48 protein-coding genes are annotated in these 57671 nt (G+C 50.4%); 24 read left to right on the top strand and 24 right to left on the bottom strand.

Annotated features, from left to right (window positions below; translation table 11 throughout):
• Positions 1-19: 19 nt before the first annotated feature.
• Positions 20-685: a colanic acid/biofilm transcriptional regulator McbR gene (gene mcbR, locus ACH0WD_RS02330; RefSeq protein ID WP_001119597.1), complete on the top strand. Its 666-nt coding sequence runs from the start codon at positions 20-22 to the stop codon at positions 683-685.
• A gap of 66 nt (positions 686-751) precedes the next feature.
• Here the strand turns inward: mcbR and pqqU are convergent, their stop codons facing one another.
• Positions 752-2872, bottom strand: a complete 2121-nt coding sequence (gene pqqU / locus ACH0WD_RS02325; protein ID WP_000692037.1) for a TonB-dependent receptor PqqU — start codon at positions 2870-2872, stop codon at positions 752-754.
• 263 nt (positions 2873-3135) lie between these two features.
• Between pqqU and ACH0WD_RS02320 the strand changes: the two genes are divergently transcribed.
• Together ACH0WD_RS02320 and ACH0WD_RS02315 are read left to right on the top strand one after the other, a co-directional pair.
• Positions 3136-4197 carry a YncE family protein gene (locus tag ACH0WD_RS02320; protein WP_000550641.1) on the top strand — a complete coding sequence of 354 codons (1062 nt, stop codon included), beginning with the start codon at positions 3136-3138 and terminating at the stop codon, positions 4195-4197.
• Positions 4198-4341: 144 nt separating this feature from the next.
• Positions 4342-4563 (top strand): YgdI/YgdR family lipoprotein, encoded by a 222-nt coding sequence (locus ACH0WD_RS02315; RefSeq protein ID WP_000732362.1) that lies wholly within the window; start codon positions 4342-4344, stop codon positions 4561-4563.
• Between the two features lie 76 nt (positions 4564-4639).
• On the opposite strand, the gene ansP is transcribed toward ACH0WD_RS02315, so the two are convergent.
• Positions 4640-6133, bottom strand: coding sequence for an L-asparagine permease (gene ansP / locus ACH0WD_RS02310; RefSeq protein WP_000857110.1), 1494 nt, complete (start codon positions 6131-6133; stop codon positions 4640-4642).
• A 512-nt stretch (positions 6134-6645) separates the two neighbouring features.
• Here ansP and steA point away from each other — a divergent pair.
• On the top strand, positions 6646-7278 hold the full coding sequence (steA, locus tag ACH0WD_RS02305) for a type III secretion system effector SteA (protein ID WP_001120855.1): 633 nt from the start codon (positions 6646-6648) through the stop codon (positions 7276-7278).
• Between the two features lie 283 nt (positions 7279-7561).
• Positions 7562-8407, top strand: a complete 846-nt coding sequence (nhoA, locus tag ACH0WD_RS02300; RefSeq protein ID WP_000200329.1) for an N-hydroxyarylamine O-acetyltransferase — start codon at positions 7562-7564, stop codon at positions 8405-8407.
• Positions 8408-8442: 35 nt separating this feature from the next.
• On the opposite strand, the gene ACH0WD_RS02295 is transcribed toward nhoA, so the two are convergent.
• The 7 genes from ACH0WD_RS02295 to ACH0WD_RS02265 all read right to left on the bottom strand — a co-directional run bounded on the left by ACH0WD_RS02295 (position 8443) and on the right by ACH0WD_RS02265 (position 18367).
• Positions 8443-9336 carry a PhzF family isomerase gene (locus ACH0WD_RS02295; RefSeq protein WP_000804293.1) on the bottom strand — a complete coding sequence of 298 codons (894 nt, stop codon included), beginning with the start codon at positions 9334-9336 and terminating at the stop codon, positions 8443-8445.
• A gap of 105 nt (positions 9337-9441) precedes the next feature.
• Entirely contained in the window at positions 9442-10122 is a 681-nt protein-coding gene (gene narI, locus ACH0WD_RS02290) for a respiratory nitrate reductase subunit gamma (RefSeq protein WP_000617103.1), read from the bottom strand.
• The gene (narW, locus tag ACH0WD_RS02285) at positions 10119-10814 is read right to left on the bottom strand and encodes a nitrate reductase molybdenum cofactor assembly chaperone (RefSeq protein WP_001166287.1); all 696 of its coding nucleotides are present in this window, start codon (positions 10812-10814) and stop codon (positions 10119-10121) included. Before narW ends, narI begins: the two co-directional genes overlap by 4 nt.
• Positions 10814-12358, bottom strand: coding sequence for a nitrate reductase subunit beta (gene narH, locus ACH0WD_RS02280; protein WP_000702601.1), 1545 nt, complete (start codon positions 12356-12358; stop codon positions 10814-10816). Before narH ends, narW begins: the two co-directional genes overlap by 1 nt.
• On the bottom strand, positions 12355-16095 hold the full coding sequence (locus tag ACH0WD_RS02275) for a nitrate reductase subunit alpha (RefSeq protein WP_000040404.1): 3741 nt from the start codon (positions 16093-16095) through the stop codon (positions 12355-12357). The genes narH and ACH0WD_RS02275 overlap by 4 nt, the downstream gene beginning before the upstream one ends.
• A gap of 91 nt (positions 16096-16186) precedes the next feature.
• Entirely contained in the window at positions 16187-17575 is a 1389-nt protein-coding gene (locus ACH0WD_RS02270) for a NarK family nitrate/nitrite MFS transporter (RefSeq protein WP_000198246.1), read from the bottom strand.
• Positions 17576-17788: 213 nt separating this feature from the next.
• Complete coding sequence (locus tag ACH0WD_RS02265; protein ID WP_000121044.1) at positions 17789-18367, bottom strand: TetR family transcriptional regulator; 579 nt, start codon at positions 18365-18367, stop codon at positions 17789-17791.
• Between the two features lie 117 nt (positions 18368-18484).
• Here ACH0WD_RS02265 and smvA point away from each other — a divergent pair, with 117 nt between their 5' ends.
• Positions 18485-19972, top strand: a complete 1488-nt coding sequence (gene smvA / locus ACH0WD_RS02260; RefSeq protein WP_000489734.1) for a methyl viologen efflux MFS transporter SmvA — start codon at positions 18485-18487, stop codon at positions 19970-19972.
• A gap of 24 nt (positions 19973-19996) precedes the next feature.
• Here the strand turns inward: smvA and ACH0WD_RS02255 are convergent, their stop codons facing one another.
• From ACH0WD_RS02255 to yddG, 3 genes are all read right to left on the bottom strand, one after another.
• The gene (locus ACH0WD_RS02255) at positions 19997-20377 is read right to left on the bottom strand and encodes a GFA family protein (RefSeq protein WP_014343841.1); all 381 of its coding nucleotides are present in this window, start codon (positions 20375-20377) and stop codon (positions 19997-19999) included.
• Positions 20378-20520: 143 nt separating this feature from the next.
• Positions 20521-21603 carry a porin OmpD gene (gene ompD, locus ACH0WD_RS02250; protein WP_000769043.1) on the bottom strand — a complete coding sequence of 361 codons (1083 nt, stop codon included), beginning with the start codon at positions 21601-21603 and terminating at the stop codon, positions 20521-20523.
• A 524-nt stretch (positions 21604-22127) separates the two neighbouring features.
• Entirely contained in the window at positions 22128-23009 is an 882-nt protein-coding gene (gene yddG, locus ACH0WD_RS02245; RefSeq protein WP_000203786.1) for an aromatic amino acid efflux DMT transporter YddG, read from the bottom strand.
• 277 nt (positions 23010-23286) lie between these two features.
• Between yddG and fdnG the strand changes: the two genes are divergently transcribed.
• From fdnG to fdnI, 3 genes are read left to right on the top strand one after another with little or no spacing between them, the layout of a single operon-like run.
• Complete coding sequence (gene fdnG, locus ACH0WD_RS02240; RefSeq protein WP_001574320.1) at positions 23287-26334, top strand: formate dehydrogenase-N subunit alpha; 3048 nt, start codon at positions 23287-23289, stop codon at positions 26332-26334.
• 13 nt (positions 26335-26347) lie between these two features.
• Positions 26348-27232, top strand: a complete 885-nt coding sequence (gene fdxH / locus ACH0WD_RS02235) for a formate dehydrogenase subunit beta (RefSeq protein ID WP_000061599.1) — start codon at positions 26348-26350, stop codon at positions 27230-27232.
• Positions 27225-27881, top strand: coding sequence for a formate dehydrogenase-N subunit gamma (fdnI, locus tag ACH0WD_RS02230; RefSeq protein ID WP_000045658.1), 657 nt, complete (start codon positions 27225-27227; stop codon positions 27879-27881). The genes fdxH and fdnI overlap by 8 nt, the downstream gene beginning before the upstream one ends.
• 90 nt (positions 27882-27971) lie before the next feature.
• On the opposite strand, the gene adhP is transcribed toward fdnI, so the two are convergent.
• The 4 genes from adhP to bdm form a co-directional block, all read right to left on the bottom strand.
• The gene (gene adhP / locus ACH0WD_RS02225) at positions 27972-28982 is read right to left on the bottom strand and encodes an alcohol dehydrogenase AdhP (protein WP_000642447.1); all 1011 of its coding nucleotides are present in this window, start codon (positions 28980-28982) and stop codon (positions 27972-27974) included.
• A gap of 281 nt (positions 28983-29263) precedes the next feature.
• The gene (locus ACH0WD_RS02220; protein WP_000450515.1) at positions 29264-30961 is read right to left on the bottom strand and encodes an NAD-dependent malic enzyme; all 1698 of its coding nucleotides are present in this window, start codon (positions 30959-30961) and stop codon (positions 29264-29266) included.
• 176 nt (positions 30962-31137) lie between these two features.
• Positions 31138-31281: a stationary-phase-induced ribosome-associated protein gene (sra, locus tag ACH0WD_RS02215; RefSeq protein WP_000841559.1), complete on the bottom strand. Its 144-nt coding sequence runs from the start codon at positions 31279-31281 to the stop codon at positions 31138-31140.
• Positions 31282-31375: 94 nt separating this feature from the next.
• Complete coding sequence (gene bdm, locus ACH0WD_RS02210; RefSeq protein WP_000495700.1) at positions 31376-31591, bottom strand: biofilm-dependent modulation protein; 216 nt, start codon at positions 31589-31591, stop codon at positions 31376-31378.
• Between the two features lie 511 nt (positions 31592-32102).
• Between bdm and ACH0WD_RS02205 the strand changes: the two genes are divergently transcribed.
• The 6 genes from ACH0WD_RS02205 to glgX all read left to right on the top strand — a co-directional run bounded on the left by ACH0WD_RS02205 (position 32103) and on the right by glgX (position 40713).
• On the top strand, positions 32103-32534 hold the full coding sequence (locus ACH0WD_RS02205; protein ID WP_000152297.1) for an OsmC family protein: 432 nt from the start codon (positions 32103-32105) through the stop codon (positions 32532-32534).
• Positions 32535-32885: 351 nt separating this feature from the next.
• Positions 32886-33215 carry an acid-activated periplasmic chaperone HdeB gene (gene hdeB / locus ACH0WD_RS02200; protein WP_001032161.1) on the top strand — a complete coding sequence of 110 codons (330 nt, stop codon included), beginning with the start codon at positions 32886-32888 and terminating at the stop codon, positions 33213-33215.
• 142 nt (positions 33216-33357) lie between these two features.
• The gene (locus tag ACH0WD_RS02195) at positions 33358-34143 is read left to right on the top strand and encodes an OBAP family protein (RefSeq protein WP_000698590.1); all 786 of its coding nucleotides are present in this window, start codon (positions 33358-33360) and stop codon (positions 34141-34143) included.
• A gap of 128 nt (positions 34144-34271) precedes the next feature.
• A complete protein-coding gene (gene treZ, locus ACH0WD_RS02190; protein WP_000095556.1) occupies positions 34272-36056 on the top strand; it encodes a malto-oligosyltrehalose trehalohydrolase in 1785 nt (594 codons plus the stop codon).
• A complete protein-coding gene (treY, locus tag ACH0WD_RS02185) occupies positions 36053-38581 on the top strand; it encodes a malto-oligosyltrehalose synthase (protein ID WP_000613161.1) in 2529 nt (842 codons plus the stop codon). The genes treZ and treY overlap by 4 nt, the downstream gene beginning before the upstream one ends.
• Before the next feature lie 56 nt (positions 38582-38637).
• On the top strand, positions 38638-40713 hold the full coding sequence (gene glgX / locus ACH0WD_RS02180) for a glycogen debranching protein GlgX (protein ID WP_000210590.1): 2076 nt from the start codon (positions 38638-38640) through the stop codon (positions 40711-40713).
• A 112-nt stretch (positions 40714-40825) separates the two neighbouring features.
• Here glgX and ACH0WD_RS02175 read toward each other — a convergent pair whose 3' ends face one another.
• The 3 genes from ACH0WD_RS02175 to ACH0WD_RS02165 all read right to left on the bottom strand — a co-directional run bounded on the left by ACH0WD_RS02175 (position 40826) and on the right by ACH0WD_RS02165 (position 44643).
• Positions 40826-42028, bottom strand: a complete 1203-nt coding sequence (locus tag ACH0WD_RS02175) for a MalY/PatB family protein (protein ID WP_000347153.1) — start codon at positions 42026-42028, stop codon at positions 40826-40828.
• A 12-nt stretch (positions 42029-42040) separates the two neighbouring features.
• Positions 42041-43492 carry a Na+/H+ antiporter NhaC gene (gene nhaC, locus ACH0WD_RS02170; RefSeq protein WP_001276630.1) on the bottom strand — a complete coding sequence of 484 codons (1452 nt, stop codon included), beginning with the start codon at positions 43490-43492 and terminating at the stop codon, positions 42041-42043.
• A gap of 143 nt (positions 43493-43635) precedes the next feature.
• The gene (locus tag ACH0WD_RS02165) at positions 43636-44643 is read right to left on the bottom strand and encodes a LacI family DNA-binding transcriptional regulator (RefSeq protein WP_000201071.1); all 1008 of its coding nucleotides are present in this window, start codon (positions 44641-44643) and stop codon (positions 43636-43638) included.
• A gap of 257 nt (positions 44644-44900) precedes the next feature.
• Here ACH0WD_RS02165 and ACH0WD_RS02160 point away from each other — a divergent pair, with 257 nt between their 5' ends.
• Positions 44901-46367, top strand: a complete 1467-nt coding sequence (locus ACH0WD_RS02160; RefSeq protein WP_000987826.1) for a hypothetical protein — start codon at positions 44901-44903, stop codon at positions 46365-46367.
• A 254-nt stretch (positions 46368-46621) separates the two neighbouring features.
• Here ACH0WD_RS02160 and ACH0WD_RS02155 read toward each other — a convergent pair whose 3' ends face one another.
• Both ACH0WD_RS02155 and ACH0WD_RS02150 read right to left on the bottom strand, forming a co-directional pair.
• A complete protein-coding gene (locus ACH0WD_RS02155; RefSeq protein ID WP_000876803.1) occupies positions 46622-47602 on the bottom strand; it encodes a nitronate monooxygenase family protein in 981 nt (326 codons plus the stop codon).
• A 173-nt stretch (positions 47603-47775) separates the two neighbouring features.
• The gene (locus ACH0WD_RS02150; RefSeq protein ID WP_001176641.1) at positions 47776-48684 is read right to left on the bottom strand and encodes a LysR family transcriptional regulator; all 909 of its coding nucleotides are present in this window, start codon (positions 48682-48684) and stop codon (positions 47776-47778) included.
• Positions 48685-49096: 412 nt separating this feature from the next.
• On the opposite strand from ACH0WD_RS02150, the gene ACH0WD_RS02145 reads away from it, so the two are divergent.
• A complete protein-coding gene (locus ACH0WD_RS02145; protein WP_001276021.1) occupies positions 49097-49285 on the top strand; it encodes a DUF29 family protein in 189 nt (62 codons plus the stop codon).
• Between the two features lie 274 nt (positions 49286-49559).
• Here the strand turns inward: ACH0WD_RS02145 and ACH0WD_RS02140 are convergent, their stop codons facing one another.
• Positions 49560-49892 (bottom strand): DUF1493 family protein, encoded by a 333-nt coding sequence (locus ACH0WD_RS02140; protein WP_000253156.1) that lies wholly within the window; start codon positions 49890-49892, stop codon positions 49560-49562.
• Positions 49893-50779: 887 nt separating this feature from the next.
• Here ACH0WD_RS02140 and ACH0WD_RS02135 point away from each other — a divergent pair.
• The 5 genes from ACH0WD_RS02135 (at position 50780) to ACH0WD_RS02115 (ending at position 53020) form a co-directional block, all read left to right on the top strand.
• On the top strand, positions 50780-51169 hold the full coding sequence (locus ACH0WD_RS02135; protein ID WP_001044696.1) for a hypothetical protein: 390 nt from the start codon (positions 50780-50782) through the stop codon (positions 51167-51169).
• A gap of 2 nt (positions 51170-51171) precedes the next feature.
• A complete protein-coding gene (locus ACH0WD_RS02130; protein ID WP_000418733.1) occupies positions 51172-51525 on the top strand; it encodes a hypothetical protein in 354 nt (117 codons plus the stop codon).
• Between the two features lie 412 nt (positions 51526-51937).
• Complete coding sequence (locus tag ACH0WD_RS02125; RefSeq protein WP_000885424.1) at positions 51938-52186, top strand: type II toxin-antitoxin system Phd/YefM family antitoxin; 249 nt, start codon at positions 51938-51940, stop codon at positions 52184-52186.
• Positions 52176-52460 (top strand): type II toxin-antitoxin system RelE/ParE family toxin, encoded by a 285-nt coding sequence (locus ACH0WD_RS02120; protein WP_000221343.1) that lies wholly within the window; start codon positions 52176-52178, stop codon positions 52458-52460. Before ACH0WD_RS02125 ends, ACH0WD_RS02120 begins: the two co-directional genes overlap by 11 nt.
• A gap of 170 nt (positions 52461-52630) precedes the next feature.
• The gene (locus ACH0WD_RS02115; protein ID WP_000194089.1) at positions 52631-53020 is read left to right on the top strand and encodes a RidA family protein; all 390 of its coding nucleotides are present in this window, start codon (positions 52631-52633) and stop codon (positions 53018-53020) included.
• Between the two features lie 51 nt (positions 53021-53071).
• Here ACH0WD_RS02115 and ACH0WD_RS02110 read toward each other — a convergent pair whose 3' ends face one another.
• Both ACH0WD_RS02110 and ACH0WD_RS02105 read right to left on the bottom strand, forming a co-directional pair.
• The gene (locus tag ACH0WD_RS02110; RefSeq protein ID WP_000954697.1) at positions 53072-54151 is read right to left on the bottom strand and encodes an S-adenosylmethionine:tRNA ribosyltransferase-isomerase; all 1080 of its coding nucleotides are present in this window, start codon (positions 54149-54151) and stop codon (positions 53072-53074) included.
• A gap of 192 nt (positions 54152-54343) precedes the next feature.
• Positions 54344-54832, bottom strand: a complete 489-nt coding sequence (locus tag ACH0WD_RS02105; protein ID WP_001293635.1) for a MarR family winged helix-turn-helix transcriptional regulator — start codon at positions 54830-54832, stop codon at positions 54344-54346.
• A 44-nt stretch (positions 54833-54876) separates the two neighbouring features.
• Here ACH0WD_RS02105 and ACH0WD_RS02100 point away from each other — a divergent pair, with 44 nt between their 5' ends.
• Both ACH0WD_RS02100 and ACH0WD_RS02095 read left to right on the top strand, forming a co-directional pair.
• Positions 54877-56385: an FAD-dependent oxidoreductase gene (locus tag ACH0WD_RS02100; RefSeq protein WP_000199409.1), complete on the top strand. Its 1509-nt coding sequence runs from the start codon at positions 54877-54879 to the stop codon at positions 56383-56385.
• Positions 56375-57616 carry an MFS transporter gene (locus ACH0WD_RS02095; protein ID WP_001095729.1) on the top strand — a complete coding sequence of 414 codons (1242 nt, stop codon included), beginning with the start codon at positions 56375-56377 and terminating at the stop codon, positions 57614-57616. Before ACH0WD_RS02100 ends, ACH0WD_RS02095 begins: the two co-directional genes overlap by 11 nt.
• The last annotated feature ends 55 nt before the right edge of the window (positions 57617-57671 follow it).

Genomic DNA, 57671 nt, shown 5'->3' with positions numbered 1-57671 from the left:
AAGAGGTGAAGGAAGGAAAATGCCGGGTACGGAAAAAACACAACATATAAGCCTGACCACACAGGTTGAAAATCGGTTAAAGCATCAATTGTCTATTGGCGCATTAAAACCAGGCGCAAGGCTTATCACTAAAAATATCGCTCAAGAGTTAGGCGTCAGTATTACGCCGGTGCGTGAGGCCCTGTTAAGGCTGGTCTCTTCCAGTGCTTTGGCGGTGGCGCCAGCACAGGCGTTTATGGTGCCGGAGATCTCGCTGGAAAGTTTGCTGGAAATTAATACGATTCGTACTGCCCTGGAGGAGATGGCGGTGGTCGCCGCTGCGGGTAAGATTACCCCGGATCGCGAGCAGACGCTGAATACGCTATTAGATGAATTTCAACAGGCGCTGGAAAGTGGCGTTATGGAGAAAATTCTTTTGGCCAACCGCGCATTCCGCTTTGAGATCTACCACTACGCGGATATGCCAACGCTGTATGCCATGATCGAGCAATTATGGGTACGCCTGGGGCCAAGCCTGCATTTTTTATATGATAATTTTAAACTTGATGATTATCAAAACGGCGTTAATCTGTACAGAAAATTGCTTAATGCGTTAGTGACTGGTGATAAAGAAGCCAGTCGCCACTGCCTACAGAACGTTTTGCAACAAAACGTAGCGACGATTAAAAATCAGTACTTCATGTAACCTTCATGCAACTATGGCTTATCAATAGCGGGGGTTCCCCGCTATTGCCGGATATTTGCCGGATATTTATTCAAATTGCCATGCCAGATTAATCCCCACGCCATAGTTACGCCCTGGCGCTGGCTCATAATATCGGCCATTAGATTCATTAACGATCACCGAACCGATATATTCTTTATCAAATAGATTATCTACCCGCCCAAAAATATCGACGGTAAGCTGACTGTAATTAAATTTATACCCTGTATTTAGTCCAACAACGGTATACGAAGGCGCTTTGGCGGTATTTTCATCATTGGCCATGATATCGCCCATATACCGAACGTCTGTTCCGGCGTACCACCCCTCATCCGGGATAAAACCTAATGAGGCGAATCCCATATTACGGGCGATGCCGGGCATCCGGTTTCCATCACAGTTTTGCCCCTGACAAACGTTACTGCGATAGGTCGCATCCAGCCAGGTCCATGATGCTTTCACCCGCCAGTCGCCGGCGAAGCGCTGGTCCAACGCGAGCTCTGCGCCCTGGCGGCGTGTTTTGCCCGCGTTTTTGTAGGTAGTGCGTCCTCCCATACTGCTGGCGACGACAATTTCATCATCGGTATCGGTTTGAAATAACGCGGCGGTCAACAAGCCATTGCCAATCCGCGTTTTACTGCCGACTTCCACCGTATCATTGGTCGACGGTTTGAGGTCAAAGTTGAACCCGCTTTGGCCGTCAGCGCGATAAGAAAGCTCATTGATTGTGGGAGTTTCAAATCCGCGACCGGCAGCAAGATAGAGATTCCAGGCGTCAGTTAACGCATATTTTAGCGATCCGGCGGGTAGCCAGTGGTGATAGCTGGCGTCGCCGCTATCATCGCCATTGCCGGGCGCGATATAGTGATCGTTAGAATCGAACCACACGGAACTGTAGCGCACGCCAGCATCCAGCGAGAGTTTTTGCGTAAGCTGCCACTGGGTTTGCAGATAAGGATCGACATTCCACATCAGGTTACGCTCATCCCGCCGTAAATCGCCTTTATGCCCAAACTCAGGGGTGCCGTTGTTGAGGCGGAAGTTATTGTAACCCTTGCGGTTTTCGCTCATATTTTCATAATTTACTCCGCCAGTGAAGGTGACCGGCACACCTAATTCTCCCCGGTGAGTCCAGCGGGAATCAATGCCCTGATAGTGGCGTTGCAGTGTAATTACGCCGCCAGCCTGGGCTGGTTTTAGCTGTGCCACCAGGGGAATAGACTGGTATTGCGTGGTTTCCCGCTCTCCGGCGTAGGCCATCACGCTGATATCATCCTGCGCGCTGAGCTGACGTTCATAACGCAATCCTGCCTGAGTTTGTTTGATGGTTTTACGCGTATTGTACTGTTCAGCGCGGGGCGCCTGTTGCGGATCGGCTTTCCATTCAGATTCGGTAAGTCCGCCGGGATCGTCCGCCTTAATGTCCACACTATTAAAAATCAGCGAGAGTTTACTGACATCGTCAAGGCGCACGCCCAGTTTGGCATTAGCCAGATTTTTTCGCGCGCCGCTGTGATCGCGGTAGCCGTGGGTGGTGAAACGGGTAGTCGATACCGTGTAATCCACGTCGCCAGGCTGTGTGCCGTCACCCATCGCGCCCGTGGCTTTTAGCCCATAGCGCCAGCTTCCATAACTGCCGTAGTAGCTGCTGGCCTCAAGGGTGGGCGGCTGTCTCCCGGTTTCGGTGGTGACATTTATCACGCCGCCGGAAGCATTGCCGTATAGCGCTGAGAAGGGGCCGCGTAACACTTCAACGTCTTGTATGCTGTTAATATCAATATTCGAAATCTGGCCTTGTCCATCCGGCATGGTGGCGGGAATGCCATCAACATACAGACGAATGCCGCGCACGCCAAAGGCGGAACGCGAGCCAAATCCACGGATAGAGATTTGCAGATCCTGCGCGTAGTTCTGCCGGTTCTGCACCTGCAATCCCGGGACGCTGGTTAAAGACTCAGATAAATTGACGCGCGGCGTCGCCAGACGCATGTCTTCTCCCTCAATGACGCTAACGGCGGCAGGTGTATCCAGTTCGGATACGGTTTGCGGCGTTGCGGTGACTATCATGGTTTGTTCATTGGGCGCGCTGGCGGCCTGAAGGACCGGGGAGAAGGTCAGAGGCAATAAGAGGGCGGGATAAAGTCGCTGTCTAACGGAAATAATTTTCATGAAAATGCCGGATAATTGTAAGCGTATCAACGGAAAATGTGACATTAAGGGTAGTCAATATGTAAAGTTTTGAAATTTTAATCGCACATTAAGTTAAGAAAATGTGCGGTATTTAAGAGCCATGACATTCGCAGGCGAGGAAAAGCTCCACTTTCTGATAAATAATGATTATTATTCTCAACTTATAATAAGTGCGGAACGAAGATCCCGCGCAGTGAAGTAGTGTGAAGCAGCTATACACGTTTTTATCAAAGGGAGTCGTCATGCACTTACGTCATCTTTTTTCGCCGCGCCTGCGTGGTTCTTTATTGTTAGGTTCGCTCCTCGTCGCATCCTCATTTAGCACGCTGGCGGCGGAAGACATGCTGCGTAAAGCGGTAGGCAAAGGCGCTTATGAGATGGCCTGGAGTCAGCAAGAAAACGCGCTCTGGCTGGCTACATCGCAAAGCCGTAAACTGGATAAAGGCGGCGTAGTTTATCGTCTCGACCCGGTGACGCTGGAAATCACGCAAGCGATTCATAACGATCTCAAGCCGTTCGGCGCCACCATCAATGCCGCGACCCAAACGCTGTGGTTTGGCAATACCATTAACAGCGCTGTTACCGCGATTGATGCCAAAACGGGTGATGTAAAAGGTCGTCTGGTACTTGATGCGCGCAAACGTACTGAAGAGGTTCGTCCGTTACAGCCCCGTGAGCTGGTTGCCGATGCGTCTACCAACACGATCTACATTAGCGGTGTTGGTAAAGAGAGTGCTATTTGGGTAGTGGATGGCGAAACCATCAAACTGAAAACGACGATCGAAAATACCGGCAAAATGAGTACGGGTCTGGCGCTCGACAGTAAAGCGCAACGCCTGTACACCACCAATGCGGATGGCGAATTTATCACCATCGATACCGCCAGCAATAAAATTCTCAGTCGTAAGAAGTTGCTGGATGACGGTAAAGAACACTTCTTTATTAACCTGAGTCTCGATACCGCAGGTCATCGCGCGTTTATCACCGACTCGAAGGCGACTGAGGTTCTGGTTGTCGATACCCGTAATGGCAATATTCTTGCCAAAATCGCGGCGCCTGCTTCTTTGGCCGTCCTGTTTAACCCGACACGTAACGAGGCGTATGTGACACATCGTCAGGCAGGTCAGGTCAGCGTGATCGATGCGAAGACCTATAACGTTGTTAAAACGTTCGATACGCCGACGTACCCGAATAGCCTGGCGCTATCGGCAGACGGTAAAACGCTCTACGTCAGCGTGAAGCAGAAATCGACACGTGAACAGGAAGCGACGCAGCCGGATGATGTTATTCGCATTGCTCTGTAAATAGGGTATGGAGGGGGAAACCCCTCCAGTCATCTCTTTAAACGCACCGATACGCCTCGTTACACCCCGCCGATAGCCTGATGATTCTGTGAGAATTACACTGCCTTTTTGCTGTAGTTAACTCATTATATTCACGAGGAAAATATGAAAAAGTTATTTATATGCTCAGGTTTGGGCATGATGTTTTTTATGCTTGCGGGTTGTACAACCAACTATGTGATGACGACGAAGAATGGGCAAACGATCGTAACTCAGGGTAAGCCGCAGTTAGATAAAGAGACAGGGATGACCAGTTATACCGATCAGGAAGGCAACCAGCGGGAAATTAACAGCAATGATGTGGCGCAGTTGATTAAGGCTGACTAAGCATTGGGCGCGATGCGGTGTTGGCGGCAACGCGCATTAAACCCGGCAGGCCTGGGGCTGCCGGGGAAGGGGAATGTTATGTCGCTGCTTCTTCTTTCAATACGACATTCTCTGTCGAATCCGCCGTTACTGGCGCAGTGCGATGGATCTCCGCCACGCGACGTCGCACGCCAAACCAGCCGGCAACCAGCAGAATGGCGATCAGCGGCAACGAGGCGATAGTGTAAGTTCCATTCGGGTAGTCAAACGCCATGAGAACCAGCACGCTTAATAAAAACAGCAGCGTTAGCCAGGAGGTAAAAGGCGCGCCGGGCAGTTTAAAACTGACGTCTGCGGCTTTGCCTTCTTTTATCGCCTGGCGTAAACGCATCTGGCACACCATGATAAACGCCCACGATGCGATAATGCCGAGCGAGGCAAAATTAAGAACGATCTCAAACACGCGGGAGGGGACCAGGTAATTCAGGAACACGCCGACCACGTAAACCACCAGAGTCGCCAGAATACCCGCATAGGGCACATGCTGACGGCTCATTTTCGCCATGAATTTCGGCGCGGAACCCCCCATCGACATTGAACGTAAAATTCTCCCCGTACAGTAAAGCCCGGAGTTCAGGCTGGAAAGCGCGGCGGTTAACACCACGATATTCATAATACTGCCGATATAAGGCACGCCAAGTTTAGAAAAGAAGGTGACAAACGGACTTTGCCCCGCCTGGTAGGCGTTCCACGGCAGCAGCAAAACCAGCAATACGACCGATCCTACATAGAAAAGACCAATACGCCAGATCACGCTATTGATGGCTTTTGGCACCATCGTCTGTGGATCTTTGCACTCCCCAGCGGCGGTACCGACCAGTTCAATCGACGCAAAAGCGAACACTACGCCCTGAATCAGTACCAGCGCGGGCAACAGGCCGTGCGGGAAAAAGCCGCCATTATCTGTAATCAGGTGAAAACCGGTGGCATTACCCTCAAGCGGTTGACCGGTACCGAGAAAAATCGTGCCTACCACCAGGAAGATAACAATGGCGAGTACTTTTATCAGCGCGAACCAGAACTCCATTTCGGCAAACCATTTTACGCCGATCATGTTCATGGTACCGACAATGGTTAACGCGCCGAGCGCGAACACCCATTGCGGAACGTCGCCAAATGCGCCCCAGTAGTGCATGTATAACGCCACTGCGGTGATATCGACGATCCCGGTCATCGCCCAGTTAATAAAGTACATCCAGCCTGCGACGTAGGCCGCTTTTTCACCCAAAAATTCACGGGCGTAGGAGACGAAGCTCCCGCTGGAAGGGCGATGCAATACCAGTTCGCCCAGCGCGCGTAAAATGAAAAAAGAAAAAATGCCGCATATCAGATAGACCAGCGCCAGTGCCGGTCCGGCCATTTGCAATCGGGCGCCTGCACCTAAAAATAAACCGGTGCCAATCGCGCCGCCGATAGCAATCATCTGAACCTGACGATTCCCCATCGCTTTGTGATACCCCTCTTCATGGGCGTTCAGCCAGCGTCGTTTCGCCGCATGTTGTTCTGCGGCGTGCGTAGTCTGTGTTTTCATTACGTTACCTGTTATAGCCTGTCCTGACAGAAAAATTCCTTATGCCGCGACGGGCGCTCACCAATCGATTGCCTGCAATGGCGAATGCCGCTTTTCCCTGATTCTGTGACAAGGATAAAACCGCCGGCGGAGCATCCTACCTGCAATTGTTAAATGACGCAAAACATACGGGAAGAACAAAATGAGGATGTCGAGTTTATTTGTGTGGTCAGATGTGGTGCGGTGTGGTCACGATTCAGCCAGATAAGACGCCAGCACAAATCCGCAGTGATTACTTTGCGCAATAATTAATCAGGGTTAATCCATGGTGGGATTTATGGTCATAGATATGACCTCGAACGATAAACCACCTGACGATATTGCAGCAGCATAAGATCAGGCCGTTGCGCCTGTTATTCTCATTTTCTCCTGAAAATGTATGCCTTTGAGCAATTTTGTTGATTGACATATCGTCATAATGAGAGAGGAGTAGGACATATAAAGCTATTGAGCAAAATTTGAAGGAGCAGGATATGCCACATACATCAGTTTCTACCTATGCCAGAGCTTTATCAGGAAATAAGCTACCTCATGTTGCAGCAGGAGATTATGAAAATAAATTATCAACAAAAATCATGAAAGGCATCTTGTGGGTGCTTACCGCAGGACTGGCCTACGGATTTACGAGAGTAATTGAACATTATTGCAATGTTACGCCTAAAGTTGAGGAGTTCTGTGCCAATGCAGGGAATATCCATGATCACCTTGCCGATGCTGTGTGTGATGGACTGTTTACTATAGATGTCGAGCTTTCTGATGGTCGGATGTTAACATTCGAACAACTCTCGCTGATAGCTGGAGGTGAGCCAATCGTCAGGATATCGGATGGCGAACATACCGTTGAGGTTAAGGGGTCCTTTGAAAAGATCTGTATGAAACTGGAAGAGGGCTTTTTTGAAGCGCCAGCGTACTATCATTATGATATTGATAAAGACCATAAAACCGTCAGAGAACGAATAGCAGCATATAATGCCTTACCTCAGGCATTAGGCGCCATTCCGAGTTTAGAACATTATATCGCTCGGGCCAGCGACATGCCGGAGGCGAAAGCGCAACGGGCGGCCGACATAAAAGAGCGTTACCGTAACTATTTGGACAATTATTAAAAAGCGTTTATGTTTAGCCAGTTTTGTTAGAAATCACACTCGCTGAGCTGGCGTTAAAAATTTTAACACGCCGCTATTTTGGCGGCGTGTCGCAAAGAGATTCTCAGAACCCGATTTCCGTTTGTACGCCAAAATTCCACGTACCTCCGGCGCTGTAGCCGGCCTGTCTTATTTTTTTCAAAAGTATCCAACGCTATTCCACGGATAGGGTATCCTGTTGCGCAGCGATATCCGCCTCAGCCTGTGTGCCGAACGCAAGCATTAATGTTAATGGAAGCCTCAGATGACCTCTTTTTTACATGCTTATTTTACGCGATTACATTGTCAGCCGTTGGGGGTTCCTACGGTTGAAGCGCTCAGAACGCTTCACTTAGCGCACAACTGCGCGATTCCTTTTGAAAATCTGGATGTGCTACTGCCTCGTGAAATACAGCTCGATGAGACGGCATTAGAGGAGAAACTGCTTTATGCCCGACGCGGTGGATACTGTTTTGAACTGAATGGCCTGTTTGAACGCGCGTTACGCGACATCGGTTTTAACGTCCGAAGCTTATTGGGGCGGGTCATTCTGTCTCATCCCGCCAGTTTACCGCCGCGCACGCACCGTTTGCTGCTGGTTGATGTTGAGGACGAGCAGTGGATCGCGGACGTGGGGTTTGGCGGCCAAACGCTAACCGCGCCGCTTCGTCTGCAGGCTGAAATTGCTCAGCAAACGCCGCATGGCGAATACCGCCTGATGCAGGAGGGGAGCACATGGATTTTACAATTCCGCCACCATGAGCACTGGCAGTCGATGTACTGTTTTGATCTGGGGGTGCAGCAGCAGAGCGATCATGTGATGGGCAATTTCTGGTCGGCTCACTGGCCGCAATCCCATTTTCGTCATCATTTGTTGATGTGCCGCCATTTGCCTGATGGCGGCAAGCTGACATTAACGAATTTCCACTTCACGCGTTACCACCAGGGACATGCCGTTGAACAGGTCAATGTACCGGATGTACCGTCGTTGTATCAGTTACTTCAGCAGCAGTTTGGTCTCGGCGTAAATGATGTAAAGCACGGTTTTACCGAGGCGGAGCTGGCCGCGGTAATGGCTGCATTTGATACCCATCCGGAGGCGGGAAAATAGTTTTTTGCCGCGAGGATTTGCGGGCCTGACAAAGATTAAAAAGTAATGGCCCATTCGGCATGAAACAGAATGACCGCCTGGCCGGAGATGGTGACGTTGTCCGGCTGGTTATCGCGAATGGTGACGGTAACATCAACAGTACCCTCTTTGCCTAAAGCGCGCCCCTGATGGCCTTGAATCTGCAGCGTTTTACCGTCATGCGCCATCAGGCCATGATGGACGAGCCATGCCCCCATCGGGCCATTGGCGTTTCCCGTTACCGGATCTTCCACAATCCCTATCGCCGGGGAAAACATTCGCCCATCGGTTTCGTTTTCTCCCGGACGAATCTGGAAAGGAAAAAAGCCGTTACAGCCAATTTGCTGGCTGATTGCCGTCAGGGCTGCCAGATTCGGAGAAAGGGCATCAATATCAACGTCTGGTTTGAGCAGAATCATCACTTTTGCATGTCCTGTTGAAGCCACCTGAATTGGCGCTCCCGGCACGATATCATCTTCAGTCAGGTTCAGTGCGGTGATGATGGCAGCCCGAATCTCTCCGACTAACGGTGGTTCAAAAGAGGGCTGACCTTGTTCCAGCGTGATGCGATAGTCGTTGTGTTCGGCATGAATTTCAACGCGATGACGGCCCGCTAACGAGGTTTGCCAGACGGTGGTGTTTCCCAACCCCAGTACCGTTGCCCGAACATAATGCGCGGCCACGGTGGCATGACCACAGATGGGGACTTCTACTGTCGGTGTAAAGTAGCGTATGCGCACATCACTCTCTTCGCTTTTTAGCAAAAAGGCGGTTTCCGAGTGACGAAGTTCGCGGGCAATCAGCTGCATCTGCGCGTCGCTTAGCGTATCCGCATGTAAGACAACGCCAGCAGAGTTGCCGCGAAAGGGTTCGCTGGTGAAGGCGTCAACATGGTAAATCTGCGGTTTCATTGATGTTCTCCTTTGACTGAAGAATCATCATAGCCTGTGCGTTGCCGAATGACGACGCCCAGGCGTTTTTCTTTGCCCGGTAAGCGTACCCCCGGGCAAAGAGAATTAGCGGCGGGTACGAACAATCTGGTAGCGACGGGTGAAATACTCAAACGGCGCGCTCCAGACATGAACCAGACGGGTGAACGGGAAGAGCAGGAAAATAGTCATTCCCAGCACCAGATGAACGCGGAAAACAAACGCCACACCGTTCAGCATTTCCGAAGACCCGCCGCGGAAGGTGACAATACTTTGCGCCCAGCCCACCAACTTCATCATTTCGCTGCCATCCGGATATTGCGCCGAAAACGGAATGGTGCTCAGGCCAAGCAGGCACTGAATCAGCAAAATACTCATGATGATAATATCAGGTGTAGTGGATGTCGCCCGCACACGCTGATTGGTCAGACGACGCCACAGTAATCCCGCGCCGCCGATCAACGTTAATACGCCGCACACGCCGCCGAGGATCATCGCCATCTGCTGTTTTACCGCAATCGGCAGGAACCAGGCATACATCCAGTGTGGCGTCAGCATCCCAAACAGATGGCCAAAAAAGATCCCCAGAATGCCAATATGGAACAGATTCGACCATATCACCATCCCACGCTTATCCAACATCTGGCTGGACGACGCGCGCCAGGTATATTGTCCGTAGTCATAGCGCAGCCAACTGCCGAGGAAGAAGACCGTGGCGCAAATATAGGGGTAGATATCGTAAAAAAAGACGTTCAGGTACTGTATCATTTCGGGCCTCCCGCGCTGACGTCGACGTACTGCGGCGCCGCGTCCTGGCTAAAGCGTCGTTGATAATGGTGTAACGGTGAACTGTCACAGGTCGTGGCGTTATCTTCGATAAACTTCACCTGTTCTTCTTCCCAGACGGCATCCAGTGCCTGGCGGGTATCATCCCGCGATTCCTGAACAATCTGTTTGGTGACACTGTCACTTGTAAGCGTACTGCCCGCCAGCGTCAGCAGGGCGTCAAACAGTTGATACCACGGCGCTCCTCGCTGTTTCAGACGACCGCCCAGTAGCGCCAGAATAGGGGCAATATTCTGTAATCCCTCGCGCGCTTCCGCTTCCGGCAACACGCTTAAGTACTCCAGATAGAGCGGCAGGTGATCCGGCAGTTCGCGGCAGTTGAGCTGCAGGCCCACGGTTTCATACTGGCTTAACAAATCGACCATCGCCTGGCCGCGATCGCGGGACTCCGCATGAACATGCTCGAATAACAGCAATGAAGTGGCGCGCCCGCGGTCAAACACTTCACACCATTCTGCTTGTTTATCCAGTAACGGCGCATAAAGCAGCTCGCGAGTGAAGTCGGCCAGCATTGGCGCATCGTGTTGGATAAGGGCAAGCGCTTCATCCCGACATTCCCACAACTCGTCGTCCGGATACTCCATCAACAGGCCAATCGCTTTGAGGATTTGCATTATTCCCCCTCCGCTTTATCACGTACTTCGGTGATATTGATGGCATCAATACGGCTACTGTTGAACAGGTTGAATTTGGTATCCGAGCCGTGACAACCGTCGCCAAAAGTAAAGCCGCAGCCGTTGCGCTCCGGAAAGGCGTCGCGCGCCATTTCCCGGTGGCTGGTGGGAATGACAAAACGATCTTCATAATTGGCAATCGCCAGGTAGCGATACATCTCTTCAACCTGTTGTACGCTCAGACCCACTTCGTCAATCGCGCGGGTATCCGTCACGCCTTCAACCGTCTGCGAGCGCATGTAGTGGCGCATCGCCATCATCCGCTTTAGAGCCCGAATGACCGGACCGGTATCGCCCGCGCTGAGCATATTGGCCAGGTACTGGACCGGAATACGCAGCGTCTCCACCGCCGGCAGAATATTGCCATTGTGCGGTAACCCGCCCGCGTCGGCGTATGACTGGATGGGCGACAGCGGCGGTACGTACCAGACCATCGGCAGGGTACGGTATTCCGGGTGCAGCGGAAGCGCCAGCTTCCAGTCCATCGCCATTTTGTACACCGGCGACCGTTGGGCGGCGTCGATAACGTTTTGCGGGATGCCCTGTTTAAGCGCCTCTTCGATGACCGCCGGATCGTGCGGATTGAGAAACACATCGCACTGACGTTCATACAAATCTGTCTCGTGTTCGGTACTAGCCGCGTCTTCAATCCTGTCGGCGTCGTAGAGCAGAACGCCAAGATAACGGATGCGCCCGACGCAGGTTTCCGAGCAAACGGTCGGCTGGCCGGATTCAATACGCGGATAGCAAAATATGCATTTCTCAGACTTGCCGCTCTTCCAGTTAAAGTAGATTTTTTTGTACGGGCAGCCGCTGATACACAAACGCCAGCCCCGGCATTTATCCTGGTCGATTAGCACGATGCCGTCTTCTTCACGCTTATAAATAGCGCCACTTGGGCAGGTGGCAACACAACTGGGGTTCAGGCAGTGTTCGCACAGACGCGGCAGGTACATCATGAAGGTGTTTTCGAACTGACCGTACATCTCCTTTTGTATGTTGTCGAAGTTACGGTCGCGGGCGCGTTTTTCAAATTCGCCGCCGAGCAGCTCTTCCCAGTTTGGCCCCCAGATCACCTTGTCCATCCGTTTTCCGTCAATCAGTGAACGCGGACGGGCAGTGGGCTGATGCTTACTCTCCGGCGCTGTATGTAAATGCTGATAATCGAAGGTAAAGGGTTCATAGTAATCATCGATTTGCGGAATCACCGGGTTGGCGAAAATTTTGCTAATTACCCCCATTTTGCCGCCCAGACGGGGCCTTATCTTGCCATTAACATCACGAACCCAACCGCCTTGCCACTCCTGCTGGTCTTCCCAGTTTTTGGGATAGCCGATACCCGGTTTAGTTTCGACGTTATTGAACCATGCGTATTCCATCCCTTCACGTCCGGTCCAGACGTTTTTACAGGTGACGGAGCAGGTGTGACAGCCAATACATTTATCGAGATTCAGTACCATCCCAACCTGTGAGCGTATTTTCATTTTTTCGCCTCCTGTACCTGATCCCGGCCCTCATCATCCAGCCAGTTAATGTTTTTCATCTTCCTGATCATGATGAATTCATCGCGATTCGAACCCACGGTTCCGTAATAGTTGAAGCCGTAAGCCAGTTGCGCATAGCCGCCGATCATATGCGTCGGTTTTGGACAGACCCGGGTCACGGAGTTATGGATCCCGCCGCGCATCCCGGTCACTTCCGAGCCCGGAATATTCATAATTCGCTCCTGGGCGTGGTACATCATGGTCATACCCGGCGGAACGCGCTGGCTGACCACCGCACGAGCGGTAAGGGCGCCATTAGCGTTGAAGGCTTCAATCCAGTCGTTATCTTCAATACCCAGTTCACGGGCATCGGCTTCGCTGATCCAGACAATCGGCCCGCCGCGCGACAAGGTCAGCATCAGCAGGTTTTCGCTGTAGGTGGAGTGAATTCCCCATTTCTGGTGCGGCGTCAGGAAGTTAAGCGCTTTTTCCGGGAAACCGTTGGGCGGAATTTCTCGCATTTCGCTGACGCTGCGGGTATCAATCGGCGGACGATATGCCACCAGGCTTTCGCCAAAAGCGCGCATCCACGCATGATCCTGATAGAGTTGTTGCCGCCCCGACAACGTGCGCCACGGGATCAGTTCATGTACGTTGGTATACCCGGCGTTATAAGAGACATGCTCGCTTTCCAGCCCTGACCAGGTCGGGCTGGAGATAATTTTGCGCGGTTGCGCCTGGATATCACGAAAGCGAATTTTCTCATCTTCTTTATTGATGGCCAGATGGGTGTGCTCGCGCCCGGTCATCTCGCCCAACGCCTGCCAGGCTTTCACCGCCACCTGGCCGTTGGTTTCCGGCGCTAAGGCAAGAATCACTTCCGAAGCATCCAGCGCGGTGTCTATTCGCGGACGTCCTTTCGCCGGACCATCGTGTTTGGTGTAATTGAGCTTACCGAGGAAATCGACTTCATCTTGCGTATTCCAGGCAATACCCTTACCGCCGTTGCCTAATTTATCCAGCAGGGGACCCAGCGAGGTAAAACGTTCATAGGTGGCCGGATAATCGCGTTCAACCACGACGATATTGGGCGCGGTTTTGCCCGGAATAAGTTCGCACTCGCCTTTACGCCAGTCGAGAATATCAAATGGCTGCGCCAGTTCCGCCGGGGAATCATGCTGGAGCGGGTGTAACACCACATCGGTTTCCTGTCCGAGATGTCCGACACACACCTCAGAAAAGACGCTGGCGATACCTTTGTAGATCTCCCAGTCGCTTTTGGATTCCCAGGCAGGATCGACCGCGGCGGAAAGGGGGTGGATAAACGGATGCATATCCGAGGTATTCATATCGTCTTTTTCATACCAGGTGGCGGTCGGCAAAACGATATCGGAAAACAGACAGGTACTGGACATACGGAAATCAAGCGTGACCAACAGATCGAGCTTGCCCTCAATCGCGGCGGACTGCCATTCCACCTCTTCAGGCTTAATTCCTTCGCTGAAACCCAGCGCTTCGCCCTGGATACCGCTGTCTGTGCCCAGCAGATATTTGAGCATATACTCATGACCTTTCCCAGAGGAGCCGAGCAGGTTAGAACGCCAGACAAATAAATTCCGCGGGTGATTATGACCACTGTCAGGCTGTTCGCAGGCAAAACGGATAGCGCCTGATTTCAACGCCTGCACGGTATAATCCGCCGCAGACAGCCCGGCTTTATCGGCGCTCGCTTTCACGCTGAGCGGGTTAAGATTAAGCTGCGGCGCCGAGGGTAGCCAGCCCATACGTTCCGCGCGCACGTTGAAATCGATCAGGTGTCCGGAAAATTTAGCCGGATCGGCCAGCGGCGAAAGCAACTCTTGCGCAGTCAGTTTTTCATAGCGCCACTGGCTGGCATGGTTGTAGAAAAACGAGGTACTGTTCATCTGACGCGGCGGGCGATTCCAGTCCAGCGCGAAGGCCAGCGGCAGCCAGCCGGTTTGCGGCCGCAGCTTCTCCTGGCCGACATAGTGCGCCCAGCCGCCGCCGGTTTGTCCAACACAGCCGCAGAACACCAGCATGTTAATCATCCCACGGTAATTCATATCCATGTGATACCAGTGATTCACTCCCGCGCCGAGGATGATCATCGAACGACCGTGAGTTTTATGGGCGGTCTCGGCAAATTCACGCGCAATAGTTTCGATATGTCGACGCGGCACGCCGGTAATCTGTTCGCCCCAGGCCGGCGTGTAGGCTTTTACGTCGTTATAATTATTGGCGCTATGGCAGTCATCCAGACCACGATCCAGCCCATAATTCGCCAGCACCAGATCGTAAACGCTGACGACCATCCGCTCGCTACCGTCCGCCAGATCCAGGCGTTTCACCGGTAACTGACGTACCAGTACCGGTTCCTGCCGCACGCTGCGAAAATGTGGGTTTTCGTTGCCGCCAAAATAGGGGAAGGCGACACCCGCCACGTCATCATGCTGACCGAGTAAAGAGAGCGACAGTTCAGTTTCGACGCCCGCCGCCACCGGTTCCAGGTTCCATTTTCCCTTTTCGCCCCAGCGAAAACCGATAGAACCGTTGGGCGCGACCAGTTCGCCCGTACTGTTGAGCGCGACGGTTTTCCATTCCGGATTATTGGCTTCTCCCAGTCCATCCACCAGATCCGATGCGCGCATCATACGCCCCGGCACATAACTGCCGTCTGCGCGCTCATCCAACAGGACCAGCATTGGCATGTCGGTATAACGGCGGCAATAGTTAAGAAAATAGTCGCTGGGATTATCGAGATGAAACTCTTTTAAAATAACGTGACCCATGGCCATCGCCAGCGCGCTGTCGGTACCTTGCTTTGGCGCCAGCCACTGATCGCACAGTTTAGCGACTTCGGAATAGTCCGGGGTGATGGCGATCGTCTTAGTGCCTTTGTAGCGCACTTCAGTAAAGAAGTGGGCGTCCGGGGTACGCGTCTGCGGCACGTTAGAGCCCCAGGCAATAATGTAGGCTGAGTTATACCAGTCGGCGGACTCCGGCACATCAGTCTGCTCGCCCCAGGTCATTGGCGACGCGGGTGGAAGATCGCAATACCAGTCATAGAAGCTCAGACAAGTACCGCCAAGCAATGACAGATAACGTGTTCCGGCGGCGTAAGAAACCATCGACATCGCCGGAATAGGTGAAAACCCCGCCACACGATCCGGACCATAGGTTTTGATTGTCCAGACGTTAGCGGCGGCAATGAGCTGATTCAGCTCTTTCCAGTTCGAACGAATAAAGCCGCCATGTCCGCGCACCTGTTTGTAACTTTGGCATTTTTGCGGGTCGTTCATTATAGATTCCCATGCCAGTACCGGATCGCTGTGCCGGGAAAGGGCCTCGCGCCACAGTTCTATCAGCCGCTTACGCACCAGAGGGTATTTCAGACGATTGGCGCTATAGAGATACCAGGAGTAGCTGGCGCCGCGCGGGCAGCCGCGCGGTTCATGGTTCGGTAAATCGGGACGCGTGCGCGGGTAGTCGGTTTGTTGAGTTTCCCACGTCACCAGACCGTTTTTGACATAAATTTTCCAGCTACAGGAGCCCGTGCAGTTGACGCCGTGGGTTGAGCGCACGATCTTATCAAACTGCCAGCGCTGGCGATAACTGTCTTCCCAGTCGCGGTTGGTATGCATCACCTGACCATGGCCGTCGGCAAAGGTATCGCCTTTTTGTTTAAAGTAACGAAAGCGATCCAACAGTTTACTCATGACATTTCTCCTGCTTCGATAAATTTTCCGCCACCCTGTCGATTTGGCGTTAAACCATTGCCGGATGGCCGTCCTACAGGTGCGTATGTTGTTATTGTTGTTTAGGCTTACGACGCCCGTAGACCAGCCAGGTCAGCAGGACGCAAGCGATGTAAAACAGCAAAAAGATTTTCATGGCGCCCACCGGCGAGCCGGTCAAGGCCAAAGAGGTGCCAAACGCTTTTGGAATAAAGAAGCCGCCCACAGCGCCAATAGCGGAGATAAAACCGAGCGCGGCGGCGGTATCCGTCACCGCTTCGCGCTGCGCCTGCTCATCGCTCCCGCCGCGCAGTTTGACGTTGTAGAGCGTGATCTGACGGAAGATCACCGCAATCATCTGGAAGGTAGAACCGCTGCCGAGACCCGCTGTCAAAAACAGGCCCATAAAAACAAGATAGAACGCGCTAAAGCTGCCTGCGCCGGAGCCTGGCAGCGTGAGGAATAGCAGGGCGGTAAACAGCGCCATAAAGATAAAATTAATGAGCGTTACGCGAACGCCGCCGAATTTATCGGAGATCACGCCGCCTGCCGATCGCGCCAGCGCGCCGATAAAGGGGCCAAAGAACGCCAGTTGCAGAATGTTTACGTCGGGAAATTGCGTTTTGGCGAGCATGGCGAAACCTGCGGAAAAGCCGATGAATGACCCGAATGTCGCCAGGTACAGCAGGCTAAGCAGCCACAGGTGCAGACGTTTTAGCACCGGCAATTGCGAGGCGACAGACGCTTTTGAACTGCCGATATCGTTCATACCAAACCAGGCGGCAAGCGTCGCGACAGCCAGTAACGGCACCCAGATCCAGGCGGCGTTAGTGAGGGCGAGCAGGGAGCCATCAGGTTGCGGCACGCCCTGGACGCCTAAAAAAGTAAATATCGGCAGAAAAATAACCAGCGGCGCAATCAACTGCATCACACTGACGCCAAGATTTCCCAGTCCGCCGTTAATACCCAACGCGCTACCTTGTCTGGCTTTTGGAAAGAAAAAACTGATGTTGCCCATACTGGACGCGAAGTTTGCCCCCGCAAAACCGCACAACAGAGCGATGAGCATAAATACCCCGAAAGGGGTGGCAGGATTCTGCACGGCGAATCCCAGCCAGGCGCAGGGAATAATCAATATTACGGTACTTAATACGGTCCATTTACGGCCACCAAACAGTGGCACCATAAAGGAGTAGGGAATGCGTAATATTGCGCCGGAAAGAGAAGGTAATGCGGTTAATAAAAAGAGTTGGTCGGTGGTAAAATTAAATCCAATTTTATTGAGGTTGACGGCAACAGCGCTAAACAACATCCAGACGCAAAATGCCAGGAGCAAACAACTTACTGAAATCCATAAGTTTCTTCTGGCGATGCCTTTCCCTTTATTCTCCCAGAAGGCTGGATTTTCGGGTCGCCAGTCACTCAAGAGATAACGGTTATAATTCTCGTTTTGTCGTGTCATTTTACCCCTCACATGCGCATATCATTTGAAAAAAACACAAAAAAGAGACAGAGCGTCACGCGCTCTTTTGAGAACTTATTGAAGTTTTTTTAGAATATTGAGTGAAAGAATAGATAAAAAACCAGGCCAGCGCGGCGCGAAGAGGAGATATAATGTTTCTTAATTGTTACTATTTGTAAGCTAAAAGTGATTTTTATTAAATTATTTGTAACTTTACGCAAAGAGTTCAAGCGTAATCATACGATCCAGATGGTATTTAAACGCGGGATCGGCCATTTCCGGAATACCCAGCACATACATACCGTCTAGCCCGCACACCAGTGCGATAAGCCGCCAGGCGATATCCGTGGCGTTAGCAGTAAACGTAAATTCTCCTGCCTGTTTGCCCTGCTCGATAATTGTGACCGTTTCCTCATGCCACATCTGCATCGTGAGGAGATAAGCATCTCTGATGTGCGGATCCCGATCGGCCAGAATTTGCGCCTCTCGCCACAATTTTATGTAAGGCTCAAAGCCGCCGTCTTCGCTACCCAACATAGCGTGAAGCCGTGCACGCCAGGTGGCAGGCGGCGGAACTTGCCCGGCATCAAGCAGGGTACGGATCAAATGGACAAAGGCCAGCGCTTTGAGCTCACCCGCCGAGCTGAAGTGGTGATGCACCTGTCCGGCGGCGACATCGGCTTCTGATGCGATTCGTCGCACCGTCATGGCGGCAAACCCCTCTGCCAGCGCCACGCGCATCGCCGCTTGCAGGATCACTTCGCGGCGTTCATCCCGGTTAAGGTAACTCATATTTTCCCCACATTAGCCAATGCGCGCAGTGTAACAAAAAGCTGGACATTCGTTCAACTTACCGTAGGATCCTGAAACTGGACAAGCGTCCAAATTTGAGTTTTTGAAGGGAGAGTTATGTTTCGTCAGTGGTTAACGTTAGTCATTATTGTGCTGGTCTATATTCCTGTCGCCATTGATGCCACGGTCTTGCATGTCGCCGCGCCGACACTGAGTATGACACTGGGGGCCAGCGGCAACGAGCTGCTGTGGATCATTGATATTTATTCTTTGGTCATGGCTGGCATGGTGTTGCCGATGGGCGCGCTTGGCGATCGTATCGGTTTTAAACGCCTGCTGATGCTGGGCGGGACGCTCTTTGGCCTGGCATCACTGGCGGCGGCGTTTTCGCATACCGCCAGTTGGCTTATCGCCACCAGGGTATTACTGGCTATTGGCGCGGCGATGATTGTACCGGCGACGCTGGCCGGGATACGCGCCACCTTTTGTGAAGAGAAGCATCGCAACATGGCGCTGGGCGTCTGGGCAGCGGTAGGTTCGGGCGGAGCGGCGTTTGGGCCGCTCATCGGCGGCATATTATTAGAGCATTTTTACTGGGGATCGGTTTTCCTGATCAACGTGCCGATTGTGCTGGTCGTCATGGGCTTAACCGCCCGCTATGTTCCTCGCCAGGCGGGCCGTCGCGATCAACCGCTCAATCTTGGCCATGCGGTGATGCTGATTATTGCCATTTTGCTGTTGGTCTATAGCGCTAAAACCGCGCTGAAAGGGCATCTGTCGCTGTGGGTCATCTCGCTTACCCTGCTTACCGGCGCGCTGCTCCTGGGACTCTTTATCCGCACACAGCTTGCGACATCGCGTCCGATGATTGATATGCGACTATTTACCCATCGCATTATCCTGAGCGGCGTCGTGATGGCGATGACCGCGATGATCACTCTGGTGGGCTTTGAGCTGCTGATGGCGCAAGAGCTGCAGTTTGTTCACGGGCTATCGCCTTACGAGGCCGGGGTATTTATGCTGCCGGTGATGGTCGCCAGTGGATTCAGCGGGCCGATTGCGGGCGCGCTGGTCTCGCGTCTGGGACTACGGCTGGTCGCGACGGGCGGCATGGCGTTAAGCGCGCTGAGTTTTTATGGCCTGGCGATGACGGATTTCAGCACCCAACAATGGCAGGCCTGGGGGCTGATGGCGCTGCTGGGATTTAGCGCCGCCAGCGCATTGCTGGCTTCCACGTCGGCAATTATGGCCGCTGCGCCGGCAGAAAAAGCGGCGGCGGCCGGCGCGATAGAAACGATGGCTTATGAACTGGGCGCGGGACTGGGCATCGCCATTTTCGGTCTGTTGTTAAGCCGTAGCTTCTCCGCGTCTATCCGTCTGCCTGCCGGGCTTGAGGCGCAAGAGATTGCCAGAGCGTCATCTTCAATGGGAGAAGCCGTGCAGTTGGCGAATAGCCTACCGCCCACGCAGGGGCAGGCAATACTGGACGCCGCCAGACACGCCTTTATCTGGTCGCATAGCGTGGCGTTAAGCAGCGCCGGGAGTATGCTTCTTTTGCTGGCGGTAGGGATGTGGTTCAGCCTGGCAAAAGCCCAACGCCGATAACATAACGCCTGATGAGATAAGCGCTTAATGCGCTAGCTGACAGGGGGAGTCCATTTCCTCAACTTCTTTACCGCTGAGGCGTGCGTATTGCCCCGTCAGTCGCCAAAAGGCAGGCTGGGTTTCGGTATAAATTTCCGCAGCCAGAATCAGCCGACGGCGATCAACTTCGTTCAGTTCCAGTAAGGTCCAGGGAATAAAATAGCGATCGGTATCGGTAAGCCGAAACCACAGCGGACACCCGCAGCCGGAACAGAAGTAGCGTTCGCCGCGCGAAGAGGATGAAAAGTATGGCGGTTCCGGGGAAAGGGGGGCTAGCTGTGGTTGCCCGCAGGCTTCCAGATACATGGCTATTCCACCCGACCATTTTTGACACAGCGTACAATGGCAGGCATAGACATCCAGCATTTCGACGTCAACGGTAAAATGGCTCTGTCCGCAAAGACAACGACCAGTGAACGTCTGCACGGCATACTCCTTATGACCGAGTCTACATCAAGAGAAAAAGCCAGCCCTGAAAGGACTGGCTTTGTATTCAGACTACAACAAAATTAGAACTGGTAGTTCAGACCAACAGCAACGATGTTGTCAGTGCTGATCTGCGCAACATTTTTAGTGAAGTTGGTGTCATCCAGCAGGTTGATTTTGTAATCAACGAAGGTGGACATGTTTTTGTTGAAGTAGTAGGTAGCACCGACATCGATGTACTCAACCAGATCCTGGTCGCCGTAAGCACCCAGATCTTTACCTTTGGATTTCAGGTAAGCAATGGACGGACGCAGACCGAAGTCGAACTGGTACTGAGCAACAGCTTCAAAGTTCTGAGTTTTGTTAGCAATACCGTCGATTTTACCGAATGTGGTCATATTCAGCGTTTCGGAGTAGGTGGTCGCCAGATAGATATTGTTCGCATCATATTTCAGACCAGCAGCCCACACTTCCGCATTCTGGCCAGAAGCATACAGGCCATTGGTGCCGTTGCGCACCTGACGGTCAGTACGGTCAGACTTCGCATAGGCCGCACCCACGCCAAAACCTTCGTACTCATACGTTGCGGACAGACCGAAACCGTCGCCGTTTGCTTCTACTTCATTGTCACGATCGTTTTTGCCCTGATACTGCGCGGCAAAGTTCAGACCTTCAACCAGACCGAAGAAATCGGTGTTACGGTAGGTGGCAACGCCGGTAGCACGCTGGGTCATGAATACGTCAGTCTGGGTCCAGGTATCGCCACCGAACTCTGGCAGAACGTCGGTCCATGCGCCGATGTCGTAAGCAACGCCGTAGTTACGACCGTAGTCGAAAGAACCGTATTCAGCGAATTTCAGACCAGCGAATGCCAGACGGGTTTTGTCTTTGTCGGAACCTTCAGATTCAGTACGGTTGCCTTTGAATTCATATTCCCACTGGCCAAAACCAACCAGTTGGTCATTGATCTGCGTTTCGCCTTTAAAGCCCAGACGCGCGTAAGTTTTGTCACCATCACTTCCGTTATCATCAGAGAAATAATGCTGAGCGTGAACTTTACCGTACAGATCCAGTTTATTGCCGTCTTTGTTATATACCTCGGCTGCATTTACAACGCCTGCTGCCAACAGGGAAGTCACTGCCACTGCCACTAACTTAAGTTTCATTTTAATAATCCTTATAATTTTCTTAGCGTGTTTCCTCAACCATTGTTAAACGAGGCGTTTGTCAATGGCAGACTATTTTTAAATGACGGAGTGGCATAAGTTCAATAATAAGTTTCATAAGATTACAAATTATTTTAATTTGTGTGATCGAGATCTCCTTAATACATTTGAGAGTATTAATTCAAATAGGGACTGTCTAATAAGATATATTTTCGGAGGGGACTATTGGGCTGTTTATGGTTTTATTTTTGGTAGTAACGACTGATTATTATATGCACTAATAACAGTTGCGAGCTAACGTTAATTATATATTTGTTAATATAATTATATCATTACATTAACATATTTAACGATTTTATAAAATTCATTTTTACCAGCGCAATCCTGGTATGGCGCAGGAGGAGCACGTGAAAATGGAAAATCGTCAAATACGCACAGGCGATAGATAAAAGCGTAGTTGTGTTATGAAGAGTGTCAAGGTACAGCGGGTCGATTTAATATCAATATCGGCCCGCCCGTCGCTATTAGCGCCGCCGCGTTGCCAGCCAACAAAGTAGTGAACCTACGCAAACCATGACTGCGCCTTGCCAGAAGGAGAATGACAGTGGTGAGCTGAGTAACAGCGCTGCCAGAGCAGAGGACATGACGGGGGTAAAATACGACCCTACGGCCATGATAGTCACATTGCCATGAAGTATGCCCACATTCCATGCGGCGTAGGCAAACCCTAACGTTAATGCCGCGGTAAAAAGTTTAGCAATCACCGGTAGGCTAAATATCATGGCAGGTTGCGGTGTAAGAAAATAGTGGAACCACAACGCCACGGCGGTGAGTAACACAAAGACGGTGATACCGTTAAAACCACGCGCATATTTATTGGTGACCGTGCAGTATGTCGCCCATATAAACGCCCCAAGAAATGCCAGTAAATAACTTAGCGGACTGGTGGCGACATTGTTGATAATTTCTCCGGCATTAAGACCATTCTCGCCCCCCAGAACCCAGCAAACGCCAGTAAGTGCAATAAGCAATCCAGGAACAATAAGCCAGTTAGTTTTTTGCCCATTAAAAAGAATGGCAAACAGAATAGTCAGGCTGGGCCATAAATAGTTAACCATGCCGACTTCGATAGCCTGATGGCGAGTGGCGGCATAACCGAGAGAAAGCGCCAGGCATATTTCATAACTGACAAACAGTACGCTGCCTGCGATGAGGTATCGCCCCGGGAAACGGCGGATATCAGGTAATCCGACGGTAAAAATCAGCAGCAGGCCGCTTAATGAATAGATCATGGCTGCGCCGCCTACCGGTCCAAGACCTTCGCTGACGCCGCGAATTAACCCAACCATCGTGCTCCACAGAACGATGGCAACAAGCCCTATTAGCGTTGCTTTTTGTGATGTCATGCTTTGTGACTGTCCTGAATACCGCGCAAAATAAACTGCCACTTATAGCACTTTTTCCGAGGGCGATGCCATGCAGTGTCATTTTTTAGTACCTCCCTGGAGTTATTGCAGTTTAAAAATAGGGCTATTTAATAGCGGAACCGTTTCAATATTGATTTGACGCAAAAAAGTTATCGATTTTGCTGTTAGTTTCCTCGCGAAGTTATACACGCATCCTGGGCTGAGGTTTTGCTGCAGTTCGAAGGAGGCGTGCATCCGTGGAAAAAAGAGGAAAGCAATGGACGTCAGCCGCAGACAATTTTTTAAAATCTGCGCGGGCGGTATGGCGGGAACAACGGTGGCCGCACTGGGTTTTACCCCTAAAATGGCCCTGGCTCAGGCGCGAAACTATAAGCTGTTGCGCGCAAAAGAGATCCGTAACTCCTGCACATACTGTTCCGTAGGTTGCGGGCTATTAATGTATAGCCTGGGAGATGGGGCAAAAAACGCGAAAGAAGCGATTTACCATATTGAAGGCGACCCGGATCATCCGGTAAGCCGTGGCGCGCTGTGCCCGAAAGGGGCCGGTTTGCTGGACTATGTTCACAGTGAAGATCGCCTACGCTATCCGGAATACCGCGCGCCGGGTTCCGACAAGTGGCAGCGCATTAGCTGGGATGACGCTTTCACTCGTATTGCTAAATTAATGAAAGCCGACCGCGACGCCAACTTTATTGAAAAGAATGAGCAGGGCGTCACGGTTAACCGCTGGCTCTCTACCGGAATGCTGTGCGCCTCGGCGGCCAGCAATGAAACGGGTATGCTGACGCAGAAGTTTGCGCGTTCTCTCGGTATGCTGGCGGTAGATAACCAGGCGCGCGTTTGACACGGACCAACGGTAGCAAGTCTTGCTCCAACATTTGGTCGCGGTGCGATGACCAACCACTGGGTGGATATTAAAAACGCCAACGTCGTGATGGTGATGGGCGGCAATGCCGCAGAAGCGCATCCGGTGGGTTTCCGCTGGGCGATGGAAGCGAAAAACAATAACGATGCGACGCTGATTGTCGTTGATCCACGCTTTACGCGTACGGCGTCGGTGGCGGATATCTATGCGCCAATACGTTCCGGTACAGACATTACCTTTCTGTCCGGCGTTTTGCTGTACCTGATCGAAAATAACAAAATCAACGCTGAATACGTTAAGCATTACACCAACGCCAGCCTGCTGGTGCGGGATGATTTTGCCTTTGATGACGGTCTTTTCAGCGGCTATGACGCCCAAAAGCGTCAGTACGATAAATCCTCCTGGAACTACCAGTTCGATGAAAACGGCTATGCCAAACGTGATGAAACGTTGACGCACCCACGCTGTGTGTGGAATCTGCTGAAGCAGCACGTTTCGCGCTATACGCCGGACGTCGTGGAAAACATCTGCGGTACGCCGAAAGCAGACTTCCTGAAGGTGTGTGAGGTGTTGGCCTCTACCAGCGCTCCGGATCGCACTACCACCTTCCTGTATGCGCTGGGCTGGACGCAACATACCGTCGGGGCGCAGAACATCCGTACTATGGCGATGATCCAGTTGCTGCTCGGCAATATGGGGATGGCTGGCGGCGGTGTGAACGCCTTGCGCGGCCACTCTAATATTCAGGGTTTAACGGATTTAGGACTGCTCTCCACCAGCCTGCCGGGTTACCTGACGCTACCGTCAGAAAAACAGGCCGATCTGCAAACTTATCTGGCAGCGAATACCCCCAAAGCGACGCTGGCCGATCAGGTCAACTACTGGGGTAATTATCCTAAGTTCTTCGTCAGCCTGATGAAATCTTTCTATGGCGATGCGGCGCAGAAAGAGAATGACTGGGGCTTTGCCTGGCTGCCTAAGTGGGATCAGTCCTATGACGTGATCAAATATTTCAACATGATGGATAGCGGGAAAGTCACCGGCTATTTCTGTCAGGGCTTTAACCCGGTGGCGTCCTTCCCGGACAAAAACAAAGTGGTGCAAAGCTTAAGCAAACTGAAGTATCTGGTCGTTATCGATCCGCTGGTGACTGAAACGTCAACGTTCTGGCAGAACCACGGCGAATCTAATGATGTCGATCCGACAACGATTCAGACCGAAGTCTTCCGTCTGCCGTCTACCTGTTTTGCGGAAGAGGATGGCTCTATCGCTAACTCCGGTCGCTGGTTACAGTGGCACTGGAAAGGTCAGGACGCGCCGGGCGAAGCGCGTAACGACGGCGAGATTCTGGCCGGTATTTACCATCGTCTGCGTGAAATGTATCGCGCAGAAGGCGGTAAAGGCGCCGAACCACTATTGAAGATGAGCTGGAACTACAAGCAGCCGGATGAACCGCATTCGGAAGAAGTGGCGAAAGAGAACAACGGCTATGCGCTGGAAGATCTCTATGACGCTAACGGTACACTGCTTGCCAGGAAAGGCCAGTTGTTGAGCAGTTTTGCATTACTGCGCGATGACGGTACGACATCCTCCTCCTGCTGGATTTATACCGGTAGCTGGACGGAGCAGGGCAACCAGATGTCCAGACGTGATAACGCCGACCCGTCAGGGCTTGGCAATACACTGGGTTGGGCGTGGGCGTGGCCGCTAAACCGTCGCGTATTGTATAACCGCGCTTCGGCGGACCCGCAGGGTAAACCGTGGGATCCAAAACGGATGCTGATCCAGTGGAACGGCGCGAAGTGGACAGGGAACGATATTCCGGACTTTAACAACGCGGCGCCGGGGAGCGGGACCAATCCGTTTATCATGCAGCCGGAAGGGCTGGGACGTCTGTTTGCTATTGATAAAATGGCGGAAGGGCCGTTCCCTGAACACTACGAGCCGATGGAAACGCCGCTGGGCACTAACCCGCTGCACCCGAATGTGGTCTCGAACCCGGCGGCGCGTCTGTATGAAGAAGATGCGCTGCGCATGGGTAAGAAGGAGCAGTTTCCGTACGTGGGCACGACTTACCGCCTCACAGAGCATTTCCATACCTGGACCAAACATGCGCTACTTAACGCTATCGCTCAGCCGGAACAGTTTGTGGAGATCAGTGAGACGCTGGCGGCAGCGAAAGGTATTGCTAACGGCGACTATGTGAAGGTGAGCAGTAAACGCGGGTTTATTCGCGCGGTCGCGGTGGTAACTCGTCGTCTTCGCACTCTGCATGTCAACGGTCAGCAGGTTGAAACGGTGGGGATCCCGATTCACTGGGGCTTTGAGGGTGTCGCGCGCAAAGGCTATATCGCCAATACTCTGACGCCAAATGTCGGTGATGCCAACTCGCAAACGCCGGAATACAAAGCGTTTTTAGTTAACATCGAGAAGGCGTAAGGGAGGCGAACATATGTCTATGGAAACGCAGGACATTATTAAACGGTCCGCAACAAACGCCATCACGCCGCCTCCGCAGGCGCGTGATTACAAAGCTGAAGTCGCGAAACTGATCGACGTCTCCTCCTGTGTCGGCTGTAAAGCCTGCCAGGTAGCCTGTTCTGAATGGAACGATATTCGCGATAACGTTGGTCATTGTGTCGGGGTGTACGATAACCCTGCCGATCTCAGCGCCAAGTCCTGGACGGTGATGCGCTTTACCGAAACCGAGCAGAACGGCAAGCTGGAGTGGCTGATTCGTAAAGATGGTTGTATGCACTGTGAAGATCCAGGCTGTCTTAAAGCCTGTCCATCTGCCGGGGCTATCATCCAGTACGCGAACGGGATTGTTGATTTTCAATCTGAACACTGTATCGGCTGTGGTTACTGTATCGCCGGGTGTCCGTTTAATATTCCGCGCCTCAACAAAGAGGACAACCGCGTTTATAAATGTACGCTCTGCGTCGATCGCGTCAGCGTGGGCCAGGAACCGGCCTGCGTCAAAACTTGTCCGACCGGGGCTATTCACTTCGGCACCAAAAAAGAGATGCTGGAACTGGGTGAGCAACGCGTGGAGAAGTTAAAAGCGCGCGGCTTTGAACATGCCGGTATCTACAACCCGCAGGGCGTCGGCGGTACGCACGTCATGTATGTGCTGCACCATGCCAATCAGCCGGAGTTGTACCACGGCTTGCCGAAAGATCCGCAGATCGATACCTCAATCAATCTGTGGAAAGGGGCGCTAAAACCGCTGGCCGCAGCGGGCTTTATCGCCACTTTCGCCGGTCTGATTTACCACTACATCGGTATTGGCCCGAATAAGGAAACGGACGACGATGAGGAGGATCATCATGAGTAAGTCGAAAATGATTGTGCGCACGAAATTTGTCGACCGCGCCTGTCACTGGACGGTGGTGATCTGCTTCTTCCTGGTAGCGCTGTCGGGGATTTCGTTTTTCTTCCCGACGCTACAATGGTTGACGCAAACTTTCGGCACGCCGCAGATGGGACGTATTTTGCACCCGTTCTTCGGTATTGCCATTTTCATCGCGCTGATGTTTATGTTCGTGCGTTTCGTCCACCACAACATCCCGGATAAAAAAGATATTCCGTGGCTGAAAAATATTGTCGAAGTATTGAAAGGCAATGAGCATAAGGTGGCGGATGTCGGCAAATACAATGCCGGACAGAAGATGATGTTCTGGTCCATTATGAGCATGATTTTTGTGCTGCTGGTGACTGGCGTGATTATCTGGCGTCCGTATTTCGCGCAGTATTTCCCCATGCAGGTGGTGCGTTATAGCCTGTTAATTCATGCGGCGGCGGGCATTATTTTAATGCACGCGATCCTCATCCATATGTATATGGCGTTTTGGGTGAAAGGCTCGATTAAAGGCATGATCGAAGGGAAGGTCAGCCGTCGCTGGGCGAAGAAACATCATCCACGCTGGTATCGTGAAATCGAGAAGGCGGAAGCAAAAAAAGAGAGCGAAAAAGGTATTCAGTAATTCTTTCGCGATCTGATAAATAAGGCGCTATCCTCGTAGCGCCTTGTTTTCATCTGCTGTCTGTATACTCAGACGACCACAGCAAATCGTTTAACGACGGAAATCGATGACCATACGGCCACGAATTTGCCCTTGTTCCATCTCTTTAAAAATAACGTTGATATCTTCAAGCGGACGTAGAGCGACTTTTGGCACGACTTTTCCTTCCGCCGCGAACTGGAAGGCTTCGGTCAGATCCTGGCGTGTCCCCACCAACGAACCGACAACCTGAATGCCATCCAGCACCAGGCGAGGGATATCAAGGTTCATGGCTTCTGGCGGCAGCCCGACTGCCACCACGCGGCCTCCGGCGCGAACGGCATCTACTGCGGAATTAAACGCCGCCTTAGCGACCGCGGTAACCACCGCTGCGTGCGCGCCACCGGTTTTTTCCTGCACAATTTTAGCCGCATCTTCCGTACGTGAATTAATGGTCAGATCTGCGCCCATTTCCTCGGCCAGTTTCAGTTGTCCATCATTGACATCAATGGCGATCACTTTCGCATTGAAAACGTTTTTCGCGTACTGCAAGGCCAGATTACCCAGACCGCCCAGACCGTAGATGGCAATCCACTGGCCAGGTTTAATATGAGAAATCTTCACCGCTTTATACGTGGTAACGCCCGCGCAGGTAATACTACTTGCCGCCGCAGAGTCCAGACCTTCCGGTACTTTCACCGCATAATCCGCGACGACAATACACTCTTCGGCCATGCCGCCATCTACCGTGTAACCGGCATTTTTCACGTTGCGGCATAAGGTTTCATTGCCCGTATTGCAATACTCACAGTGTCCGCATCCTTCATAAAACCACGCGACACTCGCGCGATCGCCGGGTTTCAGCGAGGTGACACCAGGACCGACTTCCGCCACGACGCCAATGCCTTCGTGTCCCAGAATGACGCCGGTTTTGTCACCGAAATCGCCGTTTTTCACGTGTAGATCGGTATGGCATACGCCGCAGCACTCCATTTTTAGCAAAGCTTCACCGTGGCGAAGGGGACGCAGCGTTTTCTCAGTAACATCAACCTGATGATCTTGTGTGACAACAGCAGCTTTCATAACCTTCTCCTTTTATTAATAGTGAACTGCATAGCAGGTAATAGCAGGTAAGGTGCTATTACCTCTTTAGGATTAATATTTCTGATGAGTTATGCAAGGCGGCAGAAATACAATGTAATAGTTTAGCCAGGATTATCCTGATAAATCCCCGTTCAATACATAAAGGTGGCTAATATTAGTAGCTTGACAAATAAGCAGGGAAAGGAATTCAGGTGTGTCGACAGACTCACCAAAACTAAAGAAGAAAGTGATATCCGGCGGCATTCACCGCCGGGTACGTATTAAATGGAAGTCCGACGGTAGTCGCGGTATTCCGGTTTCCAGAAGTTATCGTCAATCGCCTGTTGCAGCGCTTCCGCAGAGGTTTTCACCGCTACGCCTTGTTGCTGCGCCATTTTGCCTACGGCAAAAGCGATAGCGCGCGACACGACCTGGATGTCTTTAAGCGCTGGCAACACTAATCCTTCGCCGTTATTGACCAGCGGAGAATGTTTCGCCAGCGTCTCACTGGCTGACATCAGCATTTCATCAGTAATGCGCGATGCGCCGGAAGCGATAACCCCCAGACCGATGCCGGGGAAAATATAGGCGTTATTACATTGTGCGATCGGATAAACCTTATCTTTCCAGATGACTGGCGAGAATGGGCTGCCGGTTGCCACCAGCGCGTTGCCTTCCGTCCAGGCGATAATGTCCTGTGGCGTGGCCTCCACGCGAGAGGTGGGATTAGAGAGCGGCATGACGATCGGGCGAGGGCAATGCTTATGCATCTCGCGGATGATCTCTTCAGTAAAGAGCCCGGTCTGGCCGGAAACCCCGATCAGAATATCCGGCTTCACGTTACGCACCACATCCAGCAGCGACAGCACGTCATTTTCGGTATCCCAGTGCTGGAGATTGTCGCATTTCTGCACCAGTTTTGCCTGGAACGGCAATAAATTAGGCATCCGGTCCGTCAACAGGCCGAAGCGATCGACCATAAAAACGTTCTGTCGAGCGGCGTCTTCGCTTAAACCTTCACGCTGAGTCTGCGCGATGATTTGTTCAGCAATCCCACATCCGGCGGAACCCGCGCCGAGAAAAACGATTTTCTGCTCGCTAAGCTGACTGCCGGCAGCGCGGCTGGCGGCGATCAACGTACCGACGGTCACGGCTGCGGTGCCCTGAATATCATCGTTAAAGGAGCAAATCTCATCACGATAGCGCGTCAACAGCGGCATTGCGTTTTTCTGCGCGAAATCTTCGAACTGTAGCAGGATATCTGGCCAGCGCTGCTTAACGGCCTGAATAAACTCGTCGACAAACGCATAATACTCATTGTCGGTAATGCGCGGATGACGCCAGCCCATGTAAAGCGGATCGTTGAGTAACTGTTGATTGTTGGTGCCGACATCCAGCACAACGGGAAGGGTATAGGCCGGACTAATGCCGCCGCAGGCGGTGTATAATGACAGCTTACCGATAGGGATCCCCATCCCGCCGATGCCCTGATCGCCAAGCCCCAGAATCCGCTCGCCATCCGTCACCACAATAACTTTAATGTTGTGGTTAGGCACATTCTGCAAAATGTCGTCCATGTTGTGACGATTCGGATAAGAGATAAACACGCCGCGTGCCCGGCGATAAATCTCAGAGAAGCGCTCACAGGCAGCGCCCACGGTCGGGGTATAGATAACCGGCATCATCTCTTCAAGATGGTTTTGCACCAGTCGATAAAAGAGCGTTTCGTTGGTATCCTGGATGTTACGCAGGTAAATATGCTTATCGATTTCTGTTTTAAACCCCTGATACTGGAGCCAGGCGCGTTCGGCCTGTTCTTCAATCGACTCGACGACCTCCGGCAGCAGCCCTGACAAATTGAAGTTGCGGCGCTCTTCTACGCTAAAAGCGCTGCCTTTGTTTAACAGGGGGAATTCCAGCAATACAGGGCCAGCGTAAGGGATATAAAGGGAACGTGCTTTCTTGGTTGTAGTTTCCATGTTACTCACTCTTTTTCGAATAACTGTCCCTGGCACCGTCGTTTATCATCATATATTGCCTTCCACCAGGGAACCGACCCTGAGTATAAAGCATTGTGAGACGTTAAGGTCATTCCTATAAACAAAAACACCATTGCAGATGCAATGGTGTTTAACGTCATTTCAGGACTGTACGATTACTTTTGGCTGTCGGCGCGGCGCTTTCTGCCGGTTGGGTTATTCACCACGCTGCTGGTGTCGCCTTCAGTAACAACCTTACGCTGGTTGGAAATTCTGTAATCCAGTCCAAGTATATGACGAGCCTGACGGTTCGATTTCATGTTAACTCCTCAATCCTGTTGCTAGTTTTAAGGACAAATTCGCTTACGCGAAAGAAACGTAACCCCTAAGGTTGCCGATACAGCATAGCAGGTTTTACAGAGTCGGGTGCTGCCCGCTTACCACATAGTTGATGGTCTGCTGGTAGATGTCACTGAGGATGTCATTGTCGGAAGCCTCAACCCATTTGGTCAGCTCCATTAAAATATCATCTTCAGTGACAACGCCTAACTCCGCGCGTAATCCTTGTTCAATCGCGTTGACCAGGGCCGGTTGTGCTGCTGAGGTATTTGCTGAGTGATAAGTAAACATATAATGCCTCCGTGAACATGTATTTATTTAGTACGGCTCGCAGAAAATTAATTCGTATTCAGCATGGCAAATATTTTTGCGGCTGTGGTTAAGATTAGTCCTGGAGTTATTTTAACGCAAGGCGGAACTCTAATTGCTTACCCCACAAGAAAATATATTACGTTTGCCAATTACATATCCTCATACTAGTGGCGGTCAATTAATATACATTTAAAAGGCTACTTATTGCGATTTTTATCCTTTATTACAACGAGATAAGACAAATCTTAATTTGAATGAAAATATACATAATGGAATACGCCTCCGAAAGAAAAAGTAAGGATAAAAAGAAGGATATATTCTTTAAAGAAAGGGAGGCCTGTTGGTTTAATATTCATCACTGAAAAAGCATACAACTATTTTCTATATCTGAAATACGGGTAATCGACAACATGCTACCTCCATCGGCATGGACAACGCAGATTAGCAGCATGGTCTATACTTTATTTTTTGAGCCAACAGGAGAGCAAAAATGACAATCCATAAGAAAGGTCAGGCACACTGGGAAGGCGACATCAAACGAGGTAAAGGTACTGTATCAACAGAAAGCGGCGTGCTTAATCAACAACCGTATGGATTCAATACCCGGTTCGAAGGCGCGCAGGGAACCAACCCGGAAGAGCTAATTGGCGCCGCACATGCGGCCTGTTTCTCCATGGCGCTATCACTCATGCTGGGAGAGGCTGGATTTACGCCGACATCCATTGACACCACCGCTGACGTATCGCTTGATAAGGTGGAGGCGGGCTTCGCCATTACCAAAATTGCGCTACAAAGCAAAGTTGCGGTAGCAGATATTGATGCTTCAACTTTCGATCAAATCATCCAGAAAGCAAAAGCCGGGTGCCCGGTATCGCAGGTTCTGAATGCGGAAATCACCCTCGACTACCAGCTTAACGCCTGATAACCTCTCCAGCCCGGTAACGACTCTTGTTTATCGGGCTGATGAATATACCTTCAGGCGGAGGGCTCGCTCCCGGTCTATCTGAGATCCTGCCGTATTTTTATCACCTCAACGCGCCGTAGACCACGTCTGTGGCTATTGTCGTGGTCTACTTTTTCGCCTTAAAATCTGCTCGCCATGTTGCTTTATTCATCAAACATCAAAATCAGTCAACGTAAATATCAATAATAGCCATATCACGGAGGGTGATCTTTATTCCTGAGAGAGGAGGGGTATTATTTTCTGTGTTCTACATTAACGGGTTAACGCGCAGATGTAGAGGTTATTTATATAATTATTGGAGCAACAACAATGAATAAATTCTCCCTTGCTACAGCAGGTATTATCGTGGCAGCGCTGGTAACCAGTGTTAGCGTGAATGCGGCAACAGATACTACTAAAACAAACGTTACGCCTAAAGGTATGAGCTGCCAGGAGTTTGTTGACCTCAATCCGCAGACGATGGCGCCAGTCGCTTTCTGGGTGCTGAATGAAGATGAAGATTTTAAAGGCGGGGACTACGTTGATTTCCAGGAAACTGAGACGACAGCAGTGCCGCTAGCCGTTGAGCTTTGTAAGAAAAACCCGCAGAGTGAATTAAGCAAAATAAAAGACGAAATCAAGAAAGAACTCTCAAAATAAGAGTAAACTGATATCAAAACCCGGCCTGTGTGTCGGGTTTTACTATTTGTGACACCGTCACAAATAACATCTTCCATTTCTTCTACCAATCACGTGGTATTGCACTATTTTCATTAGAGCCCTTTCACTATATGGAGACCTAATGAAAATTTTACCGCTGGCACTCTTTATCATTCCTTTTCTGGCCGGATGTGGCGCCAATAATACGCCGCCGCAAACGCCTATTCCCGGGGAAAAAACATCTGCCGAATTACGTACCCTGGAAACAGGCGCGGCGGCTATTCAATCCAGACCACCTGTCGATGCCATTAGTACCTACCTTGACGGGTTCCATTTTTATAGCGGTGATAAAAACGGACAGATGGAAGCGCACCATTACGTTACCGTCCTGAACGAAGATGTCATGCAGGCGGTGATTTACGACGGCAATACGAAAAACGCGCGCCTGATGGGGGTGGAGTACATTATCAGCGAACGTTTATTTAAAACGCTTCCTCCCGAGGAGAAAAAACTGTGGCACAGCCACCAGTACGAGGTGAAATCCGGTAGCCTGGTGGCGCCTGGCTTACCGCAGGTCGCTGATAAAGCGTTGATGAGTAAGATTGTTAATACTTATGGCAAGACCTGGCACACCTGGCATACCGACCGGGATAAAACCCTGCCAATGGGTATCCCTGCGCTGATGATGGGCTTTACTGGCGACGGGCAGCTTGACCCCGCGCTGCTGGCCGATCGGGATCGCCGTCTGGGAATTGATACCCAGGCCATTAAACGCGAGCGGCAGGATCTGCCTGAGCATCCCGTTGTTAAGGGGGCTAACGCCTGGGAGCAGGGGGAGGTTATCCAGCTACAGCGTGTTCAGGGCTCTGGCGAACACGGGCGAGGCGATACCGCGCACTTCGGTACATCTGAGCAATCCCGACAATAATTCCACGGTTTTACACGCAGATACGAAAAAGAATGCCTGTTATGTGACAGTGTCACGTAAAGATTAGCCCCATAGTCTATGCTTGTTCTTCGGATGTTGTAGAGGTTATGGGTTAAACGGAGCGACAAATGAGTTCAAAAATTTTTTGCAAAAGCTGGGGGGCTGAATATATCGCCGCTGATGTTGTCCGCTTTCGTCTTTGGGCCACCGGTCAGCAAAAGGTTATGCTCAGGCTTGCGGGTAAAGACCAGGAAATGCAGGCGAGCGGTGACGGCTGGTTTACGCTGGACGTCTCCGGGGTGACGCCAGGTACGGAGTATAACTTTGTACTCAGCGATGGCATGGTGGTCCCCGATCCGGCTTCCCGCGCCCAAAAAAATGACGTCAACGGTCCGTCATATGTGGTTGATCCAGGCAGCTACGCGTGGCGCAACACCGGGTGGAAAGGTAGCCGTTGGGAGCAGGCCGTGGTGTATGAGATGCATACAGGCACGTTCACTCCGGAAGGCACCTTCCGCGCCGCAATAGCGAAGCTGCCTTATCTCGCTGAACTCGGCGTTACCGTTATTGAAGTGATGCCCGTTGCGCAATTTGGCGGCGAGCGTGGCTGGGGCTATGACGGCGTACTGCTTTACGCGCCGCATTCTGCCTATGGGACGCCGGATGATTTCAAGGCGTTTATTGACGCCGCGCATGGGTATGGTCTTTCCGTCGTCCTGGATATTGTGCTGAACCATTTCGGCCCGGAGGGAAATTATTTACCGCTATTGGCGCCAGCGTTTTTCCACAAAGAGCGCATGACGCCGTGGGGAAATGGTATCGCCTATGATGTCGACGCCGTGCGGCGCTATATCATCGAGGCGCCGTTATACTGGCTGACAGAATACCATCTCGACGGCTTACGCTTTGACGCTATCGATCAGATTGAGGACAGTAGCGCCAGGCATGTGCTGGTTGAAATCGCACAACGTATTCGGGAAGACATTACCGACAGATCCATTCATCTGACCACCGAAGATAGCCGCAATATTATTTCTCTGCATCCCCGAGATCAGGATGGCAATGCGCCGCTGTTTACCGCCGAATGGAATGACGATTTTCATAATGCCGTCCACGTTTTTGCGACCGGAGAGACCCAGGCCTACTACAACGATTTTGCTGATGCCCCGGAAAAACACCTCGCAAGAGCGCTGGCCGAAGGATTCGCTTATCAGGGAGAAATTTCACCACAAACCGGCGAACCTCGCGGCGTAAAAAGTACCGGACAACCCCCGGTCGCTTTTGTGGATTTTATTCAGAATCACGATCAGGTCGGTAACCGCGCCCAGGGCGACAGACTGATAACCCTGGCGGGTGCTGAACGAACAAAAGTATTGCTCGCCACGTTGCTGCTTTCACCGCATATTCCGCTGCTTTTTATGGGCGAAGAGTATGGCGAAAGCCGTCCTTTTCTTTTTTTTACCGATTTCCATGGGGATTTAGCCCGCGCCGTTCGTGAAGGTCGCGCAAAAGAGTTTGCCGATCATGCAGGGGAAAATGTTCCGGACCCGAATGCGCCAGAGACCTTTCAACGCTCAAAACTTAACTGGAAGCAACAGCACAGTGAAGAGGGTAAAGCGTGGCTGGCGTTTACCCGCGAACTACTGCTTTTGCGCCAGAAGCATATCGTGCCGCTGTTGTCCGCTGCCCGTGAGAGCTCAGGAACGGTATTGCAAACCGCGCCCGGGTTTATTGCCGTTAGCTGGCGTTTTCCGGGAGGAACACTGTCACTGGCGCTGAATATTAGCGCCACGACGGTATTGCTGCCCGATTTACCGGGTAAGACCCTCTTCGCCTGGCCGAATGAATCCACCGGGTCGCTTTCCCAACATTCTCTTATTGTCCGCTTAGCCCAGGGAGAGTCTGCATCATGATCCCAACTGCAACGTATCGTCTTCAGTTTCGCAATGGCATGACCTTCGACCGCGCTGCGGCGCTGGTGCCTTACCTTAAAAATCTGGGTATCAGCCATCTTTATGCCTCACCCATCTTTACCGCCACCAAAGCGTCAACGCATGGTTATGATGTCACCGATGCGAATGAGATTGAGCCCTCTATTGGCGGGCGCGAAGGATTTGAAAGACTGGTGGCCGAACTTAAAGCGCAAGGGCTGGGATTGATCATCGATATTGTGCCTAATCACATGGCCAGCTCGCTGGAAAACGCCTGGTGGCGCGACGTGCTTGAATATGGCAAGGAGAGCCGTTACGCGCGCCATTTCGATATTGACTGGTCGCGCCGACTGACGCTGCCTTTTTTAGGCGACACGTTTGACGCCGTGCTGGAAAACGGAGAAATTGCGATCAAGCCCGATCCCGCTACGGGTAACCCCACGTTCGCCTATTATGATAACTATTATCCGCTTGCGCCGGCGACGTGGCAGGGGCGCGAGGCCGAAATACTGGCGCTTACCGATAAAGCCGCTATTGCTGATTTGCATGAGCGCCAGCCGTGGAAATTAATGTCCTGGCGCGATGCCGCTCGCTCGCTTTCATATCGGCGTTTCTTTGAGGTCACAGGGCTGGTGGGAATGCGGGTGGAAGATAAAACCGTCTTCGACGATACACATCGGCTGATTCTGGAGCTGGTCAGAACGGGGGCGGTTGACGGTTTACGTATCGATCATATCGACGGCCTTGCCGATCCGAAAGCCTATCTTGCGCGTTTACGTCAGGAAGTGGGGCCGGCGTGCTATATCACCGTGGAAAAAATTCTCGCTAAAGGCGAGCAACTTCCTGATGACTGGCCGGTTTCCGGCACCACAGGCTATGAATTTATCGCCTCGCTGGCGGAGGTGCTGGTTGACGATGGGCAGATAGACAATCTGCGCCAGGCTTACGAGACCGTAACAGGCGCGCCAGTGGATATGCGGGCGGAATTACGGGCGGCTAAATTGCTGATGGTCGATCGCAATTTCGAGGGGGAATTTACCCGGCTGCTCGCGCTTGCGCTGTCGATTGCCAGCGAGCTACAGATCGCACAGGAAGAGAGCGTCGTTCGGCAGGCGTTACGCGAGTTATTAATTGCCTTTCCCGTATATCGCACTTACGGCACGGCAGAAGGGCTACCGCCGACCGATATTTGCCTGTTACACCGTATTGTGGAACGGGTAAAGACGCTTGAAAATCCTCCGCAGCCAGAAGCGCTTACATTTCTGAGCCGCCTTCTTACCGGCGATGTTCCCACCTCCAGCCAGGAGGAGGCGACACAGTTTCGTGTTCGGTTCCAACAACTCACCGGTCCGCTGATGGCGAAATCGGTAGAGGATACGCTTTTCTTTCGTCAAAACATGGGACTGGCGTTAAATGAAGTTGGCGCCGAGCCCGTCACGCATCACTTCTCCATCGAACGCTTTCACCATGAGATGAAAACCCGACAGGCGCGACAGCCTGATGCGTTATCCGGTACGTCGACCCACGATACCAAGCGAGGCGAGGATGCGCGAGCACGCCTGTATACGCTTACCGAAGCGCCGGAACAGTGGAGCGAATGCCTTGCCCGCTGGCGGCAGATGAACCAGACCCATGTCAAATTTTTGAATGATGGCACTGCGCCAAAATCGGCGGATACGTGGATGTTATATCAGGCGCTGACCGGCGTCTGGCCCCCGGTGCTACAACCACAGGACGAAACAGGTTTAAACGCGCTGAAAATACGCTTTGAAGCCTTTGTGGAGAAAGCGCTACGCGAAGCGAAGCTACGTACCGATTGGGTGGACAGTAATGAGGCTTACGAAACCGCAATGCTTGATTACGCCCGTTATTTACTGGCGCCGGATAATCAGACATTTTTGCAGGATTTTTATCGTTCCTTGCAACCCTTCATCCGCGCAGGGCTGGTTAACAGCCTGACGCAGACCGTTATCAAGTTAACCGCGCCGGGGGTACCTGATATCTATCAGGGGAGCGAGGCGTTAAATTTTAGTCTTGTCGATCCCGACAACCGCCGCGAACCGGATTTCGCCACGCTGGCGCAGCAGTTAGACCAACTGACGCCGGGAGTTTTCTCGCGCGAAGAGAGTTGGCTGAACGGGCAGGTGAATCAGTATGTCACCGCTGCATTACTGCGTTTGCGTCAGCAGAATCATGAGCTCTTCCGTTTTGGCGACTATATACCGCTGCGGGCTGTTGGTCAGCGTGCCGACAAGGTCATCGCTTACGCCAGAGTCAATCATGATGATGCGCTGATTGTTGTTGCGCCCCGACTGGTGTTCGCCGAATGTGACGGCTTATTGTCACAATCGCATAGCGGTTTCTGGTCAGGAACCGACATTATTATACCCGGACAGCTTAATCAGCATCGTTATCGCAATGTGCTTACCCAGGAGAGGTTAATGCCTGGTGAACGCCTGTCGTTGGCCTCACACCAGGGCGGCGTACTGGTTTTAATGAGCGACTGAGTTTATGTGTTGATGTGCCGTGACAGGACAACGTTTACCGTGGGTGGAGAAAGAGAATGACAACAAACAGGGCTTTTGAAATCAGATCAGGATACAGCCATACGCTTGGCGCAAATTATGACGGCGAAGGCGTGAATTTCGCTATTTTTTCCGCCCATGCGGAACGCGTCGAGCTTTGCCTTTACGATCCGAGCGGGGAGCATGAAATCGCTCGTCTGGAGTTACCGGAATATACCGACGAAATATGGCACGGCTATGTCCCGAAGTTGCAGCCCGGCGCGCTGTATGGGTACCGCGTTTACGGTCCTTATGACCCGGAAAATGGTCATCGTTTTAACCCCAACAAGCTGCTTATTGACCCTTATGCCCGTGAGCTGGTGGGCGATATTCAGTGGAACGATGCGCATTTCGCGTATCAATTACTTCATGACGATAAAGATTTGACCTTTGATGACCAGGATAGCGCGCCATTTACGCCTAAATGCCGGGTGATTGATCCGGCTGAGGCGAATTGGGAGGATAGACAACGGCCTTCCATACCGTGGTCGAACGCCATTATTTATGAAACGCATGTAAAAGGCTTTACCCAGCTTAATTCCGCGATCCCTGAGCCTCTACGCGGTACGTTTGAGGGCATGGGGCATAAAGCCAGCGTGGATTACATTAAAAGTCTGGGGATTACCTCCGTCGAGCTTTTACCCGTTCACTGGTTCCCGGACGATCAGCATCTGCTCGATAAAGGGCTGAAAAATTTCTGGGGATACAACTCGCTGGGCTTTTTTGCGCCAGCGACGCGCTACTATGGTCCAAAAGGTATTCAGGGATTCCGCGATATGGTGCGCGCTTTCCATGATGCCGGCATCGAAGTGATACTGGACGTGGTCTATAACCATACGGCAGAAGGGAATGAACTTGGCCCCACGCTGTCATTTAAAGGTATCGATAACTTCTCTTACTATCGCACGATGCCCGATCAGCATCGCTATTACATTAACGATACAGGGACAGGTAATACCGTCAATACCTCTCATCCACGGGTACTGCAAATGGTGATGGATTCCCTTCGCTATTGGGCGGAGTCAATGCATGTCGACGGCTTTCGTTTTGATTTGGGCACCATTCTTGGTCGTGAGCCGGAAGGCTTTGATCAGAGAGGCGGCTTTTTTGATGCGGTAACGCAAGACCCGGTGCTGGCAAAACTGAAACTGATTGGCGAACCCTGGGATATCGGACCGGGCGGCTATCAGGTTGGCGGCTTTCCACCAGGGTGGGGCGAATGGAATGATAAATACCGAGATACGGTACGCGAATACTGGAAAGGTGACAACGTCACAAATGATTTCGCCGCACGCCTGCTGGGTTCCGGCGATCTCTATGATTTGCGCGGCCGTCGCCCCTGGTCAAGCGTTAACTTTATTACTGCCCATGACGGCTTCACGCTGAACGATCTGGTGTCTTATAACGACAAACATAATGAAGCCAATGGCGAAGATAATAATGACGGGCATAATGATAACCGCTCCTGTAACTATGGCGCAGAAGGGCCAACCGACGACGAAGGCATCAATGCGATACGCGAGCAACAGAAACGCAATTTCCTGACCACCTTGCTTTTCTCGCACGGCACGCCGATGTTATTAGCGGGCGATGAGTTTGGCCGCAGTCAGATGGGCAATAATAATGGCTACTGTCAGGACAGTGAAATATCGTGGGTCCACTGGGATAATTTGCCGGAAACCGCCAATGCGCTACGAGAGTTTACCCGTCATCTGATTCAACTGCGCGCCATGCAACCGTTGCTGCGCCGGGAGAGCTGGCGCGACGGTCTGGAGATCCGCTGGTTTAACGCCGGCGGAGGGGCGCAGCAATCCGAACAATGGGATGAGGGATCGACGATAGGCGTATGCATTAGTCGACCCGATCTTCAGCCAGAAGCGGGGATCTGGCATGACGCCTTACTGCTTTTCAATCCGTTTGAAGGCAGCGTACCGTTCCGTATTCCGATGTGGGGAGAAGGCGGCTGGGTACTTGAACTGACGACTGCCGATAACGCGCAGCAGGGAATGCGGATTACCGAAGAAATGGATTTCGATCTGGCCGGGCGCAGCATCGTGTTATTCAGACGCCCCTGATAGTGAAACCGCGCTCCGGACCCAACCGGCCTTGATGGCCGGTTTTTTACTGGCGCTCAGGCGATATCATGCCGAAGAAATAACACCGTTGTCAGTTTACCGCCCGAAAAATTCATCCGCCTATTGGTATTCCTTTGATTGTCTTCACCGATATTCGCTTCAGGCCGTCTATTGCCATTTCAAGGTAGGTACGTGGACATCCCAGATTTAAACGGATAAAACCGCTGCCCGCCGGGCCAAAGCCGCTGCCCATTGAAGGAGCAATACCCGCGACATCCGCCATCACCCATTTTAGCTGTTCGTCATCCAGTCCCAGTTTTTTACAATCCATCCATAATAAATAGGTTCCCTGCGCCGGGACAATTCTTGCCCAGGGAAGGTACTCTGTCGCCTGTTCAACAAACCAGCGGCGGTTTTCCGCCAGGTAATCCAGTAGCGAATCCAGCCACTGTCTGCTTTCATTCCATGCGATAGTCGCCGCCTGAACGGAGAGAGCGTTAAAGACGTCCAACCCATGAGCGTCCAGACGAGACAGGAATCGCTGGCGAAGCGTAGGATCGGGAATGAGAAAATTAGAAATTCGCAACGACGATAAGCCAAATGTTTTGCTGGCCGCAGTGGCGGAGATGACCCGTTTATGCCAGCGCTCCCCTAAATGCAGTACCGAGGTAAAGGTTTCGCCGGGCAGCAATAGATCGGCCCATATTTCATCCGAGATGAGAGTGACATCATAAGCTTCACATAATAAAAGCAGTTGCTCCAGCTCGTTGGCCGACCAGCAACGCCCGGTTGGATTATGTGGATTACACAAAATCATCAGCGGAGGGCGCTCATGGCGAAACAGCCTTTCCAGTTGGCAAAAATCCATCTGGTAGCCATCGTCCGGCGACTCGCTAAGGGGATTCTCCAGCAGTTTTCTACCATTAAGCGTGATTATTTTGGCGAAGGAGCCATAGTATGGCCCCTGTACCACTACGCCGTCGCCTGGATGCGTCAACATTTGCACTAAGAGCGCCAACCCTGGTACGACGCCTTCCACGCTGCATACCCATTCTTGTTTTAACGTGAGCTGGTGGCGTGATGAAAACCAGTGAAGCAGGGCGTTAAAATAGGCCTCATCGCGTTCGCTATAGCCAAATACGCCGTGCTCGATTCGCTGATGCAATGCCGCCTGAACCTCAGGCGGGCAGGCAAAATCGAAATCAGAAACCCACATCGGCAGCAGTTTTCCAGCGCCGTCGCCAAAGTGACGCTCAATAAAATCCCACTTTACCGAACCAGTATTGTTGCGATTGATAATCTGGTTAAAATCCATCTTGTTTCCTTATTATTTCGTCACTGACGCTTGCGGCGACTTTTCTGAAGCGGAGGCAGTTCTGGCAATACCAATTCCGCTAAAACCATAAATTAATGCGAAGAAGATCGCCGCATAGCACTGGATAGCCCAGGGCAGAAGATCAAGCGTGCTAACGCCCAGCGTGGTCGCCATGTAGACACCAGCCGAGGTCCACGGCAGGAGAGGTTCGATAACGGTACCGGCATCTTCTATCGTCCGTGAAAGGTTTTTAGTATCCAGCCCCATACGACGATAGGCATCTTTAAACAGTTCGGCGGGAACTAACAATGCCAGTTTACCGTCGCTGGTCGCTCCTGTGACCAAAATTGTGGTGCCGATAGTGGCGGCAATGAGCTGACCAACGCTATGAATAATAGTCAGCAGCCGGTTAATGATGATCGTTAACGCGCCGGTTAACGTTAGCGCTCCGGCAAATGAAAAAGCGCAGAAAACTAACAGTATTGTTCCCATCATCGAGAACATTCCGCCCCGGTTTAGCAGGCGCGGAACATCGGCCACGACACCTTCAGCGCCTTGTGGGAACATGGCGATATCAAATCCATCAATGAAAGCGTCCAGTCCCTGTTTGATGCTCAGTCCCTGCATGATGACGCCGAGGAATAAGGCAAGTACGCAGGCGCTTAACATTAATGGGATGACAGGCTTCTTGCGAATTGCGCCCCACAGTACGATCACCGGCGGCAAAATAAGAACAATATTAAAATGGTATAGCGACTCCAGCGAGTGGATGATGTCCGTAACGCGCTGCGGAGTGGCCACCTCGCCCAGCATATTACTGTGTCCGGCGATAAGATAAACCACGGCGGCAAGCAGGAAACTTGGCAGGGTCGTCCAAAGTAAATGCTGAATATGCTCAAACAGAGTAGTGTCTGCGACAATCGCGGCAAAGTTAGTCGAGTCGGACAACGGTGAGATTTTGTCGCCGAAATAAGCGCCAGAAACAACGGCGCCAGCTGCTGCTGCAAGAGACACGTCCAGCCCGGCGGCAACCCCCATTAACGCAACGCCAACCGTCCCGGCGGACCCCCACGATGTGCCGGTACAGACGGAGACCACGCTGGTTAAAAAGAAGGCTGCAATCAAAATATATTCCGGGCTTATGAGTTTTAGCCCCCAGTACACCATGTAGGGAATGGTGCCGCTAAACATCCAGGTGCCAATCAAACCGCCCACGCAGATCAGGATCATGATAACCGGCATTGCTTTAGCCAGCTTATCCACCACTGAGTTGATGATGTCTTCCCAACAGTATCCTTGCCACCATGCAATGCCTGCCGCTACCGCCGCAGAGCACAGAAGGAGCGGTTCGATACGTAGCCCCATGATGCCGTAACCGATAATCAACAATAACAACATGGAGATGACTGGGATTAGCGCTAAACCCAATGACAGCGTTTTCTTCTTGTTTTGTGATGCACTCATAATGGAGCTCCGGTCAGTAAGGTAGCTCAAGGGTAGGGGGATACGCTTCCCACTACTGTGATCCATTACTTTCGTCCATGTAACCGATTACATGAGAAGGGTTAATTTGATAGTCATCACAGTTTTTACTGTTGACGACGCATTCATCGTGAAAAATAGGGCGCGACAGAATCGCGGATCACCAGTTCGGCATTGAAATGATTGCTGCTGGGCGGCGGCGTAATGCCCTGGTATAACTGTATCGCCAGTTGCGCGGCACAACGCGCCATTTGTTCGACCGGATAATGCATTGTTGTTAACGCCGGATAAAGATACCGGGCCAGCACCACATCATCAAAGCCGACAATAGAGAGCTGTTGCGGAAGCTGAACGCCGCGTTGATGAAGAATACGCATAATGCCAGCGGCCATCACATCGTTAAACGTGACCGCTGCCGTAAGGGGAAGCCCGCTATTAATAAGTTGATGCGCGGCCCGCTCGCCGCCTTCTTCGTTAAACGGAACGCTAATCACCCAGCGAGGGTCTGGAGAAATACCATATTCTTCCAGCGCCTCACGGTAACCATCAAGGCGTTCCTGACGATCGATAATTGGCAAGTCAGATGTCACACAGGCAATGCGCCGATGCCCGTTCGCCAGGAGATATCGGGTCGCTTCCCTGGCGGCGCTGCGATTTTCCAGCCAGATACACCGGTTGGCCATACCGGCGATATAACGATTAACAACAACCAGCGCTGGAAAGTGGGCTGCGTAGCGCAGCAGCTCTTTATCCGGTAATCGGCTGGCGTGTACAACAATAGCCTCACAGCCTTGATTAACCAGAAAATCCAGTCCCGCTTTTTCCATTTCTTCATCGTGGCCGCCGCTACATACCATCAAGCGATACTGCTGCTTACGAGAAACATCTTCTACGCCGCGAGCAAGGTGGGCAAAAAAAGGATCAGCCAGATTGCCGGTTAACAATCCGAGCATATCGCCGCTACGTTTCGCCAGCGCGATAGCGGCGGCATTCCGGCGATAATTGAGATCGCGCATGGCTTTCTCTACACGTTCGCGCGTGACGGGTTCAACCCACGCGGTCTGGTTAATGACACGTGATACAGTCGCGGTTGATACACCGGCCAAAGATGCAACATCCTTTATTGTCGCCATGTTAAGCTCATATTTGTTCGTTTAAAGGGTATCAAAGCCATTGATTATCATGTTACGTGGAAATCAGTGCAATCACTGCGGCGCAGCCTGAATTTATAAACATTTTTAAAATCATCCTAAATCCTGGTAACTGCAAATTTTAGTAGCTACCTCAATGAGTTATTGACCACTGAATTTTCTACGATAACATGACTAACAATATACACATGATAAGAACCACTACACTGGGAAATCGTTGCGTGGTGGTTCGGAGATAGATGATGAGTAGTATTACAAAAAGCATACAGAATGAATATGTTTTATTGATGGAAAACGCTTTTTCTGAAAAATATAAATATGCGTTTAGAAATTTAGAACTGAAAGAATTACGTAGATTCATCCTGAAGGAGCTAATTAGCTCTCCCGAGTTAGATAATCAACTTACAAACCTAATCGTGTTGCTAAATAAATTTTGGGATACTCACGCCGCGGCGCTTATAACAGAAGTGCGGGCGTCTAAAAGTTATCGATTATTACTTCCGATTCAACGCTTTGGTTATAACATATCTAATCACCTTAGATCTCTGGGGATTTATTTTGATAGCATCATAATGGTTGATCCATTACATTTTCCTTCTCTTAGCTCTCTGCATTCATTTTTGTCATTGCCACCAGATAATAGTTATGTCCGCATGCGCAGGTTGGTATTACTTGAACATGTTTCTAATCTATTTCGCGCCATCCCGTTTATGACTATTGATGATGATTATCCAATTTTTCTAATCGTTCCTGAATTACTGGATTTTGATAAAGAACGCAATCATGAACAATCTGCCGCTTTTCTAAGTCAGCTCTTTTTTAAAGATAGAAAAATGGATTACGCTACTTATTTAGCGTTTCTTGAGCACTTTGGGAGAAATGAAGAAACATTCCAGAAGATCCTAATAAATAAAGAATTATTAAAAACATTGCTTAATAATTTTAATAACATCGAAAAAGAAGTCTGGGTTTACGATACAGATTTAAAGAGTTTTACAACAAGAGAGGTAGATCTTCTGGATTACGATCTGCCGTCAGCTATAGCAACCTTACTGGGTAAGGTTGAAGGTGCAATTTATGCACAACGATCAACTCAATTATCGGCAACACTATTAGGCATTGATCCGGTTATTTATAGTAACCATATGTTTTTACATGAATGGACTACGGAGCAGTTGGTCAAGGATTATGGTAAATTAAATCCTCTTTCTTCTGAAGAGCAAGCGATTACAATGGGCCTTTCAGCCGCGGAAGTAAAATTCCTTACTGCGCTTTCCGATCTGGAATTAAAAAAGATTAGAGAAAGAGGTCAACTGGAATCCTTAAGGCATGAACTAAGAATCTCAAGGCATGACTTGCAAGGAAAAACACCAGATCAAATGCAAGATGCGGCAGATAATTTTTCAAAACATTTAATCAATGTGGTCGAAGAGTATGGAAAATCGCATGAATCAGCCATTAAGAATTCAAAGAAAAAAAAGATCTCATCTGGATTAATTTTTGCAGGAACAGCCACGTTAGGTATAGCTTCACTTGCCATGCCGCAATTGACATTACTTTCAGCAGCAGCAACGGGAATTGGCCTGGCCTTTGGAGGTAAAAGTCTGGCAGATATTTTTAGTGAACATAAAGCACATAAAAATGAAATCCAGATATTAGAAAAAACACCCGTATCGCTTTTGTATGGGGCATATAAAAAGAAATAGTCATACTGTGTATACCGTCTGGTAGCGGAAGTCAGTTTTTGAAGCAATTGTCGTAAAGTTACTCAAACAATCATTTCGGCTTTGCTGATAAGCACAGCGGCTTGTCCGGTGGTGAGCCGGTAGTCACAGGGTAGGGGAGGAATACATCCTATGGCGTTTCAATGTCTGAAAACACTACCACATCTTGTGTCAGAGGGCCGCTGCGCGCCAGGCCGTTTCGCAAAGTTCGATTGCTTTTGCAGTCAGTACTGCCCTTAACAAATAGCCAGCTCGTTCACGACCTCAGCTACGCTCTTGATGCTGCGGATATTTCCAATGCCCGTGCCCAGCGCAATGTATCCTTCATCTGTATTACCTTCCAGCATGCCGATACGCAACCCTCGTAAACCTCCCATCGTCTGGGCCAGTTCTTCATTGCTTGCACCAGCTTTATCCATCGACACGAGCTTGTCAGCCAGCTTGCCAGGAAGTGAGCGGTAGTAATCTGGCAGGGTACGGAAAAGCAGCAAATCCAGGCCGTTAGCATTAATGATTTTATCCTTTACTGACTGCGGCACACGGCTTTCTTCTGTCCCAATAAACACCGAACCAGCAAAGACACCCTTTGCTCCCAGCGCATGGGCAGCACGGGCGGTACGGCTATCGGCAATCCCGCCTGCAGCCATGACGGGAACACTCTTCACCGAGTCCGCAATCAGCGGCACGATCGAAAAGGTGCCAAGCGCGGTGCCCGGCAATGTGCCACCTTCATCAAAACCTGTTGCAACAATAATGTCGGCGCCGGCTTTTTCCGCTAAACGTGTATTTTCAGGTGTCGGATTAATATCGCGGTAAATAATTGCAATACCCGACGCTTTTAGTTCATTAAACAGCGAAGTGATAATAGCTCCGTCTCCGTAACCGGTATAAACAACAGCTTTTACTCCCTCTTCCTTTATTACCTGTAGGATAGGCGGAGTCCAGATGTCGTTTTCAGGGGTTGGAATAAGGTTCACCCCGAATGGTTTTTCGGTAAGTTTTTTGGTTTTACGAATTTCTTCACGCATTTTTTCTGCTGTTTCTTCAGGCGTTGATACAGCAGTTTCCGCTGTTAAGCCCGCATTTGGGCCAAGCACACCCAAACCACCGGCGTTGCTTACGGCTGCAACCAGTCTTGCATCGGTAAGCCAGGACAGTGGGCCTTGTATAACAGGTTTTTCGATACCCAGGATCTGGCAGATACGGTTGTACTTCATGACGTGATCTCCTTCGAACAAATTTTCAGCCAGCCTTTTAGGCGACTGTGGTAGTTAATTAATCTGAAGAAGATCTTAAACCTCTTTATTGTTACGAAAAACCATCCAATCTTTAAAACAGAATTACTGATAAAGTAACAATCTTCAGGTCGGGTATGCACGAAAGAGCGTTATCAGAGATGTGCATCCGGACCAAAAACCTCGCACAGCCAGTCGATGAATACGCGAACTTTAGGTGCCAGATACCGACGATCCGGGTAAAGCAGTGAAACCGGTTTTGGCGGGGGCGGGAAATCAGTGAGGATCTCTGTCAGCTCTCCACTGGCAATAAAGGGTGCAAGAGACGGACGCAATCCGTGTAGAACCCCCAACCCCGCCAGCCCGCATGAAAGAAACGCTTCTGAATTGTCTACCAGGATGCTGGAGGGAATTTTTATTGACGCGATACTGCCATCAACCGTGAATTTCCACTCCATTATCTGCAGGCTGTGATTACTGAAAAAATTTACAGCCCGGTGGGACTTCATCAGCTCATCGATAGAGTGCGGCGTGCCATGCTTCGCAAGATAAGATGGCGCAGCACAGGTCACCATGGCTGCCGTTCCCAGACGTCTGGCAACAAAACTGGAGTCATTAAGCTCACCAAGTCGGATGACGCAGTCCACACGCTCGGCAATCAAATCAATCTTGCGATCGGACGTGCCAAGTACAATCTCAATATCCGGGTATCGGTTCTGAAAATCTCCAAGAGCCGGAATGATGACTGCCCGGGCGAGCGTAATAGGGACGTCAAGGCGCAGGCGGCCTTTCGGCGGTTGCGTGCTGGAAAATAATCGCCGGACGTCGTCCAGCTCGCTTAAGAGCGACAGGCAACGCTGGTAAAACTCTTCCCCTTCATCCGTCATACTGACCTGTCGTGTTGTACGATGCAGGAGCTTAACGCCCAGATCATGTTCCAGATTCTGAACGGCGCGGGTAACAGCAGGGCGGTGCAGCTCAAGCACCTCCGCCGCGCGGATAAAGCTCCCTTGCTCTACCACATTGACATAAATATTCATGGCTTCCAGCATATTCAGCTGCATCTGTTCTCAGTCCTCAACCATTATTTGTGTCGAAGGGGGAAGCTCCTTATAACATTCCTGTCTGCTGGAACATATCCCTTTCTGAACCGATTGTTTCATCTGGAGTAACATACTGCTATCGATATATGACTTTTACCGGGTGGTTGAGGTAAGACATGTCATTTGTAGAATCGCTACCAATTCTTCGCAACTTTTTTGGATGTTCGGCGGCGTCGTATACAAAAACAAACAGGCCAGGCGATACGGTTACGCATGTGCAGGTCATGCCAGGCGCGACGTTAAAATACGAACTGATAACCGATGAATTATGTTTGACCGCCGCCAGTGTAGGTGGCGAGTATGAATGCAAGACAATGGCAGACAGTGAATAATCAAACCTCATGAAATGAGGTTCCCATTGATTTTTTAGTCCATGTCAGCGCAGCGCAGGAAAATTGCCCGTCGTCTGGAAAAAAGCCCGTTATTAAAACGGGAACTGTCGGAAATGGCTGTTGAGTCCTACGGCGATGCCATGTTATCTGCAGCGCGTGAAAAGAGTTTTCCGTCTGAAATGCCGTGGGCGCTCGCTGATGCGCTGCGCGACGATTTCATCCCGGACTGACACACTGACAGTGACGAATCGGTCACAATGGCCGGTTTTTTTATGTCTGCGCGGCGTGTGCTGCGTGAAATCGTGTGCAGGATAGCGGGTGCAAATCAACAGAATTCGCGCAGCGTCACGGTAGGGAAGGGATCAAACTTATGGGCCAGAAGTTTTTTGGCATGCACGAATCCAGCCGCCTTAACATGTCTTTTAAATGTTCTGGTGCATTTAACATAATATACATTATGCGCACTATAATAGCGAAAGGCGAAAAGCAGCCCCCAAGCGTGAATCAGTCATACAACCAGCGACCAGCCCTGGCAGACGCAATGAGCATACCTATCGTGAACTCCGGCACCTGAGGAATATCGTTTTTGCGAAACAGATTAAGCAAATGCTTTAGCGGTGGTTCTGGCGGATAGTATGTTGTGATCGAGAAATTCCCTTTATCTACATTGAATGTCGTAAAAAAATCATCCATCAATGCCAGTGCTTCATCATCTTCCAACCGTAGATCTGAATCCAAATCTGTTGACGGTGTCAGTTCTTTTTTCTTAAAAAGGTAAATTCCATCATGGCTTCTTACCAGTTCATAAATCCGCTGTTCAAGAGTATCACTTACCATATTTTATCGCTTCCCCTGGCAATGCGTTTGAAGGACGAGCGCCGAAATGCTGCCTGCTTGTTTTTATTGATGATGCTATCGGTCACCTGATGCACCTCCGCTTTGGTGAGACTGAATCAGCCTTTGGTATGATGAGTTAAGCCGCAGGGCTATCGGGAAGTATATCGAGGTCTGGCACTACCCGGATGGTCATAAAGAACTCCGCCTTAATGACGCTGTTCTTCCCTACTCCACCTGTGATCGGCTCCAGGAAATCGTTGAGCGAACAGCGGAGTTCGCATAGTTACCCCTTCCGGATGTGTTTCCGACACCGTGCCGATGCCGGCTATTTTCTGCAGCCAATACGTTTCCGCATAGGGTCAGTATATGCAGATTATATATGTAGCAGATGCAGGACATATGGATATGTGTTACCTATCCCTCTGAAGTTTGCCAGTGCAGTCCGCTGCTCCACCATCAACTGACGAGTGCTTCGAAGAGCCTTCATATCCTGCTGCTCAACTGTTTTGATGGCAACGAAATGATTTCCTGGATTTATTGATATTGAGGATGAATGGTCAGATTGCCAGGTTGATGGCGAAAGATTGAATGAAGATATTACACGCGCAGTAGATAACTATTAAACATGGAGTTTTTCCGAAAAATCTTAGGGTGTTTAAAAACAAGTTATTATATTCGCCACTTCACTATATCATCCTGCTGCTATTGGTAAATCTGCACCTGATACACGAGGATCATACACCACTAGTACAAAAGATTTATGAAAAAAGCGATGTCTGGAGAGGTGTAAAAAAATTAACAGCCTCAGGAATGAGACAAACGTGCAGTATTACCAACACTGAATGTTCTTGGTTGGGTGATTTTTAAACACAAGGAAAGGGTAAATTATGAACAAAACCGTGTATGTACCAAGCTACTTCCAACCTATCTACAAAGAGGTAACGGTCAAAGTTCCCACCGGAAATACAAAACGATTTCTTGGATTTATTGATATTGAGGAAAAAATCCGCAAAAAAGAGGTAGTACAGGAAGGATGGTCAGATTGCCAGGTTGATGGTGAAAGATTGAATGAAGATATTACACGCACAGTAGATAAGCTCAACCAAGACGGATTTGAAGTTATTAGCATAACGCCAGTAACGTCCGGAAACTGGGGATTTAAATATGACTCAGGGTCTATCAACAATGGAACCGGCAGAGGTGGATATGGTTACGGATATGGTTACTCTTATACCGAAGGTGTTTTAATCCTCGCAAAGGAAAAGGGAGCTTATTAAATATGGAGTTATTCCGAAAAACTTTAGGGGGTTTAAAAGCAAGTTATTATATTCGCCATTTCATTTTTGGCGCGATAATTTCAACATTCTTTATTTACATCTCTATGCAGAATCCTTCTGGGATGAAGGTGGGTAATGTAATATTCTTTGTTATCAATGCGTTACTTTATCCATATGCAAGATTCGTATATGAGCAGGTTGTTTCGTTCATAATGGGTGAAAATGTCTTCTTCATCAATGCGATAGTGATGTTAATGGCTAAGGTCATCACAATGTGCTTATGTTGGATATTTTCAATATTTATCGCTCCAGTTGGATTGGCATATCTTTATTATTATCATTCCAGGGGTGATTAGGTATTGGAAAATAGCAATTGGTTCGCCCAATGACGTTATGCTAAAAAGGCCGTTGCGGGATCCGATTTTCGCAGCGGCCTTTTCAACAGCCGTACATTATGCGCATTTAAATTGTAGAGGCCCAATGCTAATGCCTATTTGTAGCCATTTTTGTCCAGGTTTGTCGACCAGTGTCCTGAGCACCCAGATGGCCGCGCTGCGCCTGGGTATCTCTGTCCGTCACTTCCGAGTGTGATCTTACTCACATAATGTGGACGCTCTAAGCGAGGTTCTGGACATCTGAACTTAGCCTTGAAAAAACCGTCAGCTGCCCGCATCACTGACCGGGCTGGAGCTGAATCCCCTTCGTGAAGGATGCTTTTATTAGTACTATTAAAGGTGCTATATTTAGTCATCAACCAGGAGGTAAATTATGGCATTTCAAATTTTAACGACTACTGCAGCAAGCATTACAGAACTGAAACGTGATCCAATGGGAACTTTCAATGCCGGAGATGGCGCTCCAGTTGCCATTCTTAACCGTAATGAACCGGCTTTCTACTGTGTGCCTCCGGCACTTTATGCTCATCTTATGGATATTCTTGAGGATGAAGAACTCGGTCGTATTATCGATGAGCGTGCGAATGAACGCGTCATTGAGGTCAACATTGATGACTTATAAGCTGGCATTTAACGAATCAGCACTAAAAGAGTGGAAAAAACTGGGTCATACTATACAGGAACAGTTTAAAAAAAAGTTACGGGAACGGCTTGAAAACCCTCGGGTTCCGGCTTCTCAATTACATGGAAGAAAGGATCAGTACAAAATTAAGCTGCGTGGTGCAGGATACAGACTGGTGTACAGCGTCGAAGATGAAATTATCACGGTAACTGTCATTGGTGTTGGAAAGCGTGAAAATGATGCCGTCTACAAAATGACACGACACAGAAGCTAATCACTCAGGAAATGCTCTCTTTCCCGTCAAGCGATACGACAAACAGGCTCAGTTCTTTTATGTGACGGCACCTTGACATATGCCACGTATATGAAACTATGACCTACGTTGTGTATGTGACATTCATTTTATTCCCGCCCGAAGTGTTTACGCTATCTGAGGATAACATTATGACGCAACGTATCGCGGTTTTTCCTGCTGACCGCCATTCTCTGTATGAGGAACATGGGTATTCCGCAGCCATCCGTTCTGGTGATTTACTGTTTGTTTCAGGCCAGGTAGGCAGTCACACAGACGGCACGCCGGAGCCTGATTTTCAAAAACAAGTGAGGCTTGCTTTTGAAAACCTGAAAGCAACACTGACTGCAGCAGGATGCACATTCGATGACATAGTGGATGTCACCACCTTCCATACCGATCCAGAGCAACAACTTAACGACGTGATGGCGGTGAAACAGGAGATATTTGCCCATCCCCCTTATCCTAACTGGACCGCTGTTGGCGTTACCTGGCTGGCCGGCTTTGATTTCGAAATAAAGGTTATTGCCCGAATCCCCTGATGCTTATTCTCGGCAAAACCGGTAGCATTATATGTACCGGTTTTATTTTATTCACCCCTGCCCTTCATCCTGTATGATTAACATGCAATCACCAAACATATCGAACTGACATGACTGGATATCTTCTGAGGCATAGGCCTTCATGAGTAGATCAACCCCAGCAAACTGACCGGTTAACACCATATGCGTCGTTTTTGGCTGATGTAAGTTCGTTAGCAGGCAGTCAACCACTTTCAGTTGATAACCTGGATGTATATAAAGCGCAGTCCAGCCAGAACTTGCTTTGAGGCAATTGTGCTCCCTCGAATACGCGGATTCCAGGCATCGTGTAACGGTAGTTCCTACGGCAAAAATACGTCCGCCATTTTGCTTCGCAGTATTAATGATATCCGCTGTTGCTTGCGGAACCTCGTAGTATTCTTCGTTGATAGTCACTTCCTCTACACATTTTGTTTGTATTTTTCTGTTGGACAACATTTCTGTTGATGCAACATGTAAAGTAATAAAAGATATTAACCCACCTTTATCTTTGATTCTTTGGATAAGATCCCAGGTAAAATGAATGCCGGCAGAAGGTATTTCCAAAGAGCCATACTTTTTAGAAAAAACGGAACGGTAAGCATCTGGATATTTATAAAACAAGCTGGAGTCCACATACTCATCAAGACGCTCACCATGACTGGCTAAATAGCAAATTAAGGCCTCATGATTTTCCACGACAGCCCGGTACTGACTCTCTTCGCTAAACTTTTGCTCTACCTTAATGGAAATTTCAGGGTTATCAACCAAAGAGAAAACATCATTCGCGTTAAGCCTTTCTTTTAAAAGTCCTGAAATAATTACTCTATTATTTGGTAAAAATCCCTCTAAAACAACTTTAATTAATCTATTTCGTCTTGTTTTACAGATAAACATATGGTTTATTATAGTACTGTCGTTAAAACAGATTACATCACCTTCTTTGATATAATCTGTTACTTTACTAAAGTCTACCTTATGAATTTCCCCTTTACTCCGGTTGAGGACAAGCATTTTACACTTTTCCCTGTATGAATCATTGGCTATCCAATGAGGTCTGAGTGGGATAGTCATCTGATCGGTAATGCGAAAATCATATTTTTCGGTAAGCATATATTTACCCTTTGAAAAACCATTGATACGGCGATTGTTATATAGCCGTATTCTGCAGTATACGTTGGGCTTTCAAAAGATAAAAATTAACTCAATAAATGTTGTTATTATATTTACTTTGCTGGCTATTTAATCAATGTCAGATACCGATATTAAGCTGGACGATCGGATTTGACCGCCCTTTTCTTTTGCTTATTCCGGCATTGAAGCATCGCTATCCATTGCATCGGCAAACTTTTGCATTAACCGAACAAAGACATCAAGTTCCTCCTGAGGCCAGTCTTTAAAAACAACTTTGCCCATTTGCTCTCGCGCAGCGTCTATACGCTCCGTCATCGCCTTTCCTGTCCGGGAAATAACGGCCTCGCGTATACGACGATCGATGGCATTATGTTGCCGTATTATCAATCCCAGCTTCTCCAGTTTGGCGACCTGTCGGCTCACAGTCGTATAATCACGACCGGCACGTTCGGCTAACTCAACAACGCCAATCGGCCCTAAACGTTCGATACTAATAAGGATCGAAAATAGCGCACGATCGAGTTGTATCCCCGCCTCTGCAATTAATTTCTCATCATTACGAGGCCGGTTAAGCGCGCTCACCACGCGAATCAACGCACCGTGAAGCGCCTTCATTTGCTCGGAAATATGTGTATCTTGCACATTTTTATTTTCTGACATAGCATGTCTCCTCTTATGTGCATAATACACATATCGGAGAGACGATGACAAGATACACCACTACAGATGTACTGATCTGCGGCGCTGGCGTTACCGGGCTTACTTTAGCCATCGAACTGGCGCGTCACGGGGTCTCATTTCGCCTGATTGAGAAAAGAACGACGCCTTTTATCGGCTCCCGCGGTAAAGGTATTCAGCCGCGAACGCAAGAAATCTTCGAGGATCTTGGAATACTCAATAAAGTGGTCGCCGCCGGCGGGCTCTATCCCCGATTACGAACCTACCGTCACGACGGAAGCTACGTAGATTCAGATATTGCGCATCATACAAAACCGACCCACGCCGAACCCTACCACCTGCCATTGATGGTTCCACAGAACGTGACAGAAACGATTATGCGGGAGCAATTAAAAGCATGGGGACATCGGGTGGAGTTCGGCTGCGAGTTACGACATTTTGCGCAAACCCCACGCACGGTCACCGCGTATGTTGCCGGGCCGGCTGGAGAAGAGGTCATCATCGCGCATTATTTGATAGGCGCGGATGGCGGCGGAAGCTTTGTCAGAAAAAAATTAGGCGTCAGCTTCCCCGGCCGTACGTTGGGAATCCATGCGCTTGTGGCTGACGCTTCACTTTCCGGTCTGAACCGGGATGTATGGCACCATTTTAATGATGGCGATATGGCGCGGATGATAACGATTTGCCCTCTCGCCGGTACGCAGCTCTTTCAAATCCAGGCATTGTTGGCCCCGGACGACTCGCAGAATTTCTCAGCCGACGTGCTCACGGCTTTTCTTACTGAACGAATCGGGCGGACGGATGTTCGCATCCATTCGATTCCCTGGGTATCGAAGTACCAGATGAATGCGCGCATAGCGGAACATTACCGTGTGGGTAAGGTATTTTTAGCCGGTGATGCCGCTCATGTGCATCCGCCGACGGGTGGGCAAGGGTTAAATACCAGCATCCAGGATGCCTATAACCTGGGATGGAAAATGGCAGCCTTGCTGCGGGGCGCAGGAGAAGAGCTTCTCGATAGCTATGAACAGGAACGCCGCCCGGTAGCCGAATCACTGCTCCACCTTTCTACCCGATTACTTGACTCTCAAAAACAGGGTGGCATCAAACGAGAACGCGACGTTCAACAACTTGACATCCAGTATACCAACTCCCCCTTAGCCCACACGTTGCCCGAACGTCAGCATGGGTTACAAGCGGGAGAAAGAGCTCCGGATGCTCCTCTTTTGGGCGCCGGCGGCCAATCATTGCGATTATTTCAGTTACTCCAGGGTCCGGACTGGAATCTGTTGGCCTACGAAACCCACGGTAAGGTCATCGATGCGCGGCGAGGTCTGCGTATTCATCACATTGGCGAGCAGGACGAGCTCATCGATACCCTGGGGCACTTCCGGGAATCCTATCATCTGGCGCCGGGTCAATGCGTGCTGATCCGACCCGATGGCTATGTCGGCGCATTCTTTCACAGCAAACAGAGCAACGATATTGAAAATTATCTCTCTCGTTTTGCCATAGGGATTAAAGATGAATACTAATGTCTATGAGAACACCGACAGCGAAACTATTACCCCGCTCAACAAGCGGCGTATTTTGCCTGTTTTCCTGCTTGTTGGCCTTTACGCCGCCAGTACAGCGGCTGTAATGTCGGTACTGCCTTTTTATATCCGCGAGATGGGCGGTTCGCCGCTTATCATTGGAATCATCATCGCCACTGAGGCTTTTAGCCAATTTTGTGCGGCGCCCCTGATTGGCCACCTTTCCGATCGCGTTGGCCGCAAGCGAATACTGATTGTCACGCTGGCTATTGCGGCGATAAGTTTACTATTACTCGCCAACGCGCAATGTATCCTGTTTATCCTGCTCGCCCGCACGCTTTTTGGCATTAGCGCCGGGAATTTGTCAGCCGCCGCAGCCTATATTGCCGATTGTACGCACGTCAGAAATCGGCGTCAGGCAATCGGTATCCTCACAGGCTGCATTGGTTTAGGCGGTATTGTCGGGGCAGGCGTTTCCGGGTGGCTATCGCGTATCAGTCTGGGCGCGCCGATCTACGCCGCCTTTATACTTGTCCTTGGGTCTGCCCTGGTCGCGATTTGGGGGTTAAAAGACCCTTCCACAACATCACGTACCACAGATAAAATAGCGTCGTTCTCTGCCCGCGCTATTTTAAAGATGCCAGTCCTTCGCGTCTTAATCATCGTAATGCTTTGTCATTTCTTCGCCTATGGCATGTACTCTTCACAATTACCTGTTTTTCTTTCTGACACCTTCATCTGGAATGGGCTTCCCTTTGGGCCAAAAGCGTTAAGCTACCTGTTAATGGCGGACGGGGTTATTAATATTTTCGTTCAGCTATTTCTGTTAGGTTGGGTGAGCCAATATTTTTCGGAGCGAAAGCTAATTATCCTCATCTTCGCCCTTCTTTGTACTGGATTTCTCACTGCGGGTATCGCCACGACCATACCAGTGCTTATTTTTGCTATCGTTTGTATTAGCATCGCTGATGCGCTAGCCAAACCCACTTATCTTGCTGCCTTGTCCGTCCATGTATCGCCTGCCCGACAAGGTATCGTCATCGGAACGGCACAGGCATTAATCGCAATCGCTGATTTTATATCCCCCGTATTGGGCGGATTGGTCCTGGGGTATGCCCTGTACGGCGTCTGGATCGGTATAGCTATCGCTGTCGCCATTATTGGTCTGGTGACGGCAATGATTTACCTTTCAAAAAGTTCAGTGCTAATAGTGAAACCAGAAACAGAATAATGTGACAACGTCACAAACATTATTGTTCCCTTCTTCCCTTATTTATCAAAAGTAT

The organism is Salmonella sp. 2020_1395 (genome assembly GCF_043848115.1).
Taxonomy (GTDB): domain Bacteria; phylum Pseudomonadota; class Gammaproteobacteria; order Enterobacterales; family Enterobacteriaceae; genus Salmonella; species Salmonella enterica.
This window is presented reverse-complemented; position numbering and strand designations above follow the sequence as displayed.

Coding starts and splice junctions, on each gene's coding strand:
- smvA (WP_000489734.1), top strand. CDS start 18,485: ATGTTTCGTCAGTGGTTAACGTTAGTCATTATTGTGCTGGTCTATATT.
- nhoA (WP_000200329.1), top strand. CDS start 7,562: ATGACCTCTTTTTTACATGCTTATTTTACGCGATTACATTGTCAGCCG.
- ACH0WD_RS02155 (WP_000876803.1), bottom strand. CDS start 47,602: ATGAAGTACAACCGTATCTGCCAGATCCTGGGTATCGAAAAACCTGTT.
- narH (WP_000702601.1), bottom strand. CDS start 12,358: ATGAAAATACGCTCACAGGTTGGGATGGTACTGAATCTCGATAAATGT.
- ACH0WD_RS02205 (WP_000152297.1), top strand. CDS start 32,103: ATGACAATCCATAAGAAAGGTCAGGCACACTGGGAAGGCGACATCAAA.
- treY (WP_000613161.1), top strand. CDS start 36,053: ATGATCCCAACTGCAACGTATCGTCTTCAGTTTCGCAATGGCATGACC.
- ACH0WD_RS02095 (WP_001095729.1), top strand. CDS start 56,375: ATGAATACTAATGTCTATGAGAACACCGACAGCGAAACTATTACCCCG.
- treZ (WP_000095556.1), top strand. CDS start 34,272: ATGAGTTCAAAAATTTTTTGCAAAAGCTGGGGGGCTGAATATATCGCC.
- ACH0WD_RS02195 (WP_000698590.1), top strand. CDS start 33,358: ATGAAAATTTTACCGCTGGCACTCTTTATCATTCCTTTTCTGGCCGGA.
- ansP (WP_000857110.1), bottom strand. CDS start 6,133: ATGAAAACACAGACTACGCACGCCGCAGAACAACATGCGGCGAAACGA.
- nhaC (WP_001276630.1), bottom strand. CDS start 43,492: ATGAGTGCATCACAAAACAAGAAGAAAACGCTGTCATTGGGTTTAGCG.
- ACH0WD_RS02110 (WP_000954697.1), bottom strand. CDS start 54,151: ATGCTTACCGAAAAATATGATTTTCGCATTACCGATCAGATGACTATC.
- pqqU (WP_000692037.1), bottom strand. CDS start 2,872: ATGAAAATTATTTCCGTTAGACAGCGACTTTATCCCGCCCTCTTATTG.
- hdeB (WP_001032161.1), top strand. CDS start 32,886: ATGAATAAATTCTCCCTTGCTACAGCAGGTATTATCGTGGCAGCGCTG.
- ACH0WD_RS02165 (WP_000201071.1), bottom strand. CDS start 44,643: ATGGCGACAATAAAGGATGTTGCATCTTTGGCCGGTGTATCAACCGCG.
- ACH0WD_RS02105 (WP_001293635.1), bottom strand. CDS start 54,832: ATGTCAGAAAATAAAAATGTGCAAGATACACATATTTCCGAGCAAATG.
- yddG (WP_000203786.1), bottom strand. CDS start 23,009: ATGACATCACAAAAAGCAACGCTAATAGGGCTTGTTGCCATCGTTCTG.
- fdxH (WP_000061599.1), top strand. CDS start 26,348: ATGTCTATGGAAACGCAGGACATTATTAAACGGTCCGCAACAAACGCC.
- ACH0WD_RS02220 (WP_000450515.1), bottom strand. CDS start 30,961: ATGGAAACTACAACCAAGAAAGCACGTTCCCTTTATATCCCTTACGCT.
- ACH0WD_RS02275 (WP_000040404.1), bottom strand. CDS start 16,095: ATGAGTAAACTGTTGGATCGCTTTCGTTACTTTAAACAAAAAGGCGAT.
- ACH0WD_RS02160 (WP_000987826.1), top strand. CDS start 44,901: ATGATGAGTAGTATTACAAAAAGCATACAGAATGAATATGTTTTATTG.
- bdm (WP_000495700.1), bottom strand. CDS start 31,591: ATGTTTACTTATCACTCAGCAAATACCTCAGCAGCACAACCGGCCCTG.
- ACH0WD_RS02315 (WP_000732362.1), top strand. CDS start 4,342: ATGAAAAAGTTATTTATATGCTCAGGTTTGGGCATGATGTTTTTTATG.
- ompD (WP_000769043.1), bottom strand. CDS start 21,603: ATGAAACTTAAGTTAGTGGCAGTGGCAGTGACTTCCCTGTTGGCAGCA.
- ACH0WD_RS02150 (WP_001176641.1), bottom strand. CDS start 48,684: ATGCAGCTGAATATGCTGGAAGCCATGAATATTTATGTCAATGTGGTA.
- ACH0WD_RS02270 (WP_000198246.1), bottom strand. CDS start 17,575: ATGACACGACAAAACGAGAATTATAACCGTTATCTCTTGAGTGACTGG.
- ACH0WD_RS02140 (WP_000253156.1), bottom strand. CDS start 49,892: ATGGTAAGTGATACTCTTGAACAGCGGATTTATGAACTGGTAAGAAGC.
- glgX (WP_000210590.1), top strand. CDS start 38,638: ATGACAACAAACAGGGCTTTTGAAATCAGATCAGGATACAGCCATACG.
- ACH0WD_RS02115 (WP_000194089.1), top strand. CDS start 52,631: ATGACGCAACGTATCGCGGTTTTTCCTGCTGACCGCCATTCTCTGTAT.
- narI (WP_000617103.1), bottom strand. CDS start 10,122: ATGATACAGTACCTGAACGTCTTTTTTTACGATATCTACCCCTATATT.
- ACH0WD_RS02255 (WP_014343841.1), bottom strand. CDS start 20,377: ATGCTGGATGTCTATGCCTGCCATTGTACGCTGTGTCAAAAATGGTCG.
- steA (WP_001120855.1), top strand. CDS start 6,646: ATGCCACATACATCAGTTTCTACCTATGCCAGAGCTTTATCAGGAAAT.
- sra (WP_000841559.1), bottom strand. CDS start 31,281: ATGAAATCGAACCGTCAGGCTCGTCATATACTTGGACTGGATTACAGA.
- ACH0WD_RS02130 (WP_000418733.1), top strand. CDS start 51,172: ATGGAGTTATTCCGAAAAACTTTAGGGGGTTTAAAAGCAAGTTATTAT.
- ACH0WD_RS02135 (WP_001044696.1), top strand. CDS start 50,780: ATGAACAAAACCGTGTATGTACCAAGCTACTTCCAACCTATCTACAAA.
- ACH0WD_RS02175 (WP_000347153.1), bottom strand. CDS start 42,028: ATGGATTTTAACCAGATTATCAATCGCAACAATACTGGTTCGGTAAAG.
- ACH0WD_RS02265 (WP_000121044.1), bottom strand. CDS start 18,367: ATGAGTTACCTTAACCGGGATGAACGCCGCGAAGTGATCCTGCAAGCG.
- ACH0WD_RS02125 (WP_000885424.1), top strand. CDS start 51,938: ATGGCATTTCAAATTTTAACGACTACTGCAGCAAGCATTACAGAACTG.
- ACH0WD_RS02100 (WP_000199409.1), top strand. CDS start 54,877: ATGACAAGATACACCACTACAGATGTACTGATCTGCGGCGCTGGCGTT.
- ACH0WD_RS02145 (WP_001276021.1), top strand. CDS start 49,097: ATGTCAGCGCAGCGCAGGAAAATTGCCCGTCGTCTGGAAAAAAGCCCG.
- adhP (WP_000642447.1), bottom strand. CDS start 28,982: ATGAAAGCTGCTGTTGTCACACAAGATCATCAGGTTGATGTTACTGAG.
- fdnI (WP_000045658.1), top strand. CDS start 27,225: ATGAGTAAGTCGAAAATGATTGTGCGCACGAAATTTGTCGACCGCGCC.
- narW (WP_001166287.1), bottom strand. CDS start 10,814: ATGCAAATCCTCAAAGCGATTGGCCTGTTGATGGAGTATCCGGACGAC.
- ACH0WD_RS02120 (WP_000221343.1), top strand. CDS start 52,176: ATGACTTATAAGCTGGCATTTAACGAATCAGCACTAAAAGAGTGGAAA.
- ACH0WD_RS02295 (WP_000804293.1), bottom strand. CDS start 9,336: ATGAAACCGCAGATTTACCATGTTGACGCCTTCACCAGCGAACCCTTT.
- ACH0WD_RS02320 (WP_000550641.1), top strand. CDS start 3,136: ATGCACTTACGTCATCTTTTTTCGCCGCGCCTGCGTGGTTCTTTATTG.
- mcbR (WP_001119597.1), top strand. CDS start 20: ATGCCGGGTACGGAAAAAACACAACATATAAGCCTGACCACACAGGTT.